A 44,449-nucleotide genomic window follows, 5' to 3' on the forward strand; every position below is an offset into this window, starting at 1 on the left:
TACCCCCACCGAACAGCGCGGCCGAGGCCACACCGACGGCGACGAGTACACCGGCCCGGAACGAACGGCGCGCGGTGAGAACGGATCGGAAGGAACGAATGGACAAGAACGGGCTCCTCTGCACTGGAGTGCCTCTTCGCGAAAGGCTGCGTCTGCGCGAACTGGGGAACGAGCGCCCCGCGCGAACGGGGGGCCGGCGCCCCGGCGGTAGGGTACCGATCACATGCGTCTCACGCGAGACCGCCTGTCACAGACTGTCGAGGAGCCCCGGGAGAGCGGCGACGGAGTCGATGACGTGGTCGGGACGATCGACCGCCAGGTCCAGGACGGATTGCCGAAACTTTCCGGTACGCACCAGGATTCCCGTCATACCGAGGCGTTGCCCCGGGACGACCTCGCCCGCGATGTCGTCGCCGACGACCACCATCCGATCCGGTTCGACACCCATCCGCTCCGACGCGACGAGGAAGCCGCGCAGCGACGGCTTGCCCACCGCCACCACCGACCGGCCGGTGAGCTCCTCGAGTCCGGCCAGGTAGACCCCGGTGTCGATGCGCAACTCGTCGGCGGCCTGCCACGCGAGCGCCCGGTGCATCGCGACCACCGGAACGTCCTCGAGCATCAGTTCGGCGACGCGACTCATCGCCCGGTGCGTGAAGGCATCCCCCGCGCCACCGAGGATCACCACTTCCGGATCGTCCTCGTCCAGCACGAGACCGTCGAGATCCGCGGCGATGTCGCCCTCGTTGAGGACCCAGCAGCGCAGACCCGGATAGGTCTGCCGGACGTGGTCGACGGTGAGGGACACCGCGGTGACGATCTCGTCCGGCGACACCTCCATCCCGAGATCTGTGAGCCGCTGCGCGATCTCGGCGCACGTCCGGGAGGTGGTGTTGGTGAGGAAGGCGCGGCGGACGCCGTCGGCACGCAGTCGTGCCAGGACATCCGCCGCGCCCGGGACGGGCTGCCACTCGGTGACGAGCACGCCCTCGATATCGAACAACACCCCGTCTACACGCGTCATGCATCGAGCCTATCCGCGTGCGTGCCTACGGCGACAGGCTCGGCTCACACGCTTCCGGCGAGACGCTCGGCGAGCAGGCGGGTGAACCGCGCCGGATCCTCCACCTCGCCACCCTCGGCGATCAGCGCCATGCCGTGGAGCAGCTCGGCGACGTCGGCGAGCGAGGCGTCGTCCGGACGCTGTTCCCGGGCCGTGCGCAGACCCGACACGAGCGGGTGATCGGGGTTGAGTTCCAGGATCCGCTTGACCCGCGGCACCGGCTGACCGGACGCCTTGTACATCCGCTCGAGGGCGGGCGACATGCTGAAGGTGTCGCCGACGATGCACGCCGGGGAGGACGTCAGGCGCGACGAGAGCCGCACGTCCTTGACCTGCTCGTCGAGGGTCTCCTTCATCCACGACAGCAGGTCGCCGAACTCCTTCTCCTTCTCCTCGCGTTCGGCTTCGGCGGCCTTCTTCTCGTCCTCGGTACCGAGGTCGACGTCGCCCTTGGCGATCGACTGGAAGCGCTTGCCCTCGAATTCCGGAACGGAGGTCACCCACATCTCGTCGACGGGGTCGGTCAGGAGCAGCACCTCGATGCCCTTGTCGCGGAACGCCTCCATGTGCGGGGAGCTCTCGAGCAGCTGCCGCGACTCGCCGGTGAGGTAGTAGATCGCGTCCTGGCCGTCCTTCATGCGCTCGACGTAGCCGGCGAGCGTGGTCTGCTCCTCCTCGCTCGCCGTCGAGTCGAACGACGAGATCGCCAGCAGCGTGTCGCGGTTGTCGGTGTCGGAGATCAAACCTTCCTTGACGACCCGGCCGAACTCGCGCCAGAACTTCGTGTACTTCTCGGGTTCCTTCGCGGCCATGTCCTTGACGGTCGCGAGGACCTTCTTCGTCAGGCGGCGGCGGATGGCCCGGATCTGCCGGTCCTGCTGCAGGATCTCACGAGAGACGTTGAGCGACAGGTCCTGCGCGTCGACCACACCCTTGACGAAACGCAGGTACTCGGGGACGAGATCCTCGCAGTCGTCCATGATGAACACGCGCTTGACGTACAGCTGCACGCCGGTGCGCCGTTCGCGGGCGAACAGGTCGAAGGGCGCGTGCTCCGGGATGAACAGCAGCGCCTGGTACTCGAAGGTGCCCTCGGCCTTGAGCGGGATGACCTCGAGCGGCTCGTCCCAGGCATGGGCGATGTGCTTGTAGAAGTCCGTGTACTCCTCCTCGGAGACCTCGTCCTTCGAGCGCGCCCACAACGCCTTCTGCGAGTTGAGGGTCTTGGTCTCGAAGGTCACCTCGTCGGTGCCGTCCTCCGACTTCGTGGTGCGCGAGACCTCCATGCGGATCGGCCACGCGATGAAATCCGAGTACTTCTTGACGATCTCCTCGAGCTTCCACTGCGAGGTGTAGTCGAACAGGTGGTCCTCGGCATCCTCGGGCTTGAGATGCAGGACCACCGAGGTGCCCTGGGGCGCGTCGTCGACCTCGGCGATCGTGTAGGTGGATTCGCCGCTGGACTCCCAGCGCGTACCGGTCTTCTCCCCGGCCTTGCGGGTGACGAGCGTGACCTTGTCGGCGACCATGAACGACGAGTAGAAGCCGATACCGAACTGGCCGATCAACTCCTCGGAAGCGGCGGCGTCCTTGGCCTCGCGCAGCTTCTGCCGGAGTTCGCCCGTGCCGGACTTCGCGAGGGTGCCGATGAGATCGACGACCTCGTCGCGGTTCATGCCGATGCCGTTGTCGCGCACGGTCAGGGTGCGCGCATCCTTGTCCACCTCGAGCTCGACGTGCAGGTCGGAGGTGTCGACGTCGAGATCCTTGTTTCGGAAAGACTCCAGCCGGAGCTTGTCCAGGGCGTCCGACGCGTTGGAGATCAACTCGCGCAGGAAGGTGTCCTTGTTCGAGTAGATCGAGTGGATCATCAGATCCAGCAACTGCCGCGTCTCGGCCTGGAATTCACGCTGTTCGACGTTCGTACTCATTCCGGGTTCCCTTTCCACAAGCAGAACTTCCCCGGAAATAGTAAGCCGTCCGCGAGTCCGGCCCGTTCGCGCTTCCGGGTCCATGATGGAGGTGCAGACTTCGTCGTTCACAGGAGGTTGCGATGACGGTTCGTCGGACAGTGGTCGTCGGTGCGGGCATCGTGGGTCTGTCCACCGCGTGGTTTCTGCAGGATCGAGGCATCGAGGTCACGGTGCTCGATCGGGTCGGCGTGGCGGGTGACGCCTCGTGGGGCAACGCCGGGTGGCTCGCGCCGGCACTGACCCTGCCGCTACCCGAGCCGGGGGTGCTGCGTTACGGCTTGCGCTCGATGTTCCGGCCGTCGTCGCCCGTCTACGTGCCGCCCACGACGGATGTGCGGTTGCTGCGCTTCCTCGCCGACTTCGCCCGGCACTGCACGAGACGGCAGTGGACGTCGTCGATGAAGGTCTTCGCGCGCGCCAACCGCCTCGCCCTCGATGCCTACGACGATCTCGCCCGCGGGTCGGGCGACACGATCGTCACCGAACCGACGCGGGTCGCCGATCCGTTCCTCGCGGCGTTCACCTCGGACGACGACCGTCGGCTGCTGGTCGAGGAGTTCGAGCACGCGCGTGCCGCCGGCAGCGAGATCGACTTCGACCTGCTCGACACCGACACGCTGCATTCGCTCGAACCGCTGCTCGGGGACTCGGTGCGGGTGGGTCTCCGGATCCGGGGGCAGCGGTTCATCGATCCGCCGCGGTTCGTCGCCTCGCTGGCGCACGCGGTCCGCGCCCGGGGTGCGGAGATCGTCACCGACGTCGACGTCGAGGAGGTGCGCGACACCGGTCGCGGGGTGGATGTCGTCGTGGCCGGTGGGCACTCGCGGTCGGCGGATGCGGTGGTACTCGCGAACGGAGCGTGGCTCGGGTCGCTCGCCCGGCCGTTCGGCGTGCGCACGCAGGTCCAGGCCGGTCGTGGCTACAGCTTCAGCGTGCGGCCGCCGAGCCTGCCGAAGAACCCGGTCTACTTCCCGGCCCAGCGGGTGGCGTGCACACCCCTCCAGGACCGTTTCCGGGTCGCGGGAATGATGGAGTTCCGCAGTCCCGACGCCCCGCTCGACCCGCGACGCATCCGGGCGATCGTCGACGCGACCCGTCCGCTGTTGCGTGAGATCGACTGGGACGGGCGCAGCGAGGAGTGGGTGGGCTCACGGCCGTGCACGGCGGACGGGCTCCCGTTGATCGGCCGCACCCGTTCGGATCGGGTGTACGTCGCCGGCGGGCACGGGATGTGGGGCGTGGCGCTCGGTCCCCTCACCGGACGGCTGCTCGCCGGGTCGATGACCGGCGAGCCGGATCCGTTGCTCAGGTCGTTCGATCCGCTGCGCTGACCGGTCCGGGTTCGAGACGGTCGCGCACGCGGTCGAACCATTCGAGGACGGCCCGTTCGTAGAGGATGCCGAAGTCGAGGGTCGCCGCGGCGTGCGGCGGGAGGATGTCGGCCGCCGCCTGCTGTTCGTAGGCGGCGAGCTGCTCCTCGTGTCTGCGGCGATGCTCGGCGAGCATCGAGGCGAGGCGCTCGGGCGAGAGGTGATCGCCGAAGGCGACGGTCAGCAGCAGCGGATGGCGGATGTTCTCATCGCCCGGTTCGCGGTCGATCCATTCGGCGAAGGCCGTGCGTCCGGCCTCGGTCAGCAGGTAGGGCTTGCGGTCGCGCGGGCCCTTCTCCCCTGCCTCGATCAGTCCCTGCCGTTCCATCGCAGCCAGTTCCCGGTAGACCTGGCTCGTCGTCAGCGACCAGAACTTGCCGATGCGCGCCTGTGCGGTGGACACCACCGGCCCCGGTATCGCGACATCGCCGCTGCGCGTCTCCGATGCCGAGCGCGAAACGATCGTGGAGGAGCTCGGGCGCCATCTCACCGCCGGACGGTTGACGATCGGCGAGTTCGACGAGCGTGTGGCCCGGGTCTACCGCGCCGTGACGCAGGACGACGCCGGCGCCGTTCTCGCCGACCTGCCGTCGACACTCGTTCCCACCCCGTCCCCGCCGGCCGGCAAACCGTTCCCACGTCTGCGCCTGCCGCTCCACCAGCGCATCGAATGGGGAGCATGGGCCACCGTGGGATCGATCAATCTCGTGGTGTGGGCACTGGTCTCGCTCGGAACGGCCTCGTCGATCTACTTCTGGCCGATCTGGGTCGTCGTTCCGTGGGGCATCGTGCTGGCGGTGCGCACCGCGCTCGGGGTCGAGGGCGGGCCCGGCCGCCGCAGTGTGCCCGGTGGGCGCGAGAACAATGGTCCGGCGGGTCCGACCTGTCTGCAATAGTCGGGACCAGCCGTGCCCATCCCGGGCATCCCGCACGCCGGAGACGGAGCTGCCGATGTTTCTTCTCGACGACAGGCTGGTCTTCGGCGCCGGAGATCTCACCCGCGCCGCCTCGTGCGAGTTCGCAGTGCTCCGCAACCTCGACTCGACGCTCGGTCGGCTCCCGCGCCCCGACACCGAACCCGACGCAATGCTCGACCGTGTCGCCGCACTCGGCGGCCGCCACGAGCAGCGCGTCCTCGACCGCTTCCGCGCGCAGGTGGGTGCGGAGAAGGTCGTCGAGATCGCCCGGCCCGAGTACACCGCGCAGGCGCTCACCGAGGCGGCGCAGGCCACCCTCGACGCCGTCCGGGCCGGCGCGCCCGTCGTCTATCAGGGCGCTTTCTTCGACACCGGTTCCTCCGACACTGCCCCCGATCCGCTCGGCATGATCGGCTTCTCCGACTTCCTCGTCCTCGAGGACGACGGCTACGCCGTCTACGACAGCAAACTCTCCCGGCACGCGAAGGTCGAGGCCCTGCTCCAGCTCGCCGCTTACGCGGACGCACTCGCGCGCACCGGGACGACGGTGTCCTCGCACGCGCATCTCGTCCTCGGCGACGGCTCGATCGCCTCCCACCCGCGCGCGGAGATCATGCCGGTCTATCGGCACCGACGCGCCTGCCTCGAAACCCTTCTCACGTCGCACCGCGCTGCCCCCAGGCCGGTGCGGTGGGGAGCGGGTGGGCACACCGCCTGCGGTCGCTGCGACGACTGCACCCCGGAACTCGAACGTCACCGCGACCTGCTGCTGGTCGCGGGGATGCGCAGTACCCAGCGGCTGCGGCTGATCGAGGCGGGCGTGTCGACCATCGACGACCTCGCCGCATGCGCGGCACCCGTCGACGGGATGGCGCGCCGCACCTTCGACGCCCTGCGCGCCCAGGCACGGGCGCAGCTCGAGGAGGAGAGGCGGGACAGTCCCTATGCGGAGGTCTACGACGCCACCCCGCTCGGCATCCTGCCCGCGCCCGACGAGGGCGACATCTTCTTCGACTTCGAAGGCGACCCACTGTGGTCCGAGGGCGGCAGTTCCGAGTGGGGACTCGAGTACCTGTTCGGCGTCGTGGAGGGACCGGCCGACGCACCGATCTTCCGGCCCTTCTGGGCACACGACCGCGAGCAGGAGCGGCAGGCACTGCTGGACTTCCTCGACTACGTCACCGACCGCCGGCGTCGCCACCCGAGGATGCACGTCTACCACTACGCCCCGTACGAGAAGACGGCGTTGCTGCGGCTGGCCGGGCGCTACGGCGTCGGCGAGGAGATCGTCGACGACCTGCTGCGCGAAGGTGTGCTCGTCGACCTGTACCCCGTGGTGCGCAACTCGATCCGGGTGGGTGCCCGGACGTACGGACTGAAGAAACTCGAACCGCTCTACACCGAGGAGAGCGAGGCACGCGACGGCGATGTCGCCGACGCGGGCGCCTCGATCGTCGCGTACGCCGACTACTGCGCACTGCGCGATGCCGGGCACCTCGAGGAGGCGGAACGCGAACTCGCGTCGATCGCCTCCTACAACGAGGCCGACTGCATCTCCACCCTGCGTCTGCGCGACTGGCTGCTCACCCACGCCCGCGACCACGGCATCTCCCCCACCGAGACGACCCACGACGAGGCCGCTCCCGACGCGCAGGCACACCCCGTCGAGACGAAACTCCTCGAATACGTCGGCGGTGCACTGGCGGGCGACCGCACCCCGGAACAGCAGGCGGCCGCACTCGTCGCCGCGGCCATGGGCTACCACCGGCGCGAGCGGAAACCTTTCTGGTGGGGACACTTCGATCGTCTGGCGACGGCTCCCGACGAGTGGGCGGACGCCCGCGACACGCTGGTCGCGGCGACGTGCACACTCGAGACCGACTGGCACAAGGCCACGCCCCGCCGGCGACTGCTCCGGCGTCGGCTGCGCCTCGCGGGCGAGTTCGAGCCGGGCAGCACATTGCGCGCCGGGCAGGACGTCTTCCTGTTGTACGACGCTCCGGGACCGGACGGACTGCCCGACGGCGGCACCGGGACGCGCGCGTGGTCGCGCGGCGTGGTCGTCGAACGCACCACGGGGACGGACCATCCCGACGTGCTCGTCGTGGACGAGTCGCTACGGACGGACGAGGAGTACTCCGTGCTACCGGTGGCCGTCACTCCCGGCGCGCCGATCTCGTCGAAGAACATCGAAGCGGCGATCGCCTCCGCCGCCGAGGCGATGTGCAGCGAGTTGCCGGCTCTGCCGTCGACCGCGGCGGTGGACGTACTGCGCCGCATCCCTCCCCGCCTGCGCTCCGGTGCCGCGCTGCCGCCGCTCGGCGACGACGCGGCCGGCACGATCGTCACGACCGTTCTCAACCTGGAGAATTCGTACCTGGCGGTGCAGGGCCCACCCGGCACCGGCAAGACGTACACCGGGGCCCGGGTGGTGGCGGCGCTCGTGAACGAGCACGGCCGGCGCGTCGGCGTGGTCGCGCAGTCGCATTCGGTGGTCGAGAACATGCTGGCCGGGATCGTCGCCGCGGGAGTGTCGCCGGAACGGGTCGCCAAGGCGAAATGCCAGAGCCCCGATCCGACGTGGACCGCCTTCCCTGACGCGAAGTCCCTTGCGGCGCATATCGGTACATCCGCCACCGGCTATGTGGTGGGCGGAACGGCCTGGGACTTCACGAATCCGAACTGCATCGAGCCCGGCAGCCTCGACCTGCTGGTGGTCGACGAGGCCGGTCAGTTCTGTCTCGCCAACACCATCGCCGTGGCCACGGCGGCGTCGAATCTGCTGCTGCTCGGCGATCCCCGCCAACTGCCGCAGGTCTCGCAGGGCACCCACCCCGAGCCGGTCGACGAGTCCGCCCTCGGATGGCTCGCCGAAGGGCACGGTGCGTTGCCCACCGATCGCGGCTACTTCCTTCCGGTGACCTGGCGGATGCACCCGGATCTGTGCGCGCGGGTGTCCGAGCTGTCCTACGAGGGACGACTGCAGTCGAAGTCCGAGATCACCACGCGCCGCGCGCTCGACGGCGTCCCGCCCGGCGTGCGGCTCGTGGAGGTCTCGCACGAGGGCAATGCGACCTGCTCGCCCGAGGAGAGCGCCGAGATCGTGCGCGCCATCGCGGCCGTGCTCGGCTCGGCGTGGACGGACGACGCCGGCTCCCCGCCGCGACCTCTCGGCGAGGAGGACGTCCTGGTGGTCGCACCGTACAACGCTCAGGTCACCCGCCTACGGCAGGATCTCGCCGCCGCGGGTCTGCACCGGGTCCAGGTGGGCACCGTCGACAAGTTCCAGGGCCGCCAGGCGGCGATGGTGTTCGTGTCGATGACCGCCTCCGCCGTCGAGGACGTGCCGCGAGGCATGTCGTTCCTGTTGTCCCGCAACCGGTCGAACGTGGCCCTCTCACGCGGCAAGTGGTCGGCGGTGATCGTCCGGTCCGGCGCCCTGACCGATCACCTCCCGTCGACACCGGACGGCCTGATCGAACTCGGGGCGTTCATGCGGCTGACCGGAGCCGACCCGACCGGGGCGTGACCGCACTCACATCGTCCGTTAGGATCGACGACGATCCTGTTACCTCCGGTAGCAGATACACGGGACCCGGTCCCCCCGAGAAGACCCGGTCCCCCGAGCACAGGAGTACACGTGTCGAAGACCCTCGAGGCCACGATCGAGATCACCGCCTCCCCCGAGCAGGTGTGGCGCGTGGTGTCCGATCTGAAGCGGATGGGCGAGTGGAGCCCGCAGTGCCGTCGGATGATCGTGCGCGGTGGGCCGGTGTCGGCCGGCACCACCACGATCAACATCAACAAGAAGGGGCTGCTGGTGTGGCCCACGACGTCGAAGGTGATCGACTTCGAACCCGGCCGTCGCCTGAGCTTCCGGATCAACGAGAACCGCTCCATCTGGTCGTTCACCCTCGAACCCACCGCCACCGGCACGCGGGTCACCCAGCGGCGCGAGGCGCCCACCGGGACCAGCAAGGTCTCGCAGACCCTGGTCAAGTATGTTCTCGGCGGCACCGAGGCGTTCGACGACGAACTGACGATGGGGATGAACGCGACTCTCGCCCGTCTCAAGAACGAGATCGAGGCGGCCGCGCGGGTCTGACCTTCCCTCCTCGGCTCACGTACGCTGGAGTGCCTGTGGACCGACAGGACCCGCCCGCGAGACGGGCGGGTCCCCTGCGGTCCCGGACCACCGATCGCCAGCGATAAGAGGAGCCCGTGGCACGTAAGCCGACGCCCGCCGGAACACCCCCCACCAGCGGGGTAGCCCACATGGTCGACCTGGTCAGGCATGTCGTACCGCCCATGCATCCGGGCGGTATCCCCTTCGTCGCAGCTCCGCTGGCCGTGGCGACCCTCGGCCGCCGCAAGCCCTGGCTGCGCCGCGCCGGTCTCGCATCGGCACTGGCGTGCGCCACCTTCTTCCGGCACCCGCACCGCGTGCCGCCGAACCGCGCCGGAGTGGTCGTCGCTCCCGCCGACGGTGAGATCGCTCTCGTCGACCATGCCGTGCCGCCCGCCGAACTCGGGCTCGGCAGCGAGGAGCGCCCCCGGGTCAGCATCTTCCTGTCCGTCCTCGACGTGCACGTGCAACGCAGCCCCGTCGGCGGCACCGTCCGCTCGGTGGTCCACACCCCGGGCAAGTTCCTCTCCGCCGATCTCGCCGACGCCAGCGAGGTCAACGAGCGCACCAGCATGCTGATCGAGACGCGCGACGGCGCCGAGGTCGCCGTCGTCCAGATCGCCGGGCTGCTGGCACGGCGCATCGTCAACGACGCGCAGATCGGCGACACCCTGCCGATCGGCGACACCTACGGCCTGATCCGCTTCGGATCCCGGGTCGACACCTACCTGCCGGTCGGGAGCACCCTGCTGGTCGAACGCGGTCAGCGCACCATCGGTGCCGAGACCGTCCTCGCTCAGCTGCCCACGGTGTCGTGAGTCCGCACACGCAGGGTTCGCGTGCGGTCGCGACCGGGCGGTCCCGCAATCGGCCCAACGTCGTCCGCCTGCTGCCGAGCGTCATCACGGTCCTGGCGTTCTCCGCCGGACTGTCGGCGGTGAAGTTCGCGCTCGACGGACAACTCGGCACCGCGCTCGGCATGATCGGCGCCGCGGCCGTCCTCGACTCGCTCGACGGTCGCATCGCCCGCATGCTCGACGCGACCAGCAAGATCGGCGCCGAACTCGACTCGCTGTCGGACGCCGTCGCGTTCGGTGTCGCCCCGGCGCTCGTGCTCTACGTGACGTTGCTCGACGGCAGCCCCTTCGGCTGGATCGTCGCCCTGCTCTACGCAGTGAGCCTCGTGCTGCGACTCGCGCGCTTCAACACCCTGCTCGAGGACGACAGCGTCCCCGCCTACGCACGCGAGTACTTCGTCGGCGTGCCCGCACCGGCGGCCGCCCTCATCGCGCTCGCACCCGTCGCCGCCCACATCCAGTGGGGCGACGGCTGGTGGACCGCCTACGGGCTGGTCGCGGTGTGGATCCTCGGGACGGCCGGGCTCGCGATCAGCCGCATCCCGACCTTCGCGATGAAGTCGGCGTCCGTGCCCGCGCGACTCGCCGTGGTGCTGCTCGTGCTGGTCGCGATGGCGGCGGCTGCGCTGGTCACCTATCCGTTCATCCTCATGCTCGTGCTGGTCGCGGTCTACCTCGCGCACATCCCCTTCGCGGTGCGATCGCGGCGCTGGGTCGCGGCCCGGCCCGAGACCTGGGACATCAAGCCCTCGGAGCGACGCGCACTGCGTGCCCGCAACCGCGCGCAGCGTCCGCGTCGTGTCGCCGCCCGGCGTGTCGCCACGTCGGCGAGATCTCAGGCGCGACTCGGGCTGCGCCGTCCGCGAGGACGATGACATGCACGACCCGCGAGGACGATGACATGCACGACCCGCGAGGACGCTAGTCACGTTCTAGGCTCGGCGGGGTGACGACCCCACAACTCTCACTCACCGTCCGGCTCAACACCTCCGCCGCCGACTCGCGGCGCGGTGTCGTGCGTCTGCACCCCGAGGCGCTGGCCGCGCTGGGCCTGCGGGAATGGGACGCGATCGCGCTGGTGGGAGCGCGTCGCACGGCGGTCGTGGCGGGTCTCGCCCCGGCCGGCACCCCGACTGGCACGATCTTGCTCGATGACGTGGTGCTGTCGAACACAGGCCTGAAGGAGGACGCGACGGTCGTCGTCGCGCCCGTGACGGTCTACGGCGCGCGCACGGTGACGGTCACCGGGCCCACCCTCGCGCGGCAGTCGATCCCGGAGACCACCCTGCGTCAGGCGCTGCTCGGGAAGGTCCTCACCGTCGGCGACGCGGTGTCGCTGCTCCCCCGCGATCTCGGACCGGGCACGAGCAACGCCGAGACGACGCGGGCACTGTCGCGGACGTTCGCGATCGCGTGGACCACCGAACTGCTCACCGTCTCCTCGGTCGATCCGGCCGGACCGGTGAGCGTGCAGCCGAACACCGCCGTCGTGTGGGGCGGTGGCCCGGGTGCCCTGCCGTCCTCCGTGCCGTCCGCTTCCGGATTCGTCTCGTCGGGGTTCGTCGCCTCCTCCCCCGCGACCGACCGTCCCGAATCGGCCCCCGCCACGCCTCCGCCACCGCCGGTCGAGGATCTCGTGGGTGTGCAGGCCCAGGTCGCGAAGCTCTCCGAGTGGCTCACCCTCTCGCTCGACGAACCCGAACTGCTGCGCACCCTCGGCGCGTCGCCGCATCTCGGGGTGCTCGTCACCGGTCCCGCCGGGGTCGGTAAGGCGACCTTCGTGCGCTCGGTGGTCGCCGACCGGCGTCTGGTCGAGGTCGACGGGCCGGGTGTGGGTGCACTCGCCGCCGACGAGCGGCTGCGCCGGATCTCCGCGGCGGCCGAAGCGGTGCGCGGTGGGGGCGTCCTGCTGCTCACCGACGTCGATGCCGTGCTCCCCGCCGACACCGAACCCGTCGCGACGTTGATCCTCGACGAGCTGCGGCGGGTGGTCGACACCGAGGGCGCGGTGCTGATCGCGACCACCGCGCATCCCGACGACGTCGACTCCCGGCTGCGTGCCCCGGAGATCTGCGACCGCGAACTGTCCCTGCCGCTGCCCGACGGCGCGACCCGCCGCGCCCTGCTCGACGTGCTGCTGCGCTCGGTGCCGTCCACCGGTCTCGACCTCGCCGCCGTCGCGGGTCGCACCCCCGGTTTCGTCGTCGCCGACCTCGCGGCGCTGTGTCGCGAGGCGGCACTGCGCGCGGCGTCGCGGGCGAACCGCGACGACGACGAACCCTCGCTCGTCCAGGACGACCTCCTCGGCGCGCTCGAGGTGATCCGTCCGCTGTCGCGATCGGGTTCCGAGGAGCTGGCGATCGGCAGCGTGAGCCTCGACGACGTCGGCGACATGGTCGAGACGAAGCAGGCCCTGACCGAAGCCGTCCTGTGGCCGCTGCAGCATCCCGATTCGTTCGAGCGTCTCGGTGTCGATCCGCCGCGCGGTGTGCTGCTGTACGGCCCGCCCGGTTGCGGCAAGACCTATCTCGTCCGCGCTCTCGCCGGCACGGGACGTCTGAGCGTCCACGCCGTCAAGGGCGCGGAACTGATGGACAAGTGGGTCGGTGCGTCGGAGAAGGCGGTGCGCGAGTTGTTCGAGCGTGCCCGCAACTCGGCACCGGCGTTGGTGTTCCTCGACGAGATCGATGCTCTCGCACCGCGCCGCGGGCAGAGCTCCGATTCCGGGGTGTCCGACCGGGTCGTCGCGTCGCTGCTCACCGAACTCGACGGTGTCGAGCCGCTGCGCGACGTCGTGGTGGTGGGAGCGACCAACCGGCCCGACCTCATCGACCCGGCTCTGCTGCGTCCCGGCCGGCTCGAACGTCTCGTGTTCGTGCCGCCGCCGGACGCCGAGGCCCGGGCCGCGATCCTGAAGACCGCGGGCCGATCGGTACCGCTCGACGACGACGTCGACCTCGACGACCTGGCCGCCGGACTCGACGGCTACTCGGCCGCGGACTGCTCGGCTCTGCTGCGCGAGGCCGCGCTCGCGGCGATGCGGCGCAACGTCGACGCCGCCGTGGTCACCGCCGAGGACGTCGCGGTGGCCCGGGAGAAGGTGCGCCCCTCGCTCGATCCCGTGCAGGTCGCTCATCTGCAGGCCTACGCGGAGGGCCGTTGAGATGGCCGTGACCACCGCGGTCCGCGTCGCCGGACCGGCAGCCGTCCTCGCGGCCTTCCTCGCCGCCGGGGTCGCGATCCTCGTCCCGGCCGCGGGCGAATCGGTCCTCCCTGAGGGTGCGCGCAGCGAATGGGCACCCGTGGTCACCGCCGCGCTCGCCGTTCTCTCGGCGGCCGGGCTGCAGCGGACCGGCTCCCGACGTACCGCCTGGATGCTGGCCGCCGCCTCGATCGTGGTCCTCGGGTCGATCCGCTATCTCGTTCCCGCCGGCATCTCGGCCGACAGCCTGACGGTCGTCGGATGGGTGATCGCCGCGATCACCGGTGTGCTGCTCGGGGCGGCGACCGCGGGCTCGTGGGGTTCGGCGACCGGTCAGTGGGCCCTGATCGCCGGTGGGTGGGCGGCCTTCCTCACCGCCGCGGCCGTCGGTTCCGAGGTCCCCGTGGAGGCCATGCGCTGGACGGTTCCCCAGTGGGCGCTGGCCTTCGCACTCGTGGCAACGGTCGCCGCCGCGCTGACGGTGCCTGCCGGGATGCGCGTGCAGCGGGCCGATCCGCGGTTGCTCGCGATCATGGTGACCGCCGCGGTGGTGCTCTCGGTGGGCTACCGACTGCTGGGTGAATTCGTGGGTTCCCGCGCGAGCGACACGGGTGTGCTCCTGTGGCTGGTCGCCGGTGGGGCGCTCGCGGTGGCGGTCGTCGGTGCCGAGATCGTCGCGCGCCTCGTCCCGCCCGGAGACGACCGGTTCGTCCTCGCGGTCACCGGGGCCGTGGCCGCGGCGTACCCCGTCCTCGTCGAGTTGTGGTCGGGTATGCAGTCGGCGACCGTGCCGTGGTGGGTGCTGCTCGTCGCGGTGGCCGCCGTGGTCGCCGGGGTGCGGCTCTCCCCCTCCATGCCGTACGCGCTTCCCGGGCTGATTCTCGCCGCGTCGATCTCGGCGGCGACGGTGTGGTGGCCGGCGGAGATCGGCGAGGGAATCCCTCTTGCGGTGCGGGTGGCGCTCGTCGCGCTGGGCACCGGTCTCGCACTCGGGGCATCGTTGCCGGGCTCGGCGTCCGTCGCGGCTCTCGGCCTGGCGCTGCCGGTGCCGGCGACGGCCGTCGTCGGGGCGGTGTGGATGCTTCCGGCGGATGCGCAGTGGTCGGCGCTCGCACTGTTTACCGCGGCCGTGATCTGTGCGTGGCAGGTGCGCTAGCGCTCTCACCTCCCCGATTCGCAAGCGTGCGAAGACAACCGTTAGGATGTGCACAATCCGTTTTGCCCGATGACGGCGAGCGGCGTGCATGTCGGGGCGATCCCCGTTTCGGCGGTGTGCCGTCCGCTGTGACGACAGCGAGTCCCACAGCCCGCAGTCAGTTTCACCCCGCCGACAGGCCCGACCCCGACGGAGTGCCTTTTGATCGCCATACTCGTTGCCCATGCGGTCGCTGCCCTTCTGGCGCCGCTTCTGGTCCGAGTCATGGGGAGAAATGCATTCCTGCCGCTCGCGGTGGTGCCCCTCGCGAGTCTCGGCTGGGTCGTCACCAACTGGGGAACCGATCAGAAACTGCAGATCGCGTGGGCCTCGACGCTGTCGATGAATTTCGATCTGCGCTTCGACACGCTCGCGGCGATCATGTGCGTGCTCGTTTTGGGCATCGGCTCGTTGATCCTGCTCTACTGCTCGCGCTATTTCGAGGACGACGAGCCCCGCCTGGGCTTGTTCGCCGCCGAGATGGTCGCCTTCGCCGGCGCCATGTTCGGTCTGGTGGTCAGCGACAACATGTTGCTGCTCTACACCTTCTGGGAACTGACGACCGTCCTGTCGTTCCTGCTCGTCGGGCATTACGCCGAACGCGCCTCGAGTCGCCGTGCCGCCACCCAGGCCCTGCTCGTCACCACGGCCGGTGGTCTGGCGATGCTGGTCGGCATCATCATCCTCGGCGAGATGGTCGGCAGCTACAACCTGTCCGACGTCGTCGCGGCGGCACCTCACGGATGGCTTGCCGGCGTCGCCGTGGTGCTCGTGCTCGTCGGCGCACTGTCGAAGTCCGCCGTGGTCCCGCTGCACTTCTGGCTGCCCGGCGCGATGGCCGCCCCCACCCCGGTGTCCGGATATCTTCACGCCGCGGCGATGGTCAAAGCCGGCATCTACCTGGTGGCCCGGCTCGCACCCGGCTTCGCGGACAGCGCCGCGTGGCGGCCGATCGTCATCGGTCTCGGTCTCGCGTCGATGATCCTCGCCGGCTGGCGAGCGTTCCGCGCCTTCGACCTCAAGCTCATCCTGGCCTTCGGCACCGTCAGCCAGCTCGGCTTTCTCACTGCGCTGGTGGGTACGGGCAGCCGGGAAGCGGCCCTGGCGGGCCTGGCGATGGTGATCGCCCACGCCCTGTTCAAGGCATGCCTGTTCATGGTGGTCGGCATCATCGACCACTCCACCGGCACCCGCGACATCCGCAAACTCGCGCATCTCGGCTCTGCCGCCCCCTACCTGATGGTGATCGCGATACTTGCGGCGGCGAGCATGGCCGGTCTGCCGCCGTTCATCGGTTTCGTCGCGAAGGAAGCCGCGCTCGAGTCGTCGCTGGTGGCCGAGGTGCTCCCCGAATGGGCGCGGATCGCCATGACTGCGGGCATCGTGGTGGGCTCGATCCTCACCCTCGCCTACAGCATCCGGTTCATCTGGGGGGCCTTCGGTCGTAAGCAGCTCAAACGTCCGAGCCCCGCGGTGCAGAACCTGCACGCGCCCGGCCCGCTGCTGCTCACCGCCCCGAGCTTCCTCGCGTTCGCCGGTCTCGCCGCGGGCTTCGCGAGCTCGTGGATCGACCATCTGATCACCCCCTACGCCGACGAGCTGCCCACCGAACTCGACAAGCCCTACCACCTGGCGTTGTGGCACGGATTCTCCTTGCCGCTGGGTCTGACCGGCGTGGTGATCGTGGGCGGCACGGTCCTGTTCCTCGCGCACCGCACCATCGCGCGTCTGCGCTTCGAGCACCCGCCGCTCGGAAATGCCGACCGGATGTACGACGCGACCCTCCAGGGCATGGACACCCTGTCCCTGCGCCTGACCGCCTTCCTGCAGCGCGGTTCGCTCCCCCTGACCCAGGCGACCATCCTCATCACCCTGGTGGCGCTCCCGACGGTGCTGATGTTCTTCTTCGGGCTGAGCACGATGCCGTCGACGCGCGCGTGGGACTCGATCTGGCAGCTCGGGGTGGGGTTGATCATGATGGCCGCCGCGATCACCGCGACGGCCCTGCGCAACCGTCTCGGCGCAGTGTTGGTCGTGGGCGTGACCGGTTACGGGCTCGGGGTGCTGTTCGCCCTCCAGGGAGCTCCCGACCTCGCGCTCACCCAGTTCCTCGTCGAGACCGTCACCCTCGTGATGTTCGTGCTGGTCCTGCGCAAGCTGCCCGCCGAGACCGACCCGGCCGCGGTGATGGGCAGCAAGTTCGCCCGCGCGATGCTCGGCATCGCCGTGGGCGCGGTGGTCGCCGGGATCGGCGCCTACGCCGTCGCGGCACGCACTACCGATCCGATCTCGCTGCTGCTGCCCGACGCCGCCTACTACGGCGGTGACGGCAAGAACATCGTCAACGTCCTGCTCGTCGACATCCGCGCCTGGGACACGCTGGGCGAGATCTCGGTGCTGCTGGTCGCCGCGACCGGCGTGGCCAGCCTGGTCTTCCGCACCCGCCGCTTCGGCACCGCCCCGCGTGTGGCGGACGCACCCGCGGCGCAGCTCGACGCGGTCTCCGCCAGCAACGAGACGACCTGGCTGCTCGGCGGCGATCTCATCGATCCGCGCTACCGATCGCTGGTCCTCGAGGTCACCACGCGACTGGTCTTCCCCACCATGATGATCCTGTCGGTGTACTTCTTCTTCTCCGGGCACAACGCGCCCGGTGGCGGTTTCGCGGGCGGTCTCGTCGCCGGTCTCGCGCTGGTGTTGAGGTACCTGGCCGGCGGACGCTACGAGCTCGGAGAGGCGGTTCCCATCGACGCCGGCAAGATCCTCGGCATCGGACTCACCTTCGCCGCGGGCACCGCACTGGTGTCGATGTTCCTCGGCGCCCCGGCGCTGTCGTCGGCGACCCTCGAGCTCACGCTGCCTCTGCTCGGCGACATCAAGCTCGTGACCGCACTGTTCTTCGACCTCGGTGTGTACCTCATCGTCGTCGGACTGGTCCTGGACGTGCTGCGCAGCCTCGGTGCTCGCCTCGACGCCGAGACCGTGGGTGAGCGCCGATGACCGCGAACATCACGCTCCTCGCCGTCGTCGGTGTGCTCGTCGCGGCCGGTGTGTACCTGCTGCTCGAACGCAGCATCATCAAGATGCTGCTGGGCCTGCTGCTGGCCGGCAACGGAATCAACCTGCTGCTGCTCACCCTCGGCGGCCCCGCAGGTCATGCACCCATCGTCGGTGTGGAGAGCGACGTCGAGCCGGACATGGCCGATCCCCTCGCGCAGGCGATGATCCTCACCGCGATCGTCATCACGATGGGTGTGGCGGCGTTCGTGCTGGCACTGACCTACCGCTCCTACACCTACCGCGCACGGGACGAGATCGAGAACGACCCCGAGGACACCCTCGTGTCGCAGCGGCGCAGTCTCGCCGATCTACCGTCGCGAGACCGCTCCGACGACCCGCTCACCGGTATCCCGAGCAAGAGCGGCGACGCCTTCGACGCCGCGGGCAACCCGATCCCGCTCGATCAGCTCAAGAACATCGAGGACATCGAGGCGTACGAGGATCTGCACGACGGCGACTTCGACGACCCCACCGACTCGGCCTACACGCAGAACCAGGGGGGGACGGACGAGTCCGGCTCTGCCGAAGATTCGGGCGGGGCCGGCTCTATCGAGGATGCCGAGGACGCCGACGAGGACGTCCGCGCGGACGATCCCGACCCCGAGGCCCCCGACCCTGCCGAGGACGAGCGGACCGGAGACGACGAGAAGAACGGGAAGGAGGATCGCCGATGAACCCGAGCGTCGCGAACCTCGTTCCCCTCCCCGTCCTCATCCCCTTGCTCGCCGCAGCCGCAACCCTGATCGTCGGCCGCCGTCCGCGCGTCCAACGGTGGATCACCGTCTTCGCGCTGGTCGCCTCGCTCGTCGTGTGCGTGGCGCTGCTGTACTACGCCGACGCCGACGGCATCGCGGTACTGCAGATCGGTGGGTGGGAGGCGCCGATCGGCATCTCGCTGGTCGTCGACCGATTGTCGGCGTTGATGCTGGTCGTCTCGGCGATCGTGCTGCTGTCGGTGATGCTGTACGCAGTCGGCCAGGGTATCCACGACGGCAACGAGCAGCAGCCCGTCTCGATCTTCCTGCCGACCTATCTCGCGCTCACCGCGGGTGTCAACATCGCCTTCCTCGCGGGCGACCTGTTCAACCTCTTCGTCGGCTTCGAGGTGCTCCTCGCCGCCTCGTTCGTCCTGCTGACCCTGGGTGCGAGCGCCGACCGCGTCCGCGCGGGCGTCTCGTACGTCATGGTCTCGATGGTGTCCTCGCTGGTCTTCCTCGTGGGCATCGCCTTCGCCTACGCAGCCACGGGCACTTTGAACCTCGCCCAGATGGCACTGCGGATGGACGAGATCTCACCGGGCACCCGGGCCGCGATCTTCGGTGTGTTGCTCGTGGCTTTCGGTATCAAGGCCGCGGTCTTCCCGCTGTCGTCGTGGCTGCCCGACTCCTACCCCACCGCGCCCGCACCGGTCACGGCCGTCTTCGCCGGCCTGCTGACCAAGGTCGGTGTGTACGCGATCATCCGGGCGCACACCCTGCTGTTCCCGGGCGGCGAACTCGACGACGTCCTGCTCGTCGCGGGTCTGCTCACGATGATCGTCGGCATCCTCGGCGCGATCGCGCAGAACGACATCAAGCGTCTGCTGTCGTTCACGCTCGTCAGCCATATCGGCTACATGATTTTCGGTGTCGCTCTGTCGTCGCAGACCGGTCTCGCGGGCGCCGTCTACTACGTCGGCCACCACATCCTCGTGCAGACCACCCTGTTCCTCGTGGTGGGTCTCATCGAGCGCCAGGCCGGGTCGGCGTCGCTGCGACGCCTCGGCAGCCTCGCGCTCATGTCTCCGCTGCTGGCGGTCCTGTTCCTCATCCCGGCGCTCAACCTGGGCGGTATCCCGCCGTTCTCCGGGTTCATCGGCAAGGTCGCCCTGCTGCAGGCCGGCGCGGAGGACGGTTCGGTCCTGGCCTGGGTCCTCGTCGGCGGTGGTGTCGTGACCAGCCTCCTGACGCTGTACGTCGTCGCGCGTATCTGGACGAAGGCGTTCTGGCGGGCACGCGCCGACGCTCCCGAGGGCGATCTCGCGGACATCGGCCCCTCGGCGCTGATCGACGAATCCGCCACCGACATCTCCTTCGAGGAACGCCCGGACGTCGGCCGGATGCCGGCCGCGATGCTCGTCCCCACGGTCTGGCTCGTCGCGATCGGTGTGTCGTTGACGGTCTTCGCCGGTCCCCTGCTCGACATCAGCAACCGTGCCGCGGAGAACCTGCGCGACCGCACGGTGTACATCGAGGCCGTGCTGGGGGGTGAGCAGGAATGATGAAACGCGCCAACGTCCTGCGCATGTTCGTCGTGGGATGGACGACGCTGGTCTGGGTCCTGCTGTGGGGCACCTTCAGCATCGCCAACATCCTCGGCGGTGTGGTCGTCTCGCTCGTCGTCATGTTCGTGCTGCCGCTGCCGCGTGTACCCGTCGAGGGTCGCGTGCACGTCTGGTCCGCGATGCGGCTCGGCGTGGTGATCTTCGGCGAGACCATCCGCTCGACGATCAACGTGGCATGGCTCGCGATCCGGCCGTCCCCGCCGCCGGTCACCGGCGTGCTGCGCTGCCGGCTCACCATCAAGTCCGACCTGGTGCTGACACTGTGGACGGACATCATGAACAACATCCCGGGCACCATGGTGCTCGAGATCGACCAGGTGCGGCGGATCATGTACGTGCACGTCCTCGACGTGGGTACCGACAAGGCCGTGGCCGACTTCTACCGTTCCGCCCGCCTCATCGAGCGTCTTCTCATCCGGACGTTCGAACGCGAGTCGGAATGGCAGGCCAGCCCCTGGCGCAGCGGAACGGAGGAACTGACGTGACCGTGACACTGGCGATCGCGGGGGCACTGCTGTTCGTCTCCGCAATCCTGATCACCTACCGCGTGATCGCGGGCCCCAACTCCCTCGACCGGCTCGTCGGCGTCGACGCCCTGCTCGCGCTCGGCATCTGCGGCATCGCGATCTGGGCGGTGTACACACGCGACACGTCGGTGCTGCCCGCCACCGTGGCCCTCGCCCTGGTCGGCTTCATCGGGTCGGTGTCCGTGGCTCGATTCCGGGTGCGTGACGAAGGATGACGACGATCATCGACACCTTCGCCCACCTCCTGATCCTCATCGGGGCGGTCATCTCGTTGACCGCTGCGATCGGCGTGGTGCGTTTCCGCGACACCCTGTCGCGCATGCATCCGGCCACCAAGCCGCAGGTGGTGGGTCTGTTGTTCGTGCTGGGTGGCGCGATGATCACCCTGCGCAGTTCCGTCGACATCTGGATGATGGCGCTGGCGGGCATGTTCATGGTCCTCACGGCACCGGTGATCGCGCACCGCGTCGGTCGCGTCGCCTACCGGGAGCAGCTCGGTCGCGACGGCCTGCTCGACGAGGACGCTCCCGGCGGTGCGTGACAGGTGACGAGGAGCTGACGGCCGGGACGTCCTCGGACGATCACTCCTTCAGTTCCTGCACGAGCGAGTCCACCACCGCGACGAGATCGCCGTCCGTCCGTTCCGCGAGCCGGCGCTGACGCTGATAGGACGCTCCCCGCACCGGGATGTCCGCAACTCGCGCGAGTTCGTCGGCGCATCCGAGCCGTACCGCGGTGGGCATGATCTGCTCGAGCAGATCGTTCAGGTCGTCGGTGACGAGCCGTTCGGTACACACCGGGTCGAGGATGACCTCGGCATCGAGTCCGTACCGCGCCGCACGCCACTTGTTCTCCTTGACGTGCCACGGTTGCAGCACAGGAAGTTCCTCACCGCGCTCGAGACGTTCGTCGAAGTAGACGACGAGTGAATGCACGAACGCGACGAGGGCGGCCAGTTCGGCGCGGTTGGTGATGCCGTCGAAGACCCGGACCTCGAGGGTGCCCCATTTCGGCGCGGGCCTGATGTCCCAGTGCATGCCTCCGGGATGGCTGATGACACCGGACTCGAGCTGGTCGGCGATGAATTTCGCGTACTGCGGCCAGTCGGCGAAGTGATAGGGCAGGCCGGCAGTCGGCAGCTGCTGGAACATCAGCGCACGGTTGCTCGCGTAGCCGGTGTCGTAGCCCGCCCAGATCGGCGACGAGGCCGACAACGCGAGCATGTGGGGATATTTCACGAGCATGGCGTTGAGGATCGGGATGATCTTCTCCGCGGAGGAGACTCCCACGTGGACGTGCACTCCCCAGATGAGCATCTGCCGTCCCCACCAGCGGGTGCGGTTGATCATCTCCTCGTAGTCCGGGGAGGGCGTGACGGTCTGGCCGGTCCACTGCGCGAACGGATGGGTGCCGGCACACATCAGGTCCACTCCGAGCGGATCGGCGGCGCGGCGCAGCAACGACAGCGACTCGGACAGATCGTCGACGGCCTCGGCGACGGTGTCGTGTACACCGGTGACGAGTTCGACGGTGTTGCGCAGGAACTCTTTGGTCAGCCGCGGGGTCTCCCCGGCGATCTCCTCCACCCTGTCGAAGACGACCGCCGCGCTGTTCGAGAGATCGCGGGTGGTCTTGTCCACCAGAGCGATCTCCCATTCCACGCCGATCGTGGGACGAGGTGATCCCGGAAACGCGACTGCCACGTCTCGATCCAACCACAGGGCCCCGCCGACGGATGTCCGTCGCGGGGCCCTGTGTCAGGAATTACCCGGGTACCGAGCTTCAGGGGATTCGAACCCTGCTCACCCGATGACGCCGCAGGCGAGGCGGGCGCCGAGGTTGTCCTGGTGCACGACCACAGAGGCGCCGTCCTCACCTTCGAGGTCCTCGAGGCCGAAGGCCGAGGTGGTGACGGTGGCGGTGGCGGTGCCGTCCTCGTGGACGACGAGCGAGACCAGGTCGCCGCTCTCCGGGACGGAGGTGTTGCCACCGGCCTGCAGGTGGGCACCGGCCGACAGGAAGGCGCCGGGCTCGCCGCCGTTCGGCGCGGTGGACTGGGGCTCGCAACGGCCGAACTCGTGGATGTGGACACCGTGGTAGCCGGGCTCGAGACCCTCGACCTCGATGGTCACCTCGACGTCGCCGCCGTTCTCGGCGAACGACACGGTGCCGGCCGACTCGCCGTCGACCGTGGTGAGCTCCGCGGTGAGCGCAGCAGCGGAGGCGGAGCCACCGGCGTGCGACTCGCTCCCACCCTCGGTGCCGTGGTCGTCGCCGTGGGCCTCGGAAGCGGGCGCGGCGGATCCCGTCCACACCGGCGGAGTCGTCCCCGGCTCGGTGCTCGCCTCCTCGCTGTTCGAGCACGCAGTCAGGCCCACCGCGGCGATCGCGACGATCGGGGCCAGAGCACGCCAGGACATGCGACGGGTGGAACTGGAGACCATCAAACCGCTCCTTCGAAGTGCCGAAAAGTCACCCGATCATAACCGGGCGTCTCCGGCGACCACCCGGTGGCGGACCGACACGGTTCCGACGCTAACGCGAAGTGACGATGACGATCACTCCGGGGGCGGCGTCGCGGATGCCCTCGAAGCGCGGTTGCGCGGTGACACCGAGCGACTCGGCGACGGCTGTCGCGGTCTGCTGCTCTCCGGGAGACGACCCGTAGAACACCGAGGTCTGCGGGAGCAAGCCCTCGCTGTAGTTGCCCGTTTCACTGATGGTGTATCCCTCGTCCTCGAGGTAGGCCGCGGTCTGCGCGGCGAGGCCCGCGACCTCCGAGTTGTTGAACACGCGCACCGGCGCCGTCGCGGAGGCCGAGGTGTCGGACGCGAACGCGGTTCCGCTCCCCACGGGCATGGAAGGAGCCGAAGACACGGCCGTGGTGGTGGTCGCACCGTCCCCGGCGGCGGACGTGCCACCGTTCGCGGCAGCGGGCGCGGGCGCGGTGGGCACCGCGGCCGAGCGCGTGGACGGTGCGGCCGGCGCGGCAGCGGTCGTCGTCGTGGGTGCCGCCGCGGGAGCGGGTTCGTCGTCGGAATCACCGAGCGAGGCGAAACCGAGACCGGCGAACAGGATGCCCAAGGAGATCAAGACCATCGCGAACGCACGCAGAGGCGGTCCCGAGGGTGCGGGCGCGCGGCTGGGGATCTCGGGGGTTCTGCTCACGACCTCGACCATAGTTGCCCGAGCACACGCAGCGCTGCCGACCGGCCGCGCGTGTCGATATCGCATTATCCGGCCCGACGGCCGCCCGTCTAACGGGTGTCGAAACCGAGCCGGCGGGCCGCGCGGGCCTTCTGACGGCTCGCACGCAACCGCCGCAGCCGCTTGACCAGCATCGGATCGGCGGCGAGCGCCTCGGGACGATCCACCAGAGCATTGAGCACCTGGTAGTAGCGGGTGGCGGAGAGACCGAAGAGTTCCTTGATGGCGTCCTCCTTGGCACCGGCGTACTTCCACCACTGCCGTTCGAACGCCAGGATGTCGAGATCGCGACGGCTCAGGCCGTTCGCCTCGTCGCCGGTGGGTTCCTGCGCGGATGCGCCGTCGCCCTGCTGGGACACGAGATCGGACCGGTCGTTGCCGTGCGCTGCTGCGCCGTCCATTTCCCTCCTCGACTGACTGGATCACACCGTGACGAAGAGTCCTTGCGTCTCGGCGGAAGTCATTCAATCACGGGGTGGGGACACATACCGGTTCGAGAACGCCGCGAGTCGATCCCATTATCCTGTGTCACCATGGCCATTCTTCCCATCGTCATCGTCGGCGACCCCGTCCTGCACAACCCGACCCGGCCGGTGACCGAGTCACCCGCCGAACTCGCTCAGCTGATCGCCGACATGTTCGAGACGATGGACGCGGCCAACGGCGTCGGCCTCGCCGCCAACCAGGTCGGTGTGGACAAGCGACTATTCGTCTACGACTGCCCCGACCGCGACGAGTCCGGCAAGGTCGCGCGCCGGCGTGGCGTCGTCGTCAACCCGATCCTCGAGACCTCGGAAATCCCCGAGACGATGCCCGACCCCGAGGACGATCTCGAGGGCTGCCTGTCCGTGCCGGGCGAGAACTTCCCCACCGGTCGCGCCGACTGGGCGAAGGTCACCGGTACCGACGAGAACGGTGAGCCCATCGAGATCGAGGGCCACGGATTCTTCGCTCGCATGCTGCAGCACGAGGTCGGGCACCTCGACGGCTTCCTGTACGTCGACGTTCTGATCGGGCGCAACGCCCGCGCCGCGAAGAAGACCATCAAGCGCGCCGGATGGGGCGTCCCGGGCCTGACCTGGCTCCCGGGTTCGGTGGAGGACCCGTTCGGCCACGACGAGGACGACTGACGAGGCGACCGGCGAACCGTCGATGACGACCGACCGTCCGGCCCCGTCCGTACCCCTCGGTACCCGGGTGGTGCTGCGGTACCGCCTGCCCGCCGGCTACAGCCACCCGATGACCGATGTCGTCGGTGAACTCGTCTCCGTCGAACCGGTGGTCGCGGTGCGCACCGCCGACGGTCGTGTCGTCCAGGTGTCCCCCACCTCGGTCGTCGCGCTCAAGCCGATCGCGGCGCGGCCGATCCGCGTCTCGGAGATCCGCGCGCTCGAGCACGCCGCCGCCGCGGGGTGGCCCGGTCTCGAATCGGCCTGGGTGGACGGCTGGCTCGTGCGCGCCGGACACGGTTTCACCCGGCGCGCCAATTCGGCAACGCCGCTGGGTGAACGCGGCACCGTGGCGGACCCCGCCGATCCGGCGGTGCGCGCCCGGCTCCGTGAATGGTTCGCGGCACGCGGATTGCCGCTGCGGCTGCTGGTGCCCGATCGACTCGCCCGGATCCCCGAGGGGTGGCCGACCTCGGAGCCGGTGCTCGTGATGGGCGCCGACCTCGCGAACATCCCCTTGCCGCCGGAGCCCACCCCGGTCACGATCACCGACCGGCCGGACGCCGACTGGATGTCGCTCCACCGCGCCGACGCCGACCCGCTGCTCGCGCAGGACGTGCTCGGCTCGGTGGCCGCGGGGATCCTCGGGTTCGGCCGCATCGGTGCACCCGGGCAGCCGCCCCTGGCGATCTGCCGCGCGGCGATCACCGATGCGCCGGACGGACGCCGCTGGGTGGGTCTGTCGACCGTCGAGGTCGCTCCCGAACACCGGCGTCGCGGACTCGGCACACTCGTGTGCGGTGCCGTGCTGCGCTGGGCACGCGAGCACGGCACGACCCACGCATATCTGCAGGTCGAGGAGTCGAACACCGCGGCGCGCGCCCTGTATCGCGAACTCGGCTTCGTCGACCACCACCGCTACCGATACGCCTCCGAACCCGTCGGATAGGTCGCCTACAGTGGGCGTGTGCGCCTTGCTACCTGGAATGTGAACTCCGTCCGTGCCCGTACCGACCGCATCCTCGACTGGTTGCAGCGAACCGACACGGATGTGCTCGCGATGCAGGAAACCAAGTGCAAGGACGAGCAGTTCCCGCACGAACGCTTCGAGGAGCTCGGCTACCGCGTCGCGCACGTCGGACTGAGCCAGTGGAACGGTGTGGCCATCGCGTCGCGCGTGGGCCTCGACGACGTGCAGATCGGCTTCGAGGACCAGCCCGGTTTCTCCAAGGACCCGGAGGTCGATCCGGCGCTCGAGGCGCGGGCGATCGGGGCGACGTGCGCGGGTGTGCGCGTGTGGAGCCTGTACGTCCCCAACGGCCGCGACCTCAACGACCCGCATTACACCTACAAGCTCGACTGGCTCGCCAAGCTGCGCGCCGACGCGCACGCCTGGGCCACCGCAGCGCCCGGGCAGCCCATCGCGCTGGTCGGCGACTGGAACGTCGCCCCCACCGACGACGACGTGTGGGATCCGGCCTTCTTCGAGGGCAAGACGCACACTTCGCAGCCCGAGCGCGACGCCTTCCACGCGTTCGCCGACGTCGGCTACACCGACGTCGTCCGTCCGTACGCGCCCGGCCCCGGGGTCTACACCTACTGGGACTACACCCAGCTGCGCTTCCCCAAGAAGCAGGGGATGCGGATCGACTTCGTCCTCGGATCACCGGCCTTCGCGGCACGGGTGACGGGCGCCGAGATCGACCGCAACGAACGCAAGGGCAAGGGCGCGAGCGACCACGCACCGGTCGTCGTCGACCTCGACCTCTGAGCAGGTCCCGCGTCGGGTGGACCGCCCGCACAGGCATCAGGCCTTGCGGGCAGGCACCTTGCGCTGCGGCTGCTTGCGCCGGGTCTCTTTGCGGTGGGGGTCCGTGCGCGGCAGCTCGAGAGCCACGACGACGTCGCGGTAGTTTTCGTGCGACGACACGAATCGCTGCACATAGGTGCACACCGGCCGCACCCGCCAGCCTCGGCTGCGAGCGAGATCGAGCGAACCACCGACGAGGACGGCCGCGAGACCCCGATGACCGAAATCCTCGACGATCACGGTGTGCATGAAGTCGACGACCGGCGGGTTCGGCGCCGGAACGCGTTCGAAGTCGTAGTACGCCAGGATGCCGACGAGATCGCCGTTGAGGCGCAGTTCGAACCGGTTCTGGTCGGCGTTGTCCGACACGGCGAGGTCCGGCGAACTCGTGTTCATGAGCGCCTCCAATAGGGGTGTTGCGTGATCGAACTGTGACCTATGCCACTATAGAGCAACGAGGCGACCACCGGCAGCAACGCTGTCGTGTTTCGCAAAGTGCACCCGCCTCAGCGCCTCCCGGCCGTGTTCGAACACACCCTCGGTAGGGTGTCCGCGTGGACCTTCTGCCCCTGTCGCCTCGAGGCGAGACCCCGGTTCGAGCCCTCACCATCGCCGGCACCGACTCCGGAGGCGGAGCCGGCATCCAGGCCGATTCCCGCACGATGGCGATGTGCGGTGTGCACGCATGCGTCGCGGTGGCCGCCGTCACCGTCCAGAACTCCGTCGGCGTCCGCGGGTTCCACGAGATCCCCGCCGAGACCGTGGCCGACCAGGTGCGGTGCGTGGTCGAGGACATCGGGGTGTCCGCAGCGAAGACGGGCATGCTCGCCTCCACGCAGATCATCGAGGCCGTCGCACAGGTGTGCTCCGAGGTGGGCATCGGCCGCGACATGGAGGTACCGCTCGTCGTCGACCCGGTCTGCGCATCGATGCACGGCGACCCGCTGCTGCACTCCGACGCGCTCGACGCGATCCGCGGGGTGCTCATCCCCCTCGCCACCGTCGTCACCCCGAATCTCGACGAGGTACGGCTGATCACGAGCATCGAGGTCGTCGACGACGCGTCGGCCCGGCGCGCCGCCGAAGCGCTCCATGCGCTCGGCGCCCAGTGGGTGATCGTCAAGGGCGGTCATCTGCGCAGCTCGGAGAAGAGCACCGACCTGCTGTTCGACGGCGACCGTTTCCTCGAGTTCAGCACGCCGCGCATCGAGACCGGCAACGACCACGGCGGCGGCGACACGCTCGCAGCCGCGATCGCGTCCGCCCTCGCGCATGGCCGGTCGGTGCCCGAGGCAGTCGAGTTCGCGAAGGAATGGATCACGAAGTGCCTCGAGTGGTCCTACGACCTCGGTCACGGCCACGGCCCGGTCAACCCGTTGTGGCGACTGCACGAGCGCTGATCGCGCCCGTCTTCACTCGGTGAACTCGGCGCGCACCTCGGCCCGCTGGTCACCTGCGGGCACCCCGTCGGGTCCGTCGATCGAATTCGCGTAGACAGCCGTGCCGTAGGCGACGGCGGCGGCCGCCGCGGCGAACGCGTCGCGGTCGATGCCGGCCAGGGTGTCCTCGGGGGTGTGGTAGTTCGGGTCGAAGGGCTGGTCGGCGGTGCCACCCCACAGGCCGGCCTGTTCGGGGGTCTTGACGTCGTCGGCGCCGGTGAACACCCCGCCCGCGGGGATGCCGAAGGCGACGAACGGACCGTAATCGGAACGACCGTCGAAATCCGTTCCGCCGACCTCGATTCCGCGTTCGTCGAAGAACTGCGCGAAGGTCCGTTCGATACCCGCCGAGCCCTCCGGTCCGGGTCCTTCACCGACGGCGTCGGAGTCGTCGCCGTCGAACACCAGATATCCGGCGTTGGGCGAGCCGAGCATGTCGAAGTTCAGGTACAGGGCGATGTCGAGTCGTTCCTCGTCGGACAGCGACTCGACGTACCTCGTGGAGCCGACCAGTCCGACCTCCTCGGCGCCCCAGAACGCGAACCGCACGGCGTTGGTCACGCCCGGCTCGCTGCCGAGTTGCAGCGCGGTCTCGAGGACGGCGGCGACGCCGGTTCCGTTGTCGTTGATCCCCGGTCCTTCGGGGACGCTGTCGAGGTGCGCGCCGACGACGACCACGTCGTCGGTCGAGCCGGTGCGCGTCTGCGCGATCACGTTGCGCGACTTCCGGTCCTCGGTGCGGGTCTGGAGTGTCACCGTCACGGTGGTCGCGGCGAACAGGCGCTCGGCGTCGGCCCCGGCCACGCCTCCGACCGGGATGCGGGGGTTCGATTCCGCCCCGAGACCGGCGGCGGCGAGCGGGCCGTCCTCGTTGTTGGCGACGAGCAGCGCGGCCGCTCCCCGTTCGGCGGCGACCTGCTCCTTGACGGCGAAGGTGCACACGCCGCGATCGACGATCACCACCGCGCCGGTCGCGTCGATGCCGTCGTAGTCGGTGGCCTCGCAACCGGGGGTGTCGTCGGGGGCGATGCGCACGACGCGCGCGGTGAGCCCCTCCGGTCCCGTCGACGGCGACATGCCGAGTGCGCTCACGCCCATCGGCTCCCCGTCGACGGTGAGCTGCTCGTTCTCGACGGCGAACAGGGTCGTGTCGAACTCCGGTGTCTGCACGTCGAATCCGGCGTCGCGCAGGGCTCCGGCGACGTAGTCGACGCTCGCGTCGTAGCCGGGGGTCCCGAGCGAACGGTTTCCGTCGTTCTCGCCGGCGATCCGTTCGAGTTCCGTCAGGTGCGTCATGACGGCATCGAGTTGCACGGCGTCGGCGAGCGCCGTCGGGTCGACGGGCGGCGCCTCCGCCTCCGAGCATCCCGCCGTCAGCAGTACACCGGCGGCGATCAGGGCCGCTCCCCGCATGCCGTATCTCGTCTGCGCCCGCGCCATCGACCGAGCGTACACAAAAGCACTGCGCCGCACGGGGAAACCGTGCGGCGCAGTGTGCGGAGGCAGAACCTGCGGCGTGTCGAGGTAGTACCTCAGGCGTCGCGGCGGTTGACCACCACGAGTGAGGCCGCGAACACCAGGAACGAGAAGGCCGCGAAGTACAGGAGCGATCCCCATGGACCCCAGTGGAATTCGATTCCCTGCCCGATACCCAGGAAGTTGTTCGCGTTCGCGAACGGCAGGAACGGCTGGATCTCGCGGCCCACCGAACCGAACAGCGCGAACAACGACTCGAGCAGCAGCGGCCACAGCATCAGCAGCGCGATCGTGCCGGCCGACTGCCGCAACAGCGTGCCCACACCGACCGCGAGGAAGACGCACAGGAACGCGTAGATCGCGGTGCCGTAGACCGCGCGCCACGCCGTGCCGCCGCTGAGGACGAGTTCGCGACCTGCGTCGGGCCCGGCCAGTGCCTTCGCGAGGTAGAAGGCACCGAACGAGACCGCGAGTGTCAGCACCGCGCCCAGCACACCGATGAGCAGGGCCTTCATCGTCAGGAGCAGGGTGCGGTTCGGGGTGGCCTGGAAGGTCGTGCGGATGACCCCGAAACGGTATTCGCTGGTGACCGACAGTGCCGCGAGGATCATGAGCACCAGCACACCGAAGCCAGTGACGCCGCTGACCGCGACGTCCACGGTCGGATAGAACCGTCCCAGTTCGTCGTCCATCCCGGCCGACGCGCGGGAGACCGACCCGAGGATCGCGGCCAGACCCAGGCCGAGGGCGACGATGACGAGGGTGCACCACAGCGGTGACTGCACCGACGTGAGCTTGATCCGTTCGGCCCGCAGTGTGTCGAGCGCCGTACTCATCACAGTCCACCCTTCATGACGTCGTCGACTCCGGATCCGTGGTATTCGACCTCGCCACCGGTGAGTTTCATGAACGCTTCCTCGAGCGACGCGTTGCGTCCCGCGAGTTCGTGCAGCACGATCGACCGGGTCGCAGCGAGTTCGCCGATCTCCGCCGCCGGAGCGCCCGAGACGTGCAGGGCACCGTCGTCCTCCCGCACGGTGTGCCCGCGTTCGGTGAGCGCGGTGCGCAGCTCGTCGAGTTGCGGGCTGCGCACGACGACGAACGAGTCGGACGCGCGGTCGACGAACGCCTTCACCGAGGTGTCGGCGATGAGCCGTCCACGGCCGATGACGATGAGATGTTCGGCGGTCTGCGCCATCTCCGAGAGCAGGTGGCTGGACACGAGCACCGTGCGGCCTTCCGCGGCGAGCGCCTGCATGAACCTCCGGATCCACACGATGCCCTCGGGGTCGAGGCCGTTGACCGGTTCGTCGAACAGCAGCACGCGCGGGTTGCCGAGCAGTGCGGCGGCGAGACCGAGTCGCTGCGACATGCCGAGCGAGAAGCCGCCGGCGCGCTTGCCCGCGACCTCCGTCAGTCCCACTTGGCGCAGAACCTCGTCGACACGCGAGGCGGGCAGACCGTTCGACGCGGCCAGCCAGGCGAGATGCGACCGCGCCGACCGGTTGGGATGCACCCACTTCGCGTCGAGCAACGCCCCGACGGTGGTGAGCGGCCGTGTCAGCTCGCTGTACGGCTTCCCTTCGATCAGTGCGGTTCCCGAGGTCGGCCGGTCCAGCCCCAGGATCATGCGCATCGTGGTGGACTTCCCCGCGCCGTTGGGGCCGAGGAAGCCGGTGACGATGCCGGGACGGACCGTGAACGTCAGGTCGTCGACCGCGGTCGTGGACCCGAAGGTCTTGGTCAAGCCGGTCACTTCGATCATGCGCACCACCCTACGTGCGGCTCCGGCGAGCGCATCCGATCACACTCCCCGGAGCCGCACGCGGTGCGTCAGGGGACGAAGACCTCGGTGGTGACCGGGATGCTCGGTCGCTCGGTACGCATCGTCAGGGCGACGCGGCCGGGCCCGGGGAACACGTGCATGACCAACGGCCGGGTGCTCGTGTGGAAGGCCGGCACGAAGCGGGTCTCCGTACCGCGGGCACCGGTGTCGAGGTTGTGCCAGTCGAAAGCGACGGTGACGTCGCAGTTCAGGATGCTCGGCGTCCACTCGCCGAGAAGCGAGTAGCCCTGCGTGATCCGCAGTTCGATCCCGTGGGTGGCACCCGGCGCCGAGGAGTACTCGTAGAGCGGGCCGTCGAAGGCGGTTCCACCGGCGCGCACGATGCCGGCGCAGATGCCGTCGCCCAATGTCAGCACGGGTGGCGTGGACAACTCCGTCGTCGCGCACGACCTCGGTCCGGTGTTCGACCAGCCCATCTGACACGGTTCCTGGGCGCCCGCGACACCCGGCGCCGCGACGGCGACGACAGTGCCCATGAGCCCGGCAGCGGCGGCAGCGAAAATTCTGTGTGCAACTGTCATGCCCGGGGATCGTACAGACCGATCGGTAACCCGTCGCGTGACAATCGGAAACCCCTGAACACCAAGGTGCTCAGGGGTTTCCCGTACCGGTCACGGCTCCATCGGCGAAGATGCCTGGGCCCAGAAGCGTTTCGGGATCCGGCCGGCGTGCCGGGCACGGAATCCCGCTTCGACGGCGTGACGCATCGCCGACGCCATCAGCGCCGGATCCTTCGCGCGGGTGACGGCGGTCGCGAGCAGCACGGCGTCGCAACCGAGTTCCATCGCGAGCGCCGCGTCGGAGGCGGTTCCGATTCCCGCGTCGAGGATCACCGGCACACCCGCAGCCTCGACGATCATCTCGATGTGGTGCGGGTTCGAGATACCGAGGCCGGTCCCGATCGGCGAGCCGAGCGGCATCACCGCGGCACAACCGACGTCCTCGAGGCGCCGCGCGAGGACGGGATCGTCGGTCGTGTACGGCAGGACGACGAAGCCGTCGTCGACGAGTTGTTCGGCCGCGGAGACGAGTTCGATGGCGTCGGGCAGCAGCGTCCGTTCGTCGGCGATGACCTCGAGTTTCACCCAGTCGGTCTCCAGCGCCTCCCGCCCGAGCTGCGCGGTCAGCACGGCTTCCTTCGCGCCGCGGCACCCGGCAGTGTTCGGCAGCGGTTCGATGCCGAGGCGGCGCAGCAGGTCGAGGACACCGGTTCCGGAGGCCGCGTCGACGCGGCGCATCGCGACGGTGGTCAGTTCGGTGCCCGACGCGACGAGTGCCTCCTCGAGCACGGCCAGGTTCGCCGCGCCACCGGTGCCGGTGATCAGCCGCGACCCGAAGGTGCGGCCGGCGATGGTCAGCTGCGGCAGGTCGGCGCCGGGATCGTGTGTGTCAGCCACCCTGGACCGCCGTGAGGATCTCGATGCTCGCTCCGCGTGTGACCGGCTCCGACCAGCGGCCGCGCGGGCACACGACACCGTCGACGGCGACCGCGATGCCCTTCTCGGGCAGACCGAGCTCGTTCAGCAGTTGTGACACGGTCGGGGCCGCGTCGTAGTACTTGTCCTCACCGTTGACGGTGATGCCCACGGACACGTTCGTCATCCCACACTCGCTTCCGTAATTCGTCCAGGACAGGCGTACTGCGCGTCGGCCAGCGACCGCCCACCGAGTTCGGCGAGCACCGCGTCGACGGTGAGCGGCGTGAGCAGCACACCGTTGCGGCCGTGGCCGGTCGCGGCGACGACACGATCGGAGAGCCGGCCGATCAGCGGCAGGTTGTCGGGGGTCATCGGGCGCAGGCCCGCGCTCGCCTCGAACAGTTCGTACTCGCCGAGCGCAGGAAAGATCTTCTCGGCGTCGGCGATCAGATCGCGCACCCCGGCCACCGTGACCTGTGTGTCGGACGCCTCGTACTGTGTGGCGCCCACGACGAGGCCGTCGTGGCGGGGCACCAGATAGGCGGGGCGTCCGTGGACACTCGCGCGCACGGTGCGCTGCGGCGGCGGAGTCGCGCCCGGCCGCACCCGCAGGCGCAGGATCTCGCCCTTGACCGGACGGACCGGAAGGCCCGGCCACAGTCGCGCCGACGCCGAGCCGGCGGCGAGCACCACCTGATCGTCGGGAAGGTCGGCGAGATCGTGGACGGCGGCGTCGGAGAAACGCACCCCGGCCGCGGTGGCCGCGACGCGCAGGGCGTCGACGAGCGTACGGTTGTCGACCGACGACTCGGTGGGGGCGAGGAGTCCGAGACGGACCTTCGGACCGAGGGACGGCTCGAACTCCCGGATCTCGGCGCGGGAGAGCAGCCGCATCTCGTGCCCCTGCTCCCCCACCCATTCGGCGACGGTCCGCAGGTCGGCCGCATCGGCCGCATCGAGCGCGACGGTCAGGGACGCCTGGGCGGTGAACACATCGACGCCGGTCTCCGTGCGCAGCGCCTCCGCGAAGCCGGGCCAGCGTTCGAGGGAGGCCGCTCCCAGGGACAGGACGTGGTCCTCACCGGGCCAGCCCTCGGACAGCGGTGCCAGCATTCCTCCGGCCACCCACGAGGCTCCGCTACCAGGATTCGGGTCGTGCACGGTCACGACGTGTCCCGCGCGGGCCGCGCGCCATGCGATCGACAGCCCGATCACTCCGCCACCCACGACGGCCACAGTTGCCATTGGTCCACCTCACTCCCTGCGCCGGCATGATCCGGGTCAGGTCATAACGGTCGGGGCCGGCAGGCCCCCTCTCAGCCCCGCGAACCTCGGGACTCCCGTGTCGTCACTTTCTGCTTAGAGGCTACCGTCTTGGTCGTGACCACCTATCGCGGCAACCATCCCGACCCGCGCGGCCGCCTCGCGACCGCCCGGTTGTATCTGTGCACCGACGCTCGCCGGGACACCGGCGACCTCGCACGGTTCGTCGAGGAGGCCCTCGCCGGTGGGGTCGACATCGTCCAGTTGCGCGACAAGGACTCGGCCGGCGAGAAGAAGTTCGGACGCCTCGAGGCACGCGAGGAACTCGCCGCCCTCGAGATCATCGGCGAGGCGTGTGCACGCCACGGTGCGCTCCTGGCCGTGAACGACCGCGCCGACATCGCGCTCGCGTCGGGCGCCGACATCCTGCATCTCGGTCAGGGCGACCTGCCGGTGCGGCACGCGCGGCAGATCCTCGGCGACGAGATCGTCATCGGCCGCTCGACGTCGAGCCGCGCGCAGGCTGCGCTCGCCGACATCGAGGAGGGCGTCGACTACTTCGCATCCGGGCCGGTGTGGGACACACCGACCAAGCCGGGACGGACCGCAGCGGGGCTGGAGGTGACGCGCGAGGTCACGCAGTCGCAGCCGGCACGGCCGTGGTTCGCGATCGGCGGCATCGATCTCGAGCGACTCCCCGAGGTGCTCGACGCCGGTGCCACGCGGGTCGCGGTGGTCCGGGCGATCACGAAGGCATCCGATCCGCGGGCAGCCGCGGCGGCGCTGAAGGCCGCACTCCCGACCTGAGGCGTTACAGCCAGCCCAGCACGGCCGAGGGCGACATCGCGATCGTGCCCTCGGGCAACCGTGCGCGCAGACCGCGATCCGCGGTGACCACGACCGTCACACCGGGGTCGACCACGGCCGTCGTGGTGGAGGCCAGCCGGGTCAGTTCGTCGTCGCCGCTGCCGTCCGCGCTGTGCACCGGGATCCGGACGTCGTCGATCGTCGCGTCGCGGGCATGCCCTTCGAGGACCGCTTCGACGCGGGGGACCCAGCCGAACGTCCCGTCGGGAATTTCGACGGTGCGGGGCAGGACCGCGGCGAGGTCGGCGAGCAGTGCGCTCGTCGCGCCGGGGCGGTCGCGCCACCATCCGGTGGGGCCGCTCGCTCCGAGCACGTTCGCGGTGTCGAGCAGCATGCGTACCGGTGAGGTGCGCAGCGACGGCCACGCCTCGGCGAAGCCGCTGTGCAGCGGCATCGCCTCGACCTCCGGTTCGGGCACCCAGCGCAGTTCGGTGCTCTCCTGGTTGAGACTGGTCACGAGAGTTTCGGTGGCGTCGGCGACGACGGTGGTGTAGGTCCATCCGCCCGCGAGACCGGACGTGACGCGTTCGGCGCGTACCGTCACGGCCGCGACATCGATGCCGGCCTCCTCGTGGGCCTCCCGCACGGCGGCGTCGACGGTGCTCTCGTGCGAGTCGCGCGCTCCACCGGGAAGTGCCCACGTCCCGCCCTGGTGCGACCATGCCGCCCGATGCTGCAGGAGAACCGCGGGGCGACCGTCCGCGAGCGGAGCGCGCAGCAGCAGACCTGCGGCGCCGTGCCGTCCCCAGCGCTTCTCGCCGTCCGGTCCGACCGCCCAGCCGTCACCGTCTCCACGCATTGCGTCCGCCTCTCCGACCCGCCCTCGCCCGGACCTGTGCCCGGTACCGGATCCCCGCCGTCCGTGGACGGCAACAATACCGCCGGGCTGCTTATATGCTCCCCTCAGACCGCTCGACACGAGGAAGGGAGTGCCCGGTGGACGTACGGATCACCCCTCCCTTCGCTCCTGTCGAGAGCCACATCCGCGACGACGCCGATACGGACACTCCGGACGCCCGGTTCGACGACGCTCGTGCCCTGCTCCGGTCCACGCCGGTCCGGTTGGTGGTCCTCGGGGTGGTGCTCACCGTGCTGCTCGTCGCCTCGGCAGCGGTCTCCGCAACGATGGTGTCCGGCAGGCAGGCCACCCACGATCGTCTCCTCGCGTCCATCGAGCCGCTCGCCAGCGCGGCCCAGAATCTCTACAGCGCGCTGTCGGTGGCCGACGCCGCCGCCGTGACGGGCTTCATCTCGGGCGGACTCGAACCGGAGGCGGTGCGCAGTCGCTACATCCGGGCGACCAACGAGGCCGCGGAATATCTCGTCATCGCGGCGACCGGCCTGACCGATGCCGACCGCGAGACCGCGCACAACCTGACGGAGATCGGGCGGCTGCTGCCCGTCTACACGGGTCTCATCGAGACGGCTCGCACCAACAACCGCACCGGGCATCCGGTCGGCGCCGCATATCTCGGCGAGGCCTCGCACCTGATGCAGACCGAACTGCTCCCCGCCGCGCAGGAACTGCACACGCGCGGCGTCGCCGCGGTCGAGGACACCCAGCGCGACGCGGTGCGACCGCCCTGGCTCGCGATCGGATTGCTCCTCGTCACGGTCGCTGCCCTGTGCGTGGCGCACGCCGTCGTGAGCCGCCGCAGTCGTCGCACCCTCAATCCCGGAATCCTCGTCGCGATCGGCGCGACCGGCGCGCTGCTGTGCTGGTTGCTCGTCGCGGGCCTGGCCTCGTCGAGTGCCACCGAACGCGCCATCGAGCGCGGTGCGGCACCGCTCGCCGATCTCACCGAGGGCCGGATCCTCGCCCAGCAGTCGCGTACCGCCGAGACCCTGCTGATCGCCCGGCGCGACACGACCGGCGCGTACGACGACACCTTCGAGACCAACATGGCGCGGCTCGGCGACATCCTCGACGAGTACGGTCGCGATTCCGCCCTCGAGGCGGGCGCCGAGGCAGTGGAGACCGCCCGGTCGGCGCACGACGCATGGATCAACTCGCATGCACGCATGGTCGACGCCCTCGTCCGCGGCGACTACGCAGCGGCCTCGGTCCTCGCGGTCGGTGCAGGTCCCGGCGAGTCCACCGCCCGGTTCGTCGCTCTCGATGCGGCCCTGACGGAAGGAATCGACGACACCCGCACCGAACTGCGCGACAACGAGTTCCGCGCCTCCCGCACCCTCGCCGGCCTCGCACCGATGTCGGTGGTGCTGCTGACGGTGGCGCTGGTCGGCGTGTGGGTCGGTCTCCGGCCCCGGTTGAAGGAGTACCAGTGAGAGAGCGCGTTCTCGTCGCGGGCCTGTGCGTCGTCGCCGCACTCGCCGGCGGGTGCGCGACCGACCCCCCACCGCGCGCCCCCGGCCTCCAAGGGACGACGACCTCTCTCCCGCTTCCCGAGAACGCGCGGATGCTCGAGTCGTCGGTGGCCACACCGCCCGCCCCCGACTGCGGCGATCCCACCGCCTCGCTTCCCCCGGATCCGAACGCCACCGGACCTGCGATCGATCGGATCCGCACGCGCGGCCGGCTGATCGTCGGCCTCGACACCGGCAGCAACCTCATGAGCTACCGCGACACCGCGACCGGGCGCATCACCGGTTTCGACGTCGACATCGCACGTGAGCTCGCCCGCGACCTCCTGGGCGATCCCGACCTCGTCGACTACCGCATCCTGTCGTCGGCCGAGCGCGAGAAGGCGCTGCAGGACTCCACCGTCGACATCGTCGCGAAGACCATGAGCATCACGTGCGCCCGACGCGAGAAGGTCGACTTCTCCACCGAGTACTTCCGAGCCCAGCAGCGCGTGCTCGTCGTCCGGGGATCCGGCATCCGCTCCGCCGCCGATCTCGCCGGCCGGCGCGTGTGCATCGTCGAGGGCACCACCTCGCTGCTCCGGATGCGAGAAGTGCAGCCGTCGGCGTCGATCCTCACCGTGCCGTCGTGGGCCGACTGCCTCGTCGTCCTCCAGCAACAGCAGGTCGACGCCGTGAGCACCGACGACACGATCCTCGCCGGACTCGCCTCACAGGACCCCTATCTCGAACTCGTCGGCCCCTCCCTGGGATCGGAGCCGTACGGAATCGGAATCCGGCTGGGCAGCGACGAGCTCGTACGCTTCGTCAACGCCACCCTCGAACGGATCCGCTCCGACGGGACGTGGACGGCGCTGTACGAGAAGTACCTGCGGGTGCTCGGTCCCACTCCGTCACCCCCGACACCGAACTACCGGAAGTGACGGCCATGTCCGACGAACCCGAACCGGCCGATACCCCGTCGGCCGATTCCGGCCCCGCCACCGAACCGGCAGTGAACTCCGGGCCCGCCACCGAGCGGGCAGTGAACTCTGTGCCCGCCACCGAACGGGCAGTGAACTCCGGGCCCGCCACTAGGCGCGCAGCGGATTCCGGGCCCGCGACCGAGCCGTCGACCAGCGACTCGGGACCGGCCACCGCGCGGGCGGCCGGGGATGCCGGACCTGCCACCGAACGCGGCCCCGTCCCCGCCACGCGGCCCGACTCCACCCAGCGCTCGTCGATCTGGTCCGGCTCGTCCTCCCAGCGTTCGTCCTCCCAACGTTCGTCGAACCGCCGCATCCGGCCGCGCGGAACCCAGCGTCGCCGCATCGCCGGCCTCGTCGACGTGCCGGTCCCCACCACGAAGGATCCGGTCGACGCCGTCCTCCGCGATCCTCACGTCTCCGAAGGCAAGAGGTTCTGCGCGAAGTGCGGACAACCGGTGGGACGCAGCACCCCGTCGGGGCCGGGTCCCACAGAAGGTGATTGCCCCCAGTGCGGAACACATTTCCAGTTCACTCCGGCCCTGCACCGCGGGGACCTCGTCGCCGGGCAGTACGAGGTGCAGGGTTGTCTCGCCCACGGCGGACTGGGATGGATCTACCTCGCGATCGACCGCAACGTGAGCGACCGCTGGGTAGTGCTGAAGGGCCTGCTGCAGAGTGGCGACGCCGAGGCCCAGGCGGTCGCGGTGGCCGAACGCCAGTTCCTGGCCGAGGTCAGCCATCCGAGCATCGTGCAGATCTACAACTTCGTCGAGCACCCCTCACCCGACGGCACCCCGATGGGATACATCGTCATGGAGTACCTGGGTGGTCACACCCTGCGTACCGTGCTCGACAACTATCCCCCACCGAACCGCATCCCCGTCGAACAGGCCATCGCATACATGCTCGAAGTGCTACCGGCACTGCAGTATCTGCACGACATCGGACTGGTCTACAACGACCTCAAGCCCGAGAACATCATGGTCACCGACGAGCAGATCGAACTCATCGACCTCGGCGCCGTCTCCGCGATCGAGGGATACGGCTATCTGTACGGGACGCCGGGATATCAAGCACCCGAGATCGTCCGGACCGGGCCGACGGTCGCGAGCGACATCTACACGGTCGGACGCACACTCGCGGTGCTCACCCTCGACATGCCCTCGGACAAAGGCCGTTACCGCGACGGTCTGCCCACCCCCGAGCAGGCTCCCCTGCTCGACGAGTTCGACTCCTTCCACCGCCTGCTCCTGCGGGCCACGAACCCCGATCCGCAGCAGCGCTTCTCGTCCGCCGACGAATTGCACGGACAGCTCACCGGTGTGCTGCGCGAGATCCTGTCGAAGAAACTCGGCACCGAACACCCCGGACTGTCCCGGCTGTTCAGCCCGCCCCGCACGACCTTCGGCACCGACGAGGCACTCGTCCCCACCGACGTGTACGCCGACGGGATCGAGCGCGACCCCAAACTGCGGGGCCAGGATGTCGCGGCGGCACTGCCCGTCCCCCTGCTCGACCCCAACGATCCGAGTGCCGCGCTCCTCGCCGCCGCGGTGCACAGCGAACCGCAGCAGACCCTCGACTCGCTCCGGCACGCGCGCGAGAACGGGGTCGGGCGGGTCGTCGGAGCATCCGACGTGTCGTTCTCCAAGGAGATCACCCTCGCCGAGGTCCGCGCCCATCTCGATCTCGGGCAGGTCGACAGCGCGGTGGAGATCCTCACCCGCCTCGAGCGCGAGTTCGGCGACGACTGGCGCATGGACTGGTACGCCGGCATCGCCGAACTGCTGCAGGACGACTACGAGGCAGCGTTCGCCCGGTTCGACAAGGTGCTGCACGCGCTTCCGGGTGAGATCGCCCCGAAGATCGCACTCGGGGCCACCGCCGAACTGACGCTGCAGCATTGGGAGAGCGACGACCCCGACGCGTGGCGACGCTTCTGCGAGCAGTCCTACCGGGTCGTGTGGCGCACCGATCACGCCGTCGTCAGCGCGGCCTTCGGGTTGGCACGCCAGCTCACCGCCCGCGACGAAATCCGCGCCGCCGTGGACGTGCTCGACGAGGTCCCCACGACCTCCCGGCACCACAGTGCCGCGACCATGACCGCCGCGCTGATCCTGTTACGAGGCGGTCGCGTCGAGGAGATCTCCGAGGCGGATCTGCGCGAGGCCGCGCACCGGATCGCGTCGCTGCCTCCCGACGAGGGTCGCGCCCTGCAGATGCGCGCACTGGTCCTTGGGACAGCGCTCGAATGGGTGCGCAGTGGACGGGCATCGAGTCGCGAGTACGACCGCATCCTCGACGTACCGTTCACCGAGAAGGGACTACGCCTGGGCACCGAGGCGGCGCTGCGGCAATTGGCGCGCAACGCCCCTTCCCGCACACACCGCTACACCCTCGTCGACCTCGCGAACGCGATCCGGCCGCGCAGTTTGACCTGATCAGAAGTCAGCGCCGGGCGAACTGCACGGCCGCGCGGGCGATGGCGAGTTCCTCGTTCGTGGGGATCACGAGCACCTCCACCTGCGACGAGTCGGCCGAGATCCGGCGTTCCCCGTCGTCGTCGGCAGTGTTGCGCGCATCGTCGACGACGATGCCGAGCCGGTCGAGGCCGGAGAGGCTGTCGCGCCGGACGTCGACGTTGTTCTCCCCCACCCCACCGGTGAACACGATCGCGTCGACGCCGCCGAGCTCGAAGGTGTAGGCGCCCACGTACTTCCGGATGCGATGCACGTAGACTTCGTACGCGAGTCGCGCGTCCTCGTCGCCCTCGCCGACGAGCTTCAGCAGAGCCCGGAAGTCGTTGACACCCGACAGCCCCTTCAGGCCCGAATGCCGGTTGAGCAGGTCGTCGATGGCGTCGACCTTCAACCCGGCCGCTCGGTTGAGGTGCATGACGACACCCGGATCGATGTCGCCGCTGCGCGTGCCCATGACGAGACCCTCGAGCGGGGTCAGTCCCATCGAGGTGTCGATCGGGCTCCCACCTGCGACCGCCGACGCCGACGCACCGTTACCCAGATGGAGCACAACCAGATTCAGGTCCGCGATGTCGCGTCCGAGGAACTCCGCGGCACGCCCCGACACGTATTCGTGTGAAGTACCGTGGAATCCGTACCGCCGGATGTCGTGCTTGTGGGCGATGTCGCGGTCGATCGCATAGGTCGCCGCGTGCGGCGGAAGACCGTGGAAGAAGGCGGTGTCGAAGACACCCACATGGGGGATGTCGGGCAGTTCCTCCCGCGCGACCTCCATTCCCACGACGTTCGCCGGATTGTGGAGGGGCGCAAGGATCGACAATTCGTCGACGGCGCGGACCACGTCGTCGTCGATCAGGGTCGGTTCGTAGAAGACCTTGCCGCCGTGCACGAGTCGGTGTCCGACGGCGACGATGCCCACCTCGTGCAGCGGACGGCCCAGCCCTTCGAGCATCTCCAGTACCGCACGCAGTCCGGTCCGGTGGTCGGCGATGGCGTCGTTGCGTTCGTCCGCCCCCGCCGTGTGGTGGAAGACGATCCGGCCCTCCGGTTCCCCGATCCGCTCGATCAGTCCGTGCGCCAGCGACTTTCCGCTCTCCGGTTCGATCAGCTGGAACTTGATCGACGACGATCCGGAGTTGAGGACCAGGACGGTGCCTGCGGTGACCGGGTTCGGGCTGCTCACGCGTCTTCCTCCTGCGCCTGGATCGCGGTGATGGCGATGGTGTTGACGATGTCCTGGATCAGGGCGCCCCGCGAGAGGTCGTTGACCGGCTTGTTCAGGCCTTGCAGGACGGGTCCGACGGCGACGGCACCGGCGCTGCGCTGCACGGCCTTGTAGGTGTTGTTGCCGGTGTTCAGGTCCGGGAAGATGAACACCGTGGCGCGTCCGGCGACGTCGGAGTCGGGCAGCTTCGCGCTCGCGACCGTCGGTTCGATCGCCGCGTCGTATTGGATCGGACCTTCCACCAGCAGGTCGGGTCGCCGCTCCCGGACCAACGTCGTGGCCGAGCGGACCTTGTCGACGTCGGCACCCGAACCGGATTCGCCGGTGGAGTACGACAGCATCGCGACCCTCGGGTCGATGCCGAACCGGGCGGCGGTCGCGGCGGACGAAATCGCGATGTCGGCGAGCTGGTCGGCGGTCGGGTCGGGGACGACGGCGCAGTCGCCGTACGCGAGGACACGGTCGGCGAGGCACATCAGGAAGATGCTCGACACCGTGGAGACGCCCGGTTCGGTCTTGATGATCTCGAGGGCGGGGCGGATCGTGTGGGCGGTGGTGTGGGCCGCGCCCGAAACCATGCCGTCGGCCAGTCCCAGGTGCACCATCATCGTGCCGAAATATGAGATGTCGCGCATGATCTCGCGTGCACGTTCGACGGTCATGCCTTTGTGGGCACGCAGCCGCGCGTACTCCTCCGCGAACCGGTCGGCGTGCTCGGAAGTGCGCGGGTCGAGGATCTGCGCCTGCGACAGGTCCACCCCGAGTTCCGACGCCCGCTGGCGGACGGCTGCCTCGTCGCCGAGGATCGTCAGCTTCGCGATGCCACGCTGGAGCACGCGTCCGGCGGCTCGAAGGATGCGGTCGTCCTCGCCCTCGGGTAACACGATGTGCCGCTGCTGGGCCCGCGCGCGGTCGATGAGCTGGTATTCGAACATCTGCGGGGTGGTCACGGACGGTCGCGGCAGTCGCAACCGGTCGAGCAGAGAACGGGAATCGACGTGTCGTTCCATGAGCGCGAGTGCCGTGTCGATCTTGCGCTGTGCGCCGAGGGCCATGCGGCCTCGGGTGCGGTCGGCAGCCGAGGCGGTGTCGAAGGTGCCGAGTTCGGTGGTGAGTATCGGCAGCGACGGCTTCAAGGCCGTGACGAGCTGCGCGATCATCGGGTGCGGCAGTAGGCCCCCGTTCATGATGATGCCGGCGAGCGTCGGGAATCCTTCGGCGGCATTGGCGTTGACCAGCGCGAGGATGACGTCGGAGCGGTCGGCGGGAGCGATGACGACGACGCCGTCGGTGAGCCGCTCGAGAATCCGTTCGGCGGTCATGCCACCGACCATGATCCGCAGCGCTTCCCGCTGCAGCAGGTCGGGGTCACCGCTGTAGAGCTCGCCTCCGATCGCGGTCTGCAGCTCGGCCATCGTCGGCGCGACCAGTGCGGGCACCTCCGGGAGCGTCCACACCGGTTCGGTGCGGTCGCCGAGAGCCCGGGCGATCTCGTCGAGTGCATGGGGGTCGCAGCGGTTCACCACCACCGCGCCGAGATGCGCGTGCTGTCCCGCGAGCTCGTTCGCACACACACCGGCGAGCTGGGCGATCTCCGAGGGCGTGCGGCGGGAACCGCGCAGGACGAGCAGTACCGGGGCGTCGAGGTTCGCCGCGATGCGGGCGTTGTACGACAGTTCGCTGGGGTTGGCGATCTCGGTGTAGTCGCTGCCGACGATGACGACGGCGTCGCAGCGGTCCGCCACCGCGTGGTACTTGCCGACGATGTCGCTGAGCGCGGCGTCCGGGTCGTCGTGGACGTCGTCGTAGGTGACGCCGATGCAGTCCTCGTAGGCGAGGTCGACGGTGGTGTGTTCGAGCAACAGTTCGAGGATGTAGTCGATGTCGCTGTCGGAGCGCGCGATGGGACGGAAGACACCGACGCGGGCGGTGGACGCGCACAGCGTCTGCAGCACGCCCAGGGCGACCGTCGACTTCCCGGTGTCCCCTTCCGGAGCTGCGATGTAGATGCTCGAGACGGACCCTGCAGCAGCACTCATGGATTCCACCCTAACTGCAAACTTTGCTCCGTCCCGCGTACCCGCGCACACGCCCGGCCGGAGGTGTCCGGCCGGGCATGGGAGTCGCGGGATGTCAGGACTGGGTCTGCAGCACGCGCGGGGTGTCGGGCTGCTCGGTGCCGCTCCTACTCAGCGGAGAAGCGGCACCTTGCGGGGTCGGACGTCAGGTGAGTGCGCGCAGGCGCGGGGCGAGGTCGCGCTCGAACAACTCCAGGAACCGCTTCTGATCATGACCCGGCGCGTGGAACACCAGATGATTCAACCCCGCCTCGACATACGCCCT

The 44,449-nt window shown here is 69.4% G+C and carries 38 protein-coding genes, 3 pseudogenes and 1 riboswitch; of the genes and pseudogenes, 22 read left to right on the forward strand and 19 right to left on the reverse strand.

Annotated elements, in window-relative coordinates; all coding sequences use genetic code 11:
• Window positions 1-247: 247 nt before the first annotated feature.
• A complete protein-coding gene (locus tag AC6CID_RS23775; protein WP_024101800.1) occupies window positions 248-1,024 on the reverse strand; it encodes an HAD-IIA family hydrolase in 777 nt (258 codons plus the stop codon).
• 44 nt (window positions 1,025-1,068) lie between these two features.
• On the reverse strand, window positions 1,069-2,994 hold the full coding sequence (htpG, locus tag AC6CID_RS23780) for a molecular chaperone HtpG (RefSeq protein WP_033096166.1): 1,926 nt from the start codon (window positions 2,992-2,994) through the stop codon (window positions 1,069-1,071).
• Between the two features lie 122 nt (window positions 2,995-3,116).
• Here htpG and AC6CID_RS23785 point away from each other — a divergent pair, with 122 nt between their 5' ends.
• Window positions 3,117-4,367, forward strand: coding sequence for an NAD(P)/FAD-dependent oxidoreductase (locus tag AC6CID_RS23785; protein WP_220666445.1), 1,251 nt, complete (start codon window positions 3,117-3,119; stop codon window positions 4,365-4,367).
• On the opposite strand, the pseudogene AC6CID_RS23790 reads toward AC6CID_RS23785, so the two are convergent.
• Window positions 4,342-4,812, reverse strand: a pseudogene (locus tag AC6CID_RS23790) (PadR family transcriptional regulator); the annotation flags it as partial. The gene AC6CID_RS23785 and the pseudogene AC6CID_RS23790 sit on opposite strands and share 26 nt — an antisense overlap.
• On the opposite strand from AC6CID_RS23790, the gene AC6CID_RS23795 reads away from it, so the two are divergent.
• The 13 genes and pseudogenes from AC6CID_RS23795 to mnhG all read left to right on the forward strand — a co-directional run bounded on the left by AC6CID_RS23795 (window position 4,802) and on the right by mnhG (window position 21,154).
• Window positions 4,802-5,302 carry a DUF1707 SHOCT-like domain-containing protein gene (locus AC6CID_RS23795; RefSeq protein ID WP_235367122.1) on the forward strand — a complete coding sequence of 167 codons (501 nt, stop codon included), beginning with the start codon at window positions 4,802-4,804 and terminating at the stop codon, window positions 5,300-5,302. The pseudogene AC6CID_RS23790 and the gene AC6CID_RS23795 sit on opposite strands and share 11 nt — an antisense overlap.
• Before the next feature lie 55 nt (window positions 5,303-5,357).
• On the forward strand, window positions 5,358-8,852 hold the full coding sequence (locus tag AC6CID_RS23800) for a TM0106 family RecB-like putative nuclease (protein ID WP_498354590.1): 3,495 nt from the start codon (window positions 5,358-5,360) through the stop codon (window positions 8,850-8,852).
• A gap of 111 nt (window positions 8,853-8,963) precedes the next feature.
• Complete coding sequence (locus tag AC6CID_RS23805; protein WP_006553630.1) at window positions 8,964-9,428, forward strand: SRPBCC family protein; 465 nt, start codon at window positions 8,964-8,966, stop codon at window positions 9,426-9,428.
• 116 nt (window positions 9,429-9,544) lie between these two features.
• Window positions 9,545-10,267, forward strand: a complete 723-nt coding sequence (locus tag AC6CID_RS23810; RefSeq protein ID WP_024101805.1) for a phosphatidylserine decarboxylase — start codon at window positions 9,545-9,547, stop codon at window positions 10,265-10,267.
• Entirely contained in the window at window positions 10,264-11,181 is a 918-nt protein-coding gene (locus tag AC6CID_RS23815) for a CDP-alcohol phosphatidyltransferase family protein (protein WP_006553633.1), read from the forward strand. Before AC6CID_RS23810 ends, AC6CID_RS23815 begins: the two co-directional genes overlap by 4 nt.
• Window positions 11,182-11,252: 71 nt before the next feature.
• Window positions 11,253-13,469, forward strand: a complete 2,217-nt coding sequence (locus tag AC6CID_RS23820) for an AAA family ATPase (RefSeq protein WP_498354591.1) — start codon at window positions 11,253-11,255, stop codon at window positions 13,467-13,469.
• 1 nt (window position 13,470) lies between these two features.
• Complete coding sequence (locus tag AC6CID_RS23825) at window positions 13,471-14,664, forward strand: hypothetical protein (RefSeq protein WP_033096171.1); 1,194 nt, start codon at window positions 13,471-13,473, stop codon at window positions 14,662-14,664.
• Window positions 14,665-14,865: 201 nt separating this feature from the next.
• Complete coding sequence (locus AC6CID_RS23830; RefSeq protein ID WP_498354592.1) at window positions 14,866-17,703, forward strand: Na+/H+ antiporter subunit A; 2,838 nt, start codon at window positions 14,866-14,868, stop codon at window positions 17,701-17,703.
• Window positions 17,700-18,242, forward strand: a pseudogene (locus AC6CID_RS23835) (Na(+)/H(+) antiporter subunit C); the annotation flags it as partial. The gene AC6CID_RS23830 and the pseudogene AC6CID_RS23835, both read left to right, overlap by 4 nt.
• A 191-nt stretch (window positions 18,243-18,433) precedes the next feature.
• The gene (locus tag AC6CID_RS23840) at window positions 18,434-20,023 is read left to right on the forward strand and encodes a Na+/H+ antiporter subunit D (protein ID WP_006553638.1); all 1,590 of its coding nucleotides are present in this window, start codon (window positions 18,434-18,436) and stop codon (window positions 20,021-20,023) included.
• On the forward strand, window positions 20,023-20,571 hold the full coding sequence (locus AC6CID_RS23845; RefSeq protein WP_033096175.1) for a Na+/H+ antiporter subunit E: 549 nt from the start codon (window positions 20,023-20,025) through the stop codon (window positions 20,569-20,571). The genes AC6CID_RS23840 and AC6CID_RS23845 overlap by 1 nt, the downstream gene beginning before the upstream one ends.
• Window positions 20,568-20,828: a monovalent cation/H+ antiporter complex subunit F gene (locus tag AC6CID_RS23850; RefSeq protein WP_006553640.1), complete on the forward strand. Its 261-nt coding sequence runs from the start codon at window positions 20,568-20,570 to the stop codon at window positions 20,826-20,828. The genes AC6CID_RS23845 and AC6CID_RS23850 overlap by 4 nt, the downstream gene beginning before the upstream one ends.
• A complete protein-coding gene (mnhG, locus tag AC6CID_RS23855; RefSeq protein WP_498354593.1) occupies window positions 20,825-21,154 on the forward strand; it encodes a monovalent cation/H(+) antiporter subunit G in 330 nt (109 codons plus the stop codon). The genes AC6CID_RS23850 and mnhG overlap by 4 nt, the downstream gene beginning before the upstream one ends.
• Window positions 21,155-21,194: 40 nt before the next feature.
• Here the strand turns inward: mnhG and AC6CID_RS23860 are convergent, their stop codons facing one another.
• The 4 genes from AC6CID_RS23860 to napA form a co-directional block, all read right to left on the reverse strand.
• The gene (locus tag AC6CID_RS23860; protein ID WP_024101811.1) at window positions 21,195-22,316 is read right to left on the reverse strand and encodes a glutamate--cysteine ligase; all 1,122 of its coding nucleotides are present in this window, start codon (window positions 22,314-22,316) and stop codon (window positions 21,195-21,197) included.
• A gap of 99 nt (window positions 22,317-22,415) precedes the next feature.
• On the reverse strand, window positions 22,416-23,057 hold the full coding sequence (locus AC6CID_RS23865) for a superoxide dismutase family protein (RefSeq protein WP_019291110.1): 642 nt from the start codon (window positions 23,055-23,057) through the stop codon (window positions 22,416-22,418).
• A 91-nt stretch (window positions 23,058-23,148) separates the two neighbouring features.
• Window positions 23,149-23,793, reverse strand: coding sequence for a LytR C-terminal domain-containing protein (locus tag AC6CID_RS23870; protein WP_059384343.1), 645 nt, complete (start codon window positions 23,791-23,793; stop codon window positions 23,149-23,151).
• A gap of 77 nt (window positions 23,794-23,870) precedes the next feature.
• Window positions 23,871-24,221 carry a nucleoid-associated protein NapA gene (napA, locus tag AC6CID_RS23875; protein WP_006553645.1) on the reverse strand — a complete coding sequence of 117 codons (351 nt, stop codon included), beginning with the start codon at window positions 24,219-24,221 and terminating at the stop codon, window positions 23,871-23,873.
• 132 nt (window positions 24,222-24,353) lie between these two features.
• Between napA and AC6CID_RS23880 the strand changes: the two genes are divergently transcribed.
• The 3 genes from AC6CID_RS23880 to AC6CID_RS23890 are packed head-to-tail and all read left to right on the forward strand — an operon-like array spanning window position 24,354 to window position 26,760.
• Window positions 24,354-24,950 carry a peptide deformylase gene (locus tag AC6CID_RS23880; protein WP_039585478.1) on the forward strand — a complete coding sequence of 199 codons (597 nt, stop codon included), beginning with the start codon at window positions 24,354-24,356 and terminating at the stop codon, window positions 24,948-24,950.
• Window positions 24,951-24,972: 22 nt separating this feature from the next.
• Window positions 24,973-25,938: an N-acetylglutamate synthase, CG3035 family gene (locus AC6CID_RS23885; protein WP_064061566.1), complete on the forward strand. Its 966-nt coding sequence runs from the start codon at window positions 24,973-24,975 to the stop codon at window positions 25,936-25,938.
• An 18-nt stretch (window positions 25,939-25,956) separates the two neighbouring features.
• Window positions 25,957-26,760: an exodeoxyribonuclease III gene (locus AC6CID_RS23890; protein WP_039585481.1), complete on the forward strand. Its 804-nt coding sequence runs from the start codon at window positions 25,957-25,959 to the stop codon at window positions 26,758-26,760.
• Window positions 26,761-26,796: 36 nt separating this feature from the next.
• Here AC6CID_RS23890 and AC6CID_RS23895 read toward each other — a convergent pair whose 3' ends face one another.
• A complete protein-coding gene (locus tag AC6CID_RS23895; protein WP_019291107.1) occupies window positions 26,797-27,195 on the reverse strand; it encodes a GNAT family N-acetyltransferase in 399 nt (132 codons plus the stop codon).
• Between the two features lie 158 nt (window positions 27,196-27,353).
• On the opposite strand from AC6CID_RS23895, the gene thiD reads away from it, so the two are divergent.
• Window positions 27,354-28,199: a bifunctional hydroxymethylpyrimidine kinase/phosphomethylpyrimidine kinase gene (gene thiD / locus AC6CID_RS23900; protein WP_006553650.1), complete on the forward strand. Its 846-nt coding sequence runs from the start codon at window positions 27,354-27,356 to the stop codon at window positions 28,197-28,199.
• A 12-nt stretch (window positions 28,200-28,211) separates the two neighbouring features.
• On the opposite strand, the gene AC6CID_RS23905 is transcribed toward thiD, so the two are convergent.
• From AC6CID_RS23905 to thiO, 7 genes are all read right to left on the reverse strand, one after another.
• The gene (locus AC6CID_RS23905; protein WP_232333372.1) at window positions 28,212-29,678 is read right to left on the reverse strand and encodes a M20/M25/M40 family metallo-hydrolase; all 1,467 of its coding nucleotides are present in this window, start codon (window positions 29,676-29,678) and stop codon (window positions 28,212-28,214) included.
• Window positions 29,679-29,770: 92 nt separating this feature from the next.
• Window positions 29,771-30,550, reverse strand: a complete 780-nt coding sequence (locus AC6CID_RS23910; protein WP_033096179.1) for an ABC transporter permease — start codon at window positions 30,548-30,550, stop codon at window positions 29,771-29,773.
• Window positions 30,550-31,479: an ABC transporter ATP-binding protein gene (locus AC6CID_RS23915; RefSeq protein ID WP_006553653.1), complete on the reverse strand. Its 930-nt coding sequence runs from the start codon at window positions 31,477-31,479 to the stop codon at window positions 30,550-30,552. Before AC6CID_RS23915 ends, AC6CID_RS23910 begins: the two co-directional genes overlap by 1 nt.
• Before the next feature lie 68 nt (window positions 31,480-31,547).
• Window positions 31,548-32,081, reverse strand: a complete 534-nt coding sequence (locus AC6CID_RS23920) for a hypothetical protein (RefSeq protein WP_232333373.1) — start codon at window positions 32,079-32,081, stop codon at window positions 31,548-31,550.
• Between the two features lie 90 nt (window positions 32,082-32,171).
• Window positions 32,172-32,957, reverse strand: coding sequence for a thiazole synthase (locus AC6CID_RS23925; RefSeq protein ID WP_006553655.1), 786 nt, complete (start codon window positions 32,955-32,957; stop codon window positions 32,172-32,174).
• Complete coding sequence (gene thiS, locus AC6CID_RS23930) at window positions 32,950-33,162, reverse strand: sulfur carrier protein ThiS (RefSeq protein ID WP_006553656.1); 213 nt, start codon at window positions 33,160-33,162, stop codon at window positions 32,950-32,952. The genes AC6CID_RS23925 and thiS overlap by 8 nt, the downstream gene beginning before the upstream one ends.
• Entirely contained in the window at window positions 33,159-34,223 is a 1,065-nt protein-coding gene (thiO, locus tag AC6CID_RS23935) for a glycine oxidase ThiO (RefSeq protein ID WP_498354594.1), read from the reverse strand. The genes thiS and thiO overlap by 4 nt, the downstream gene beginning before the upstream one ends.
• Window positions 34,220-34,332: riboswitch (TPP riboswitch) on the reverse strand. Its footprint overlaps the gene before it by 4 nt.
• Before the next feature lie 26 nt (window positions 34,333-34,358).
• Between thiO and thiE the strand changes: the two genes are divergently transcribed.
• The gene (gene thiE, locus AC6CID_RS23940) at window positions 34,359-35,048 is read left to right on the forward strand and encodes a thiamine phosphate synthase (protein WP_033096181.1); all 690 of its coding nucleotides are present in this window, start codon (window positions 34,359-34,361) and stop codon (window positions 35,046-35,048) included.
• 4 nt (window positions 35,049-35,052) lie between these two features.
• Here the strand turns inward: thiE and AC6CID_RS23945 are convergent, their stop codons facing one another.
• Window positions 35,053-35,907 carry an NUDIX hydrolase gene (locus AC6CID_RS23945; RefSeq protein ID WP_121208842.1) on the reverse strand — a complete coding sequence of 285 codons (855 nt, stop codon included), beginning with the start codon at window positions 35,905-35,907 and terminating at the stop codon, window positions 35,053-35,055.
• Window positions 35,908-36,044: 137 nt separating this feature from the next.
• On the opposite strand from AC6CID_RS23945, the gene AC6CID_RS23950 reads away from it, so the two are divergent.
• From AC6CID_RS23950 to AC6CID_RS23960, 3 genes are read left to right on the forward strand one after another with little or no spacing between them, the layout of a single operon-like run.
• The gene (locus AC6CID_RS23950; RefSeq protein ID WP_019291100.1) at window positions 36,045-37,397 is read left to right on the forward strand and encodes a GlnX family signal transduction membrane protein; all 1,353 of its coding nucleotides are present in this window, start codon (window positions 36,045-36,047) and stop codon (window positions 37,395-37,397) included.
• A complete protein-coding gene (locus tag AC6CID_RS23955) occupies window positions 37,394-38,356 on the forward strand; it encodes a glutamate ABC transporter substrate-binding protein (RefSeq protein WP_019291099.1) in 963 nt (320 codons plus the stop codon). The genes AC6CID_RS23950 and AC6CID_RS23955 overlap by 4 nt, the downstream gene beginning before the upstream one ends.
• Window positions 38,357-38,361: 5 nt before the next feature.
• Window positions 38,362-40,842, forward strand: a complete 2,481-nt coding sequence (locus tag AC6CID_RS23960) for a serine/threonine-protein kinase (RefSeq protein WP_498354595.1) — start codon at window positions 38,362-38,364, stop codon at window positions 40,840-40,842.
• Between the two features lie 7 nt (window positions 40,843-40,849).
• Here AC6CID_RS23960 and AC6CID_RS23965 read toward each other — a convergent pair whose 3' ends face one another.
• The 3 genes and pseudogenes from AC6CID_RS23965 to AC6CID_RS23975 form a co-directional block, all read right to left on the reverse strand.
• Window positions 40,850-42,064, reverse strand: a complete 1,215-nt coding sequence (locus tag AC6CID_RS23965; protein ID WP_006553664.1) for an acetate/propionate family kinase — start codon at window positions 42,062-42,064, stop codon at window positions 40,850-40,852.
• Complete coding sequence (gene pta / locus AC6CID_RS23970; RefSeq protein ID WP_024101824.1) at window positions 42,061-44,145, reverse strand: phosphate acetyltransferase; 2,085 nt, start codon at window positions 44,143-44,145, stop codon at window positions 42,061-42,063. Before pta ends, AC6CID_RS23965 begins: the two co-directional genes overlap by 4 nt.
• A 184-nt stretch (window positions 44,146-44,329) precedes the next feature.
• Window positions 44,330-44,449, reverse strand: a pseudogene (locus tag AC6CID_RS23975) (glucose-6-phosphate dehydrogenase (coenzyme-F420)); the annotation flags it as partial.

This window comes from Rhodococcus sp. GQ147 (assembly GCF_059759155.1).

What these genes read in the sequence shown, in the direction of transcription:
- AC6CID_RS23945 (WP_121208842.1), bottom strand. Translation starts at nt 35,907, where the DNA reads ATGCGTGGAGACGGTGACGGCTGGGCGGTCGGACCGGACGGCGAGAAG.
- pta (WP_024101824.1), bottom strand. Translation starts at nt 44,145, where the DNA reads ATGAGTGCTGCTGCAGGGTCCGTCTCGAGCATCTACATCGCAGCTCCG.
- AC6CID_RS23785 (WP_220666445.1), top strand. Translation starts at nt 3,117, where the DNA reads ATGACGGTTCGTCGGACAGTGGTCGTCGGTGCGGGCATCGTGGGTCTG.
- AC6CID_RS23800 (WP_498354590.1), top strand. Translation starts at nt 5,358, where the DNA reads ATGTTTCTTCTCGACGACAGGCTGGTCTTCGGCGCCGGAGATCTCACC.
- AC6CID_RS23885 (WP_064061566.1), top strand. Translation starts at nt 24,973, where the DNA reads ATGACGACCGACCGTCCGGCCCCGTCCGTACCCCTCGGTACCCGGGTG.
- AC6CID_RS23910 (WP_033096179.1), bottom strand. Translation starts at nt 30,550, where the DNA reads ATGAGTACGGCGCTCGACACACTGCGGGCCGAACGGATCAAGCTCACG.
- htpG (WP_033096166.1), bottom strand. Translation starts at nt 2,994, where the DNA reads ATGAGTACGAACGTCGAACAGCGTGAATTCCAGGCCGAGACGCGGCAG.
- AC6CID_RS23825 (WP_033096171.1), top strand. Translation starts at nt 13,471, where the DNA reads ATGGCCGTGACCACCGCGGTCCGCGTCGCCGGACCGGCAGCCGTCCTC.
- AC6CID_RS23870 (WP_059384343.1), bottom strand. Translation starts at nt 23,793, where the DNA reads ATGGTCGAGGTCGTGAGCAGAACCCCCGAGATCCCCAGCCGCGCGCCC.
- thiS (WP_006553656.1), bottom strand. Translation starts at nt 33,162, where the DNA reads ATGACGAACGTGTCCGTGGGCATCACCGTCAACGGTGAGGACAAGTAC.
- AC6CID_RS23895 (WP_019291107.1), bottom strand. Translation starts at nt 27,195, where the DNA reads ATGAACACGAGTTCGCCGGACCTCGCCGTGTCGGACAACGCCGACCAG.
- AC6CID_RS23905 (WP_232333372.1), bottom strand. Translation starts at nt 29,678, where the DNA reads ATGGCGCGGGCGCAGACGAGATACGGCATGCGGGGAGCGGCCCTGATC.
- AC6CID_RS23960 (WP_498354595.1), top strand. Translation starts at nt 38,362, where the DNA reads ATGTCCGACGAACCCGAACCGGCCGATACCCCGTCGGCCGATTCCGGC.
- AC6CID_RS23865 (WP_019291110.1), bottom strand. Translation starts at nt 23,057, where the DNA reads ATGGTCTCCAGTTCCACCCGTCGCATGTCCTGGCGTGCTCTGGCCCCG.
- AC6CID_RS23845 (WP_033096175.1), top strand. Translation starts at nt 20,023, where the DNA reads ATGAAACGCGCCAACGTCCTGCGCATGTTCGTCGTGGGATGGACGACG.
- AC6CID_RS23880 (WP_039585478.1), top strand. Translation starts at nt 24,354, where the DNA reads ATGGCCATTCTTCCCATCGTCATCGTCGGCGACCCCGTCCTGCACAAC.
- mnhG (WP_498354593.1), top strand. Translation starts at nt 20,825, where the DNA reads ATGACGACGATCATCGACACCTTCGCCCACCTCCTGATCCTCATCGGG.
- AC6CID_RS23915 (WP_006553653.1), bottom strand. Translation starts at nt 31,479, where the DNA reads ATGATCGAAGTGACCGGCTTGACCAAGACCTTCGGGTCCACGACCGCG.
- AC6CID_RS23920 (WP_232333373.1), bottom strand. Translation starts at nt 32,081, where the DNA reads ATGACAGTTGCACACAGAATTTTCGCTGCCGCCGCTGCCGGGCTCATG.
- thiO (WP_498354594.1), bottom strand. Translation starts at nt 34,223, where the DNA reads ATGGCAACTGTGGCCGTCGTGGGTGGCGGAGTGATCGGGCTGTCGATC.
- napA (WP_006553645.1), bottom strand. Translation starts at nt 24,221, where the DNA reads ATGGACGGCGCAGCAGCGCACGGCAACGACCGGTCCGATCTCGTGTCC.
- AC6CID_RS23775 (WP_024101800.1), bottom strand. Translation starts at nt 1,024, where the DNA reads ATGACGCGTGTAGACGGGGTGTTGTTCGATATCGAGGGCGTGCTCGTC.
- AC6CID_RS23840 (WP_006553638.1), top strand. Translation starts at nt 18,434, where the DNA reads ATGAACCCGAGCGTCGCGAACCTCGTTCCCCTCCCCGTCCTCATCCCC.